The following is a 55,307-nucleotide window of genomic DNA, read 5'->3' as shown; positions in this document are numbered from 1 at the left end:
AGGTGGCGGGGGTGGTGCGCCGGACGGGTAGCAACAGCCGGGGGAGGCAGGCGGCCAGCAGCTGCTGGGCCATGCCGTAGAAGAAGATCGGCAGCAGCACCGCCGGGTGCCCGCTGAACTGGCTGCCTGCGAGCGCGGCGGCCGCGCTGGTGTTGTTCATGCCGGAGGCGAGGGTGAGGGTCGCCGTCCGGCTCTGCCCGGTGCGGGCCCGGCAGGCGGTCAGCCAGCCGGTCAGGAAGGGCAGGGCGCAGACGACGCTGCCCGCGAGCAGGGCCAGGCCGACCAGCCGGGGCTCGGGGCGCCGGCCGATCTCGCCGAAGACCCCGGCGGCGTTGAGGAAGGTCAGCCCGAGGGCGTTGGCCAGGCCGGTCAGCCGGAGCCAGGGCAGGGCGGCGGCGCGGGCTCGGCCGCCCGCCAGCCCCCGGGTGAGGCGGCGGGCGGCGAGCCCGGCCAGGCAGGGGGCGGTGACCCAGAGGGCCATGAACCCGCAGGTGCTGTCCGCCTGCGCGAGCGAGTCGAGCACCTGGCGCGGCCCGCCGCTCTCCGGCCCCTCGGCCAGCACCAGCCCGAGCGGCACCGTCAGCGGGCTGGCCAGCGTGGTGGCGAGCACCAGGCCGACGCCGAGCGGGCCGTCGGCCTGCGCCTTGGCCCCCCAGGTCTGGGCGGCTCCGGCGACGGGCATGGTCGCGGTGAGCGAGAGGCCGACCACCAGCCAGAGCGCCTCGCGCTGGTCCGGCCAGCAGCCCGCCGCCCGCTCGGCGCCGAGCAGCACCACCATGCGCAGTAGCAGCGCCACCCCGAGCCCGCTGAGCAGCAGCCCCGGCCGGAGCAGCACTCGGCCCAGCTCCGCAGCCCGGACCTCGAACCCGCCGATGAACATCGCCGTGAGCAGCATCAGCATCGGCGGGGTGACCCCGGCGGCCGGGTGGCAGTGCCGGACGGCGGCGCCGAGCCCGGGGAGTGCGCAGCCGAGGCCGCAGGCGAGCAGGGTGGCGGCGGCGAGGTGGGCGCGCAGGGCGCGGTCGGTGGTGGTCGCGGTGACGGCGGTCGGTAAGGGCATGGTGCTTTCTCGGCAGGTCGGACGGGTGGGCCGCCCGCAAGCATGCCACTGATCTGACTGTCTGTAATGCTGTGTCGCTGTCCGTAGTGGGAGGCGCCGGGGTCGTCCGGTCAGGCCGGGCACGGGACATCCCGGGCCCGGAGGGTCGTCCGCGACCTGTCCGGTTTCACTCGGACGGGGGAGGTTGGCGCCCGGCGCGCTGGCTCGCCATGGCCTCGCCGACGGCCACCCGGACGGCGTCGCGCATCCCGTGGGTGGGGTGGAAGCGCGACGGTCCGGCCGCCGGGTCGGTCCGCAGCTCCTTGACCAGGGAGACGCAGAGCAGCAGCATCACCACGACGAACGGCAGGGCGACCAGGATGGTGGCGTTCTGCAGGGCCGTCAGCCCGCCGGCCAGCAGCAGGGCGGCCGCCACCCCGCCCATCAGCACGCCCCAGACCACGACCAGCCCGGTCTTCGGGTGCAGGGAACCCCGGCTGGAGAGCGAACCGAGCACCAGGGAGGCGGAGTCGGCGCTGGTGATGAAGAAGGTCATCACCAGCAGGACGGCGACCACGCTGGTGACGCCGCCCAGCGGCAGGGCCTTGAGCATCTCGAAGAGCGAGGCCTCCGCGCCGCTCGGGATGGTGCCGACGAGGTCGGCGATGCCGGTGGAGTCCAGCCGGATCGCGGTGCCGCCCATGACGCAGAACCAGATGACGGTCGCGCCGCTCGGCACCAGCAGCACGCCGAGCAGGAACTGACGGATCGTACGGCCGCGCGAGATGCGGGCGATGAAGGTGCCGACGAAGGGCGCCCAGGAGAGCCACCAGGCCCAGTAGAAGATCGTCCAGGAGCCGAGCCACTTCTCGTCCGTGAAGGCGCCGGTCTGGGTGGCCATCGCGGTCAGGTCGCTGAGGTAGCCGCCGACGGTCGAGGGGATGGCGTCGAGCACGTAGATCGAGGGGCCGAAGACGAAGACGAACAGCATGATGATGCTCGCCAGCACCACGTTGGCGGTGGAGAGCCACTTCACGCCCTTGTGCACGCCGGAGAACGCGGAGAGCACGAAGGCGGCGGTGAGCGAGCCGATGATCACGAGCTGCACGTTCTGGGTGTTGCGGACGGAGGAGATGTAGCCCAGCCCGTCGGCGACCTGGAGCGCGCCGAGGCCCAGGCTGGTGGCCGAGCCGAAGACGGTCGCGAAGACGGCGAGCAGGTCGATCGCCCGGCCCGGCCAGCCGTCGGCGCCCCGGGTGCCGATCAGCGGTACGAAGGCGGCGCTGATCCGGTTGCCGCGGCCCTTGCGGAAGGTCGTGTAGGCGAGGGCGAGGCCGCCGACGGCGTAGATCGCCCACGGGTGCAGCGTCCAGTGGAAGAGCGAGAACTCCAGTGCGGACTGTGCGGCGGCGGCGGTCTGCGGGTCGATGCCGGAGCCGGGCTGCGGCGCCGCGTACAGCTGGAGGGGCTCGCCGACGCCGTAGAACATCAGGCCGATGCCCATGCCCGCGCTGAACATCATCGCGACCCAGGCCAGCGTGCTGAACTCGGGCTCCTCGTCGTCCCGGCCGAGCCGGATGCGGCCGAAGCGGCTGAGGGCGAGCAGCACGGTGAGCACGAGGAAGACGTCGGCCGCGACGACGAACAGCCAGCCGAAGTTGTGCAGCACCCACCCGAGCGCGGAGCTGGAGGTCCGCCCCAGGGACTCCTTGGCGAAGACGCCCCAGGCGACCACCCCGAGCACCAGGGCGGCACTGACACCGAAGACCACCCGGTCGGTGGGCAGGGTCGCGTGCGGCTCCTCGGTGCCGGGCGGTGGGCTGCCGGGCGGTGGGTCGGCGGGAGGCGGGTCGGCGGGCTGGCTGCTCATGGGACTCCTGCTGACGACACGTCGATAAAACAGTTACATGTCGTACTATGTCCATTTTGGCTGCCGGGTCAGGATCTGACGCGCCGGAGGAAGCTCTCCAGGGCGGCGAGCAGCTCGTTCCGGCGCTCGGTCAGGACGAGGTGACCCGAGCGGAGTTCCAGCAGCTCGGCGCGCGGGACGCCCCCGGCGAACAGGCGGTGCTGCTCGGGGGTGGCGAGGGCGTCGGCGGTGGCGGCTACCACCAGTGTCGGGACGGTGAGGCCGGGCAGGTCGGCCCGGACGTCCAGGCTGCGGACCAGCTCGAACTGCCGGCGGAAGCCGGGCGGGGTGGTCGCCGCGATCAGCTTGGCCAGCGCCGTCAGGTCGCCCTCCGGCTGGGCGTTCACCCACTCGGGGCTGAAGAACAGCGGGATCGTCAGCTTCGCCAGCAGCAGCGGGTCGTGCTCGTGGGCGGCCATCAGACCCTCCGTCAGCAGCCGTAGGTGCGGTGCGGCGTGGGCGACCCCGGCGACCAGGACCAGCGACCGGACCCGGCCCGGGTGGCGGGCGGCCGCCCGGACGGAGACCGCCGCGCCCATCGAGAAGCCGACCAGGTCGAAGGTCTCCAGCCCCTCCTGCACCGCCGCCGCGACCAGCCGGTCGGCCAGGTCGTCGAGCCGCAGTGGCCCGGCCTCCAGCGGCGTACGGCCGGAGCCGGGGAAGTCCGGTGCGACGACCGTGCGGTGCCGGGCGAGCGGGGTGATGAAGGTGCCCCAGTTCGCCTCCGCCCCACCGCCGCCGCCGTGCGCGAGCACGACGCCGGGGCCGGAGCCCCGGGTGATCCGGCCGAGCGGCGGGGAGCTGGTCAGGGCCTGCGGCATCGGAGTCTCCGGAGGGTGCTGGTGGGGGCGGTGGTCAGGTGATCATGACGGAGAGCTTGCGGAGTGTGTCAAGGCCGGGTGTTCTCCGGACATGACCATGCCCACGCCCCTACGATCGTGCACACAGCAACCAGCCCGGCCGGAGCCCGGCGGCCGGTCGTGTGCCCCGATCCGGAACGGAGCGTCCCGATGGACGAGTTGGAGTACGACCGCCGCCGACGCCGCCAGTGGCTGGCGGGCACCGCGCGGGCCGAAGGCGTCGAACGCCGCACGCTGCTGCGGATGATGGCCGCCGCCGGGGTGCCGGCCTTGGCCCAAGTGCTGGCACCGGCACGGGCGTTCGCGTCCGCTCCCGGCAGCCCTGTGCCGGGGATCGTCAAGCCGCTGCCCGCCGAGTGGTTCGTCCCGCGCGGCACCAACGCCGAGATGCGCTGGGACACCTTCCCGCCGCACACCTCCCAGGTGCCCGCCGAGCGCTTCTTCGTCCGCAACCACACCAGCACCCCGCTGATCGACGCCGACACCTGGCGGCTGCGGCTCTTCGGCAGCGGACTGCCCGGCTCCGCAGTCGAGTTCAGCCTCGACCAGCTGCGCCGGATGCCCGCGGCCGGTGTCACCGCCATCGTGGAGTGCGCGGGCAACGGCCGCAGCTTCTACACCAGCCAGCAGCAGCAGAGCGTGCCCGGCACCCCCTGGACCCTCGGCGGCGTCGGCTCCGCGCACTGGCGGGGCGTCCGGCTGTCCGAGCTGCTGCACCGGGCCGGGCTCCGCCCGGACGCCGTCGACGTGCTGCCGACCGGCCTCGACCCCGAGTACCTCACGGCCGACGGCACCAACCTCGGGCACGTCCGGCGCCCGCTCCCGATCGCCAAGGCCCTGCACGACACCCTCGTCGCGTACGAGATGAACGGCGAGCCGCTGCTGCCCGACCACGGCGCGCCCGCGCGGCTCGTGGTGCCCGGCTGGGTCGGCGTCGCCTCGATCAAGTGGCTCGGCAGCCTGGAGGTCGCGGCCGAACCGCTCTACTCGCCCTGGAACACCGACTTCTACCGCCTCTTCGGCGCCGCCTACCCGCCCGGCGGCAGCGCGCCGCTCGCCGAGCAGGTGGTGAAGAGCGCCTTCGAACTGGCCCGGGGCGCCGTGCTCCCGCAGGGCCGGGCGACCCGCCTGGAGGGCCGCTCCTGGTCCGGCTCGGGCGCCGTCCGCAAGGTCGAGATCAGCACCGACGGCGGCGCCAGCTGGCGCCCCGCCCACCTGCGGGACGAACCCCGGGCCGACACCTGGACCCGATGGAGCTACGACTGGCGGCCCGAGCACCCCGGCCCGTACGAGCTGCGCGCCCGCGCGACCGACCGGCGCGGCAACACCCAGCCGGACACCGCCGTGCTCAACCGCGAGGGGTACCTCTTCGGCGCCGTCGTCGCCCACCCGGTGACGGTCGCCTGACACCCCGCCGCCCTGACACCCCCGCCCTGTTCACGCGCCGTTCGCAGGCGGGTGGCGGCGCCGTATCATGGGGCGGGTGACCAAGGTTGACCTGTCACCGAGGCCGGTCGAGGCGATGTCGGCCCGTCAGCTCGAACGCCGCCGGGCCCTGATCGCCGCCGCGCTCGCGGTGGTGAACGAGACCGGAGTCGAGAGACTCCAGATGAAGCAGGTCTGCGAGCGCTCCGGGGTGGCGCTCGGCACGGCCTACCGGTACTTCTCCTCCCGGGACCACCTGCTCGCCGCCGCGATAGCCGACTGGCACCGGCTGCTGCTCACCGACCTGACGGCCGAACTCCGGGGCCCCCGAGCCGTCCTGACGCCCACCGACCGGGTGGTCCGGTTCGTCCGGCACGGCATGCGGGCCTACCAGCGCCAGCCGCAGTTTGCCCGCCTCCGGGTGGCGGTCGCCGCCTCGACGGACCCGTTCGCCAGCGAGGTGCTCCAGGGGATGGCCCACGCCGACAACGCCGCACTTCGTCTGGTGATGGCCCAACTGCCCCCGGTCGGCGGCGAGATCGTCCGGCACATCGTCGGCCATGCCTGGCAGGGCGAGCTGACGGCATGGGTCACCGGGCGCACCACGCTGGACGACGCCCGGCGGCGGCTGGAGGACGTCGTCCGGCTGGTGCTGACGCCGTACGAGACGTCGGCACCTTAGACCGGTCGGCCCTACGGTCACTGATCGCCGTGGGAGTCCGGGTTGAGGAGGGTGTTGGCGGTGAGCGCGGCGGCGACGGCCAGCGAGCGGAGCGGCTCCGGGAGCGGGTGGAGGAACTCGACGTAGTAGTGGTCGGTGCCGCCGAGCACGCTGAGGGTGAGACCGAGGCCGTCCCGGGCGATCCGGCCGACCTCGGTGCCGTTGTGGTCGGTGACGGTGAAGGTGAACGCGTACCAGCCGTCCGCCCGTAGGTGGCCGACGGGTTGACCGCCCGCGAGCAGGTCGAAGCTGATGTGCCCGACCACCTGCTGCTGCACGATCTCGCCGACCGGCGTGCCGTCCGGCCGGTTCACCGCGACCTTGGCCCGGACGACCTTGGTGCCCCGGCTGAGCACCAGGAACGGCACCCCGGCGGCGTCGCGGATCTCGAACTGCCGGGAGAGGTACTTGTCCATGTTGCTCATCAGGCGGAGCGCCTTGCGGGCGCCGTTCTGCCCGGTCTCGGCGACCGAGCCGACGGTCGCGCCGTGCCGGTCCAGGATGTTGTAACTGGTGCTGATGTCGACCCACTTGAAGTTCTGGTCGACGACCAGCGCCTGCGCACCGAGCAGCGCTTCCGGGCCGTGGGTGGACGGGCCGTGGGCCTGCGCAGGGATCGGAGCCGGAGCCGGAGCCGGCATCGGAGCCGGGGCGTGCGGCGGGGGAGGGGCGGTGGGCGGCTGACGGGTGTGCTCCGTCCACGCCGCGCCGTCCCACCAGCGCACGGCGGGGTGGCCGAAGGGGTCCTGGTACCAGCCAGGGGCTGCGGTCTGGGTCACGCCCCGAGCCTACCCGCCGCCGTCAGCCGCGCCGTTCGCGCAGCAGCGTCTCCTGGACGGCGGAGGCGACCAACTCGCCGTCCTGGTTGTAGAACTCACCGAGCGCCAGGCCGCGCCCGTCCGAGGCGGAGGGGCTGCGCTGGGCGAAGAGCAGCCAGTCGTCGGCGCGGAAAGGCCGGTGGAACCACATCGCGTGGTCGAGCGAGGCGAGGATGATCCGGGGCGCCTCGCGGCGCTGGATGCGGTGCGGCTGGAGGTGCAGCGCGGTGGTGGAGGCGAGCGTCAGGTCGGAGAGGTAGGTGAGCGCGCAGACCTGGAGCAGCGGGTCGTCCGCCGGGAGCGGGCTGCCCGTCCGCAGCCAGACGAACTGCTGCGGGACGCCCGGGAGTTCGGCGGGCATGCCGGGAGCGTCCGGCGGAATGAAGCGCATCTCCATGGTGCGGAAGACGGTCGCGCGGGCGTAGCCCTCCGGGTCGGCCTGTGCCCAGGCGGGCATCGGGTCCGGCAGCTCGTCCGGGCCGGGCACCGGCGGCATGGTGCGCTGGCGCTCCGGCGTCGCCTCGGCGGTCTTGAAGGAGGCGGAGAGCGTGAAGATCACCTCGTCGCGCTGCACGGCCGTCACCCGCCGGGTGGCGTACGAGAGCCCGTCGCGGACGCGGTCGACCTCGTACGTGATCGGCTGCTGCGGGTCGCCGGGCCGGACGAAGTAGCTGTGCAGCGAGTGCACCAGGCGCTGCGAGGTGAGAGTGCGTCCGGCGGCGGTCAGTGCCTGGGCCGCGACCTGCCCGCCGAAGGCGCGCATCGGCGCCCCGGCGTGACAGCGGCCCCGGAACAGGTTCTCATCGAGCTGCTCGATCCGGAGCAGCTCGGCGAACGGTCCGGCCTCGGCCTCGGGCTGTGCATCCTGTCTGATGGCGTCTTTCACGTGCACATACTGGCAGACGACGCGCGATCGGCGGTGTGACCTGGGTAACTGGAGCGTGGTAGAACGCGTTCCAGGTCGGTGTCGGCCGGGGAGCCCTCCGCTCCGGGGCCGCGCGCGCGTGACAGGGTGGGGCACTGCCCCCGACACCTGGAGAGACCGTGCTGCACCTGCGGCTGATCGTGCCCACCGAGCTGCGGGACGCCGTGCTCGCGGTGCTCGACGACTGCGTCGGCGTCACCCACGTCGTCCTGCTGCCCGACGCGGCCGTCCGGCCCGCCGGGGACCTGGTGCTCTGCGACGTCGCCCGGGAGGCGGCCGACGAGGTGCTGGCGGGCCTGCGAGCGACCGGGCTCGCGGAGACCGGGGCGATCGGGGTGGAGGAGGTCGGGCTGACGATCTCCCGGGCCGCCGACGAGGCCGAGCGGCTGGCCCCCGGCGACGGCGCGGACGCCCTGGTCTGGGAGGCCGTCTCCGAGATCACCCACGAGGAGTCCACCCTCACCGGCGTCTACCTGGCCTTCATAGTGGTGGCGACGATGCTCGCGGCCTGCGGTTCGGTACTCGACAGCGCCGTCCTGATCGTCGGCGCGATGGCCGTCGGCCCGGAGTTCGGCCCGCTCGCGGGCCTGTGCGTCGCCGTCGTCCAGCGCCGGGCCCGGCCCGCCGTACGGTCGCTGACCGCGCTGGTGGTGGGCTTCGCCGTGGCGATGGTGCTCACCACCGGCTTCTCGCTGCTTATGGATTCGCTCGGCCTCTTCACCGTCGAGCGGTTCGCCGGCCTGCGCCCGAACACCTCGTTCATCTGGCAGCCCGACGCGACGTCCTTCGTGGTCGCCCTGCTGGCGGGCGTCGCGGGCCTGCTATCGCTGACCTCGGCGAAGGCCGGCGCGCTGGTCGGGGTGGCGATCTCGGTGACGACCGTACCGGCGGCCGCCAACGCGGCCGTGGCACTCGGCTACAACTCCTACCAGCAGGCCTGGGGCTCGGTGGTGCAGCTCGGCCTCAACCTGCTCGGCATCGTGATCGGCGGCGTCCTGACGCTGCTGGTGCAGCAGTGGGCCTGGCGGCTGGTGCGGCGCCGCCGGGCCGCCTGACCGCCTGGCTGGTGGATTGTCAGACCGTCACGCCGTCGTCCTCGACCCGGCGGGTGTCCGACGGCTGGGTGGCGAGCTCCGGCACCAGCAGCTCGGCGCCCTTGGGCATCGCGGCGACGGCCCGCCACCAGAGCTTGAGCGGCGGCGGCACGGCGGGCTCGAAGGGCCGGCCGGGGAGCGGCACGGCGAGGGTGGCGCCGAGCGCCTGGGCGGCGGCGAGGGAGCGTTCGGCGGGCTCCTCCCACGGGTGCGGCGCGAGGTTGAAGGTGCACCAGTGGACGGGGAGCAGGGTGCGGCCGCCGAGGTCCAGGTGGGCCCGGACGCCCTCTTCCGGGGTCATGTGCACCTCGGGCCAGAAGTCGCTGTACGCGCCGATCTGCATCATCGTCGCGTCGAACGGCCCGAGTCGGCGGCCGATCTCGGCGAAGCCCGGGAAGTACCCGGTGTCGCCGCTGTGGAAGATCCGGTGCTCGGGCCCGGCCACCACCCAGGAGGCCCAGAGGAAGTGGGTGCTCGTCCGTGGGCCCCGGCTGCAGTAGTGCCGGGCCGGGGTCGCCGTCAGCGTCAGCCCGCCGACCTCCGCCGACTCCCACCAGTCCAGCTCGACGATCCGCCCGGTCGGCACCCCCCAGTGCTCCAGGTGCGCGCCGACGCCCAGCGGCACCGCGAACACCGCGCCCGTGCCGCGCAGCAGCGCCTGGACGGTGTGCATGTCGAGATGGTCGTAGTGGTCGTGCGAGATCACCACGACGTCGACCTGTCCCAGCTCGCCCAGTGGCACCGGCACCGGGTGCAGCCGCTTGGGGCCCGTCCAGCCGAACGGCGAGCAGCGCTCGCTCCAGACCGGGTCGAAGAGCACCCGGCGCCCGTCCAGCTCGGCCAGCACCGTGGCGTGGCCGAGCCAGGTGAGCCGCAGGCCCGAGTCGGGCGCGGCGGCGAAGTCGATCGGCCGCGGGCGGTGCAGCGGCACCGCGGCGGCGGGGACGCGGCGGGCCCGGTCGGCGGTGAGCTGCGCCCGGCTGATCTCCAGCGGCGTGCGCTCGTAGACCAGCCGCCGGGTCGGTACGGGATTCTGGAAGGCGCCGTCGGCGAAGTTCGGCGAGTGCAGGATGCGGGCCAGCCGCTCGCCGCGCGGCTCGGCGCCGAAGGCGTCCGTGCGCAGGCGGTGCCAGGCGGCGCGTGCGGCGCTGGTGTGCCGGGTGTTGCCGCCGGGGCCGGTGGTCGTGCCTGCTCCGAGGGCGCCGGGCGGAGCGGTCGGCGCGGTCGGAGCGGTGACCCGGGGGATCCAGGGGAGACGACTGGGCACGGAACCTCCAGGAGCGACCTCGGCCTACGCACGGCTCGTACGGCAGTGCGCGAATACCCGCACTGCCGTACGACAACCATCTCTTCGGGACACTACCGGCCCACCCCTGTGCGGACGCGGTGAACGCGAGCACGTCACGCCGTTCGGCGTACCGCTGCGGTCGGGCGGTGGTCAGGTCGTGCTCCGGCCGTGCTCTGGCGGTGGCCAGGCGGTGCTCAGGCCGCGTAGAAGCGGGTGATGGTCTCCGCGACGCAGTGCGGCTTCGCGCTGGCCTCGCTGGTGATCGTGTAGCGCACCAGCGCCTGCACGCCGCCGGGCACCTCATCGGCCGAGACCAGCTCGGCGCGGGCGCGGACGGCAGTGCCGACCGGGACGGGGGCGGGGAAGCGGACCTTCTCGGAGCCGTAGTTGAGCGCCATCCGGATGCCCTCCACGCCGTAGCACTCCTTGGCGAGCACCGGGATCAGTGAGAGCGTCAGGTAGCCGTGCGCGATGGTGGTGCCGAACTGGCTGGCCTTGGCACGCTCCGGGTCGACGTGGATCCACTGGTGGTCACCCGTCGCCTCCGCGAACAGGTCCACCCGCTGCTGGTCGATGAGGTGCCACTCGCTGGTGCCCAGTTCGCTGCCGACGGCGGCGGTGAGATCGGCGAGGGAGGCGAAGATCGTCACGACATGCTCCTGGTGGGTGCTCCTGACTGGACCTCGGAGAGTATGCCTACCCGGGAGTCACTTGTGCAGGGGGCCAGAGCTTGCCGTCCGGCTACCGGTCGGCCGGCTTCCCGGCCGGGAGCAGCCGACGGCCGCTGACCAGCTCGGGGGTGAGCACCACGAAGACCTGCTCCCGGCCGTCCACCCAGGGGCGCGGGCCCTCGTGCAGCAGGTGCTCGTACAGCACCGGGTCACGGACCACCTCGGCCCGGCCGTGCACCAGGACGCTCCACCCGGTCTGCGTCGCCGGGTCCAGCTGGTCCGCCTGGAAGGCCGCGACCGTGCCGTCCAACGCCCGCGTCACGGTGCTGCCCGCGCGCAGCGCGAGCACCAGAGTCCCGTCCGCCGCGACCTCGAACGCCACCGGGAGCACGGCGGGCAGCGCGTGCTCGGTGTACACCACGCGCCCCACGGGCACGGTGCTGAGCAGGCTCAGGCACTCGTCCTCGCCCAGGGTGTCCACACGGGTGTCCACGCCGGTGTCCACGCCGGTGTTCGTACCGGTGTCCATGCCGGTGTCCGTACGGTTGTCGCGTTCCATGACTTGATGGTCCCGCGCCGAGCTGGAAGCCAGTAGGGCCCATGGTCCCGGAAAGCTGCCCGTGGCCGTGCACGGCGGGCGATACGTTGTGCGCCGTACGGGGCGGACCGACCCCGGCACCCGGTGGGGCGGAGGGACAGGTGCGGATGAGCGGCGGCATCGAGCTCGTGGTGATCGGCGCGGACGGCGGCCCCGAGCGGGGCCACGCCGGATCGGCCCGGGTGGCGGACGGCGCGCGGCTGCTCGCCGACACCCTGCCCGGCAGAACCTTCGACGCGGGCTGCCGCGTCACCCTGGTGCCCCCGGACGCGGACGCCAACACCATGCTCACCGCGCTGCGCGCCGCCTCGCAGCGCCCCGCCCGCTGGCTGGTGGTCTGCCTGCTCGGCCAGCTCACCGCCGACCCGCGAGGCCGACGGCTGGCCCTCGTCACCGGCGGCAGCACCCCCGACAACGCCTACCGGCGCGGGCTCGCCTGGGACTGGGTGGTCAGCACGATGGTGCACGGCGACCAGGAGGAGACCCTGCTGCTGGTCGACGCCGTCGCCGACCGCGACACCTGGACGGCACTGGAACGCGGCGGCGAGGACGGCGCCGGTGAGCTGCTCGCGCACTCCCGGGTGCCGCTCTGGGGCCGCCTCGGCCGCTACTCGGCCGGCCGCCGCGGCCGCGACGCCGTCCTGCCGGGCGGCGACGGCTCGTTCAGCTGGGCCCTCGCCCGGGTGCTCGACCACGGCGTGCCCGGCGCCCCCGCCGCCGTCGGCCCCGGCGAACTCGGCCCCGCCGTCGAGGCGGAGCTCGGCCGCCCCGAGTACGCCGGAGGCGGCGACGGCGCACGGTTGCTGACACCTGGCGAGAACGGGCGCCTCCTGATGCGCAATCGGGCCTCGGTACGGGGTGCATTGGCCGGATTGTCGCTTTCGGAAGAACTGTTGGCAGTTCTGTGGCGAGAAAGTGCCCCAACCGATCCGCCTTCCGCGTAGTGTCAGGTGGCCCAAGGTGTTGCCGGGGCGGGGCAGGTTGGCGAAGAATCGACCCTTCGACGGCGCACGGCGGGCTGAACTGTACGGCGGGACGGCGGATTTCTTCTGGCGGCACGACCAACACCCCTGCGGTCGAAGGGGCGTTGGCGGCCGCGACAAGGTGGGGCGATGCGGCAGCGTGGAATTGTGTTGCGCCCTGGGGTTGTCGGGGCTTGCGGTGGCCTACTGCTGGTGTTCCTGACGGCCTGCGGTGCCGGCGACACGGCTGGTTCCACCGACCGCCTAGCAACTCCCGGGGTGGGAGTGACGAGCGTGACCCCGGTAACTCCTTCGGGTGGTTCGGGCACCGGCACACCGCCCCCCACCGACGGCTCCGAAGGCGCAGTCGGCCGACTGGTACTGAGCGCCTATCAGGACTGGTGGAGGGCACAGACCGAGGCTTTCAGCCGATCGGATTCGGACGGTTCCCAGCTGCAGGTGTACTCCACCGGAAAGGCCCTCAGCGGGGCACTGGCAAGCCTGCACCAACTTCACGAAGCCAAGCTGGTGATGATCGGAGCGCCCCGGAACTCTCCGGTGGTCCGGGCGCTGAATCCCACTTCTGCGCCGAACACTTCGACGATCGAGGACTGTCTCGACGTGACGGGGTGGCACCAGGCCGACGCCGTGAGCAAGGCGATAAGGGACCCGCAGCAACGCCTGACCCGTTACCTCGCCACTGTTTCGCTCCGCAGGACCGAGGGCCGCTGGATCATCGTCGACTTCGAGCGCGAGGTGGACCGGACATGCTGAACTCTCTTTGGCGATCGGTGATTCGCTTGGCCGTACCGATCGCAATGATCGGCGCGACAATCCTCCCGGCTGCTGCCGATACCGATCCGACCGGGGGCGTGAATCCCTGCGCTGTCCGCGATATCTGCATCGTCATCACCGGGCCCGGCGGTACTCCCAGCCCCGGGTCGACCTCTCCCGGTGGGGCAGGGGGCGGGGCCGAGGTGCCGACGTGCCACTGGAACGGGCGAGAATGGCCCTGCTGGGACGACGATCTGGGGTGGTTCATGACCTCGGACGGGTGCTACTACAAGAGATCGAATCCGCAGCCGGAGCCCGGCGACAAGGCGTGGGCCGGGCACGATCCGGCCAGCGGAGCGGTCTATGAAGTCAACTGCCGGGACGTCGGTAACGTGCTGACGGCGAAGGACCCGGAGTTCTTCACGCAGCCCCCGGGCGGGCCGCCGCCGGACCGGCCGGTTGATCTCGCCTGGCAGGCGATCGGGTTGATGCGGTTCCACGTGCCGAAGCTGCACGCGGCTCCGGCCGGTACCGCCGTGGTCGGGGCTCCGGTCTGGCTCTGGTACGAGCGGGGCGACGGCACCTCGGACCCCCAGACCGCGACCGTCAGCGGGCACACGCTCACCGTCACCGCCAAGGCCGTGGTCGACAACGTGCACTGGGACACCGGCGACCACGGCGCGGTCGACTGTGCCACCCCCGGTACCGAGTACGCCCCGGGAGCGACGGCCTCCGACTGCACCTACACCTACCGGACTGGCTCCGCACTCCAGCCGCAGACCTCCTACTACCTGACGGCCGTGATCACCTGGCACGTCACCGCGACCATCGTCGGCCGGAACAAGCAGGTGATCGACTTCATGTACCCCATCGCCAGCGACGTCCCGCTGCAACTGCGCGTCGGCGAGATGCAGGTCCTGAACAACTGACCGTCGGCAACCCCCGTACGAAAGGCCGAAGCCCGGTGGAGAACCGAACCTTCCCGTCGCCGAGCCCCGGCACCGGCACGCTCGCTCCCGAGCCCGTGCGGGCGGCGCCGCACGCGCCCGCCCGCACGCTGCGGGCCCGCCGCCGTCGGCCGGCCGTGCTCGCCATGGCGGTCGCGCTGATCGCGGCGGGCGGGCTCGGCGGGGCCGTGCTCTACAACAGCACCGGGCAGCGGATCGCCGTGCTGGCGCTGGCCCGTGACGTGCCGATGGGGCAGGCGCTGACGGCCGACGACCTGGTGGTGGCGCGGATCGCCGGTGACCCGGCGCTGCATCCGCTGGATGCGCGGGACAAGAACCGCACCGTCGGCCTGCGGGCCACCACCGACCTGCGGCGCGGTGGGCTGCTGCTGAACGCCGATGTGTCGGCCGCGCCGGTGATCACGCCGGGGCAGGTCACCGTCGGGCTGGCCGCCAAGCACAGCCAACTGCCCGCCACCAGGCTGCAGCCGGGCCTGCGGGTGCTCGTGGTCTCCACCCCCGACAGCTCGGGGCAGGGCGGCACGACCCGGACGCCCGAGGTGCTGGCCGCCACCATCGTCACCCTCGGGCGGACCGACGCGGACGGCGGTCAGGTCATCGATGTCGCGGTCGGGCCCGGCGACGGCGCCCGGCTCGCCGGGTGGGTGGCCGGCGGCAAGTTCCAGGTCATCCTGGCGCCGCGTGACGCGAACAGCCAGGCCGCGCCGTCCACCGCACCGTCCGGCTCCCCGTCCGCGTCCCCGTCGGCCTCGGCGGGGGGCGGTGCCTGATGGCGGTCGTCGCGGTGGTCGGCGGCCCGGGAGCGCCCGGGGCCACCACCTCAGCCCTGGCCCTGCTGCTCGCCTGGCCGCTCCAGCCCGGCCGCCGCCTGCTGCTGGTCGAGTGCGACCCGGACGGCGGCGCCGTGCTGGCCGGAGCCCTGGAGGGCCGGGTCGAGGCGGTGTACGGGCTGCGCAACCTCGCCGTCGCGGACCGGCGCGGCCTGCTCGCCCAGACCATCTGGGAGCAGCTGATCGACCTCTCCCCGGAGGGCAACGGCGAGCGGCTGCTGCTGCCCGGCCTCACCGACCCGGCGCAGGCGCCCGGCCTCGCGTACACCTGGGAGCCGCTGGTGGAGGCGCTGCACGGGCTGGAGGCGCAGGGCTACGACGTCATCCTCGACCTCGGGCGTTCCGGCGCGGTCGGGCCCGGTGCGGTGCTCGCCCGGCGGGCCGACGTGGTCGCCGTCGCGGTGCGCAGCACGCTGCGCGGGCTCAGCGCCGTCCGGCCGCGGCTGGCCGCGCTGCGGGACGACCTGGAGCAGGCGGGGACGGGCGCGGACTCGCTCGGGCTGCTGCTGATCGCGGAGGGCCCGTACCCCGTCGCGGAGGTCTCCCGGCAGTTCGGGGTGCCGGCGCTGGGGCTGCTGCCGTTCGCGCCGCGTACCGCCCGGCTGCTCTCCGACGGCGGGGACATCACCGACCGGCGGTTCGTCCGCTCGGAGTTGATGCGGACCGCGCGGTCGGCGGCCGACCAGATCCAGCTGCTGATCCGGCGCCGCCGCCAGCGGCTCACCCCGGCCCCGCAGCCCGCCCAGCCTCAGCCTGCCCACCCGCAGCCCGTCCAGCCTCAGCACCCGACGTACCCAGCCGTCGAGTCGCACCCGCTCGCGTACCCGCCGCAGGGCCCGGCCCAGCACCCCGGCCCGTACGCGCCCCAGCCGCCGGTGCCCGAGCCGTACGCACCGCAGCCCTACGCACCGCAGCCCTACGCACCACAGCCCTACGCGCCCCAGCCGGGTGCGCCCGCCAACTACCCTGCGCCGCATGTGCCGCAGCCCGCTGCTCCCGAGCCGTTCCCCCCGGCGTCGGGGCAGATCACCTACGGGGAGGTGCTCCGTGCGCGGTAGCCCGCTGCATCAGCGCCCGCCGCAGGCCGACCCGGCGGCGCTGCCCTGGGCCGTCGCGGCTCAACCGGTGCCGCCTGCGGCCGAGTTCAGCCCTGGGCCGGTGAAGGCGGTGCCCGCGCTGCAGCCGGTCGGCATCAAGCCTGCTGTCGACCAGCAGGTCGCCCGCGAGCTCAAGCGGCAGGTCGCGGCCGAACTCCACCAGCAGCTCTCCCGGTTGGCCGACGGCTCCGGCCTGGAGGCCGACCGTGCGACCCGCCGCCAACGTGGGCGGGCGCTGATCGAGGAGGCCGTCGCCCGCTGGTCAGACGCGTACGCGCAGACCCACGGCATCCCGCCGACCCGCGAGCAGGACCGCGCGCTCGCCGAGGCCGTCTACGACCTGCTGTTCCGGGCCGGGCGGCTCCAGCCCTATCTCGACGACCCGGAGATCGAGAACATCCTGATCAACGGCTGCGACGACGTGTGGATCTCCCGCGTGCACCAACCCCTGCGCCAGGTGCCGCCGGTGGCCGACAGTGATGAGGAACTCGTCGAGCTGCTCCAGGACTTGGCCCGTCAGCACGGCGGTGGCGAGCGCAGCCTCTCCACCGCCAGCCCGACGCTCGCGCTGCGGCTGGAGGGCGGCATGCGCCTCCAGGCGCTGACGGAGGTCACCCCCCGCCCGTACGTGGCGATCCGCCGCCACCGGGTCGCCTCGGCGACGCTGGCCGACCTGGTCGCACTCGGCACCGTCGACACGACCCTGGCGGCCTTCCTGGCGGCGGCCATCCGGGCCCGGAAGAACGTGATGATCACCGGTACCCAGGGCGTCGGCAAGACCAGCCTGCTGCGGGCGATGGCCGCCGAGATCCCGCCCGACGAGCGGATCGGCACCCTGGAGTCGGAGTTCGAGCTCTGGCTGCACACCCTCGGCCACCTGCGCCAGGTCGTGCCGATGGAGGCCCGCGAGGGCAACGGCGAGCGGGTCGACGGCCGGGCGGCAGGGGAGTTGACGATCGGCGAGCTCATCCCGGCCGCGCTGCGGATGACGCTCTCCCGGATCATCGTCGGCGAGGTCCGCTCCGGTGAGGTCGTCCCGATGCTGCGGGTGATGACCAACGGCGAGGGCGGCTCGATGTGCACCCTGCACGCTCGCGCCCCGCACATGGTCGTCGACCGGATCGCCGAACTCTGCCTGGAGTACGGCTCCCACATGACCGACAGCCTCGCCTACCGACTCACCGCCAACGCCGTCGACCTGATCGTGCACGTCGCGATGGTCGACGAGACGGCCGTCGGCGGCCGTCGGCACCGCTTCGTCTCGCACGTCCTGGAGGTCACCGGCCTCGGGGAGAACGGCCGCCCGGCGATGAACACCGTCTTCGGCCCCCGCCCCGATCTCGGCGAGCCCCGGGCAGTGCCGCACACCCCGCCGCAGTGCCTGGACGACCTGCGCCGGACGGGCTTCGATGCGGGCAGGCTCCAGTCCCCGTACGGGAGTTGGACGGCTCCGCTGGCGCTGCGGATCGGTGGGGCGCACTGATGCTGCTCTTCGTGGTCTGCGGCCTGCTGCTGGCCGGCGGTGTCACCGCCCTGGTCGTCGGCCTGATCGGCGCCGAGCCGGCCGACATCGACGAGAACCCGCTCGCCGGGCGGCTGCACGTGTTCTGGTACGGCGCGCCGGGCGCCGCCGCGCCCGGCGTCGTCCGGATGCGGCGCGTCCAGAGCGCGGCGGCGCTGGTGGGCGGCCCGCTCGCCTGGCTGTTCACCGGCATCCCGCTCACCGCGCTGCTGGTGCCGCTCGCGGTCTTCGGCGTGCCCTGGCTCTTCGACACCACCCGCTCGGACACCCGCCGGATCGAGCGCTTGGAGGCCCTCGCGGAGTGGACCCAGCGGCTCGCCGACGTCCTCCTGCTCGGCGTCGGCCTCAACCAGGCGATCCTCACCAGCCGCCGGACGGCGCCGCCCGCGCTGGACGCCGAAATCGCCGAGCTGGCCGCCCGGTTGCAGTCCCGCTGGCGTCCGGAGGACGCGCTCCGGGGCTTCGCCGACAGCCTGGCCGACGCCACCTCCGACAAGGTGCTGGCCGCGCTCGTGCTGCGAGCGGGGGACAGCGGGCCGGGCCTGGCCCGCGCGCTGGCCGACATGGCCGACTCCGTCCGGGACGAGGTCCGCCAGCGGCGCACCATCGAGGCGGACCGGGCCAAGCACCGGGCGACGGTGCGCTGGCTGGTCGGCATCATCCTGCTGGTGATAACGGTCGGCGCCTTCAACCCCCGTTACACCGCGCCCTACACGACGTTCACCGGCCAGATCGTGCTGGGAGTCGTCTCGGTCTCGTTCGTCCTGGTGATCGCCTGGATGCGAGCCCTGGCCCGGCACACCCCGCTGCCGCGCCTGCTGGAGCCCGACCGGCGGAGCAAGGCCGGGCGGCTGCCGAACACGGCGCCGGTGCCGGGTGACGAGCCCGCCGCCCTGGCCAAGGAGGCCCGATGATCTCGCCCTGGGCCGTCCTCGCCGGCGGCGCCGCAGCGGCCGGTGTCGCCGTGCTCGTCGCCGAACTCCGCCCGGCGCCGCCGGATCTGGGGCAGGCCCTGGACCGGCTGCACCGCGCCCCGGCGGACCACCGGAGCGACGGCGACCAACGCCTGCCCTGGTACGACCGGTTGGGCGAGAGCGGCCTGCGGCTGCCCGGCGCCCGCATCCCGCACCAGCAGCTCGCGCTGATCAACCGCACCCCGGCCCGGTTCATGGCGCACAAGCTGCTCTTCGCCCTGATCGGGCTGCTGCTGCCCGGGTACGTGGTGGCGGTGGCCACCCTGGTCGGCTCCGAACTCCCGGTGGCCGTACCGCTGCTGGCCGGCCCGCTGCTGGCGCTGCTCGGCTGGCTGGTGCCCGACGCGATCGTGGCCGGCGAGGCGAAGGAGGCCAAGACCGAGTACCTGCACGGCATCGCCGCCTACCTCGAACTCGTCGCCCTGGAGCGCGCCGCCGACTGCGGCCCGGCCGAGGCCCTGCGCCGCGCCGCAGCCGTCGGCCGGGGCACCGTCTTCCGCCGCATCCGGGACGCCCTGGAGCGCGCCGCCACCGACCGGCTGCCGCCGTGGGACGGCCTGGAGACCCTCGCCGAGGAGCTCGGGCTGACCCCGCTCCAGGACGTCGCCGACATCATGCGGCTCTCCGGCACGGACGGCGCCGCCGTCTACGACACCTTGCGGGCCCGCGCCAAGGGCCTGCGGGGCGAGTTGCTCGCCGAGGACCTCGCACGGGCCAACACCGACAGCGAACGCATGGTGGCGCCGGGCACCCTGCTCACCCTGCTGATGACCTCACTGATCGTCTTCCCCGCGCTCTACCAGATGCTCAACGTCACCTGATCGCCCGCTCGTCCCCGCCCCCGTCCCGCTCCGCCCCTGTCCCGGAGGATCACATGGCCCGCGCCCGTCACCTGCTCTCCTTCCTTCTGCTGCCCGTACAGCTGGCCGTCCTGCTGCTGCAGTACCAGATCGGCCGTGTCCGGGTCGCCCGCGCGGCCGGCGACAGGGGCGCAATCAGCATCGAACTCGCCCTGGCGATCGTGGCGTTGGTGGGCATCGCGATTGCCGTCGTGGCCGTCCTGAACAGTCTGGCCGGCCGAGTCGAGACCAAGGTCAACAACACGGTGGCAACTCCGTGATCCGAAGTCCGCGCCCGGCAGGCCGGTCCGACCGGGGGGCGATGGCGATCAGTCTGGCCATCGTCTTCCCGGCCGTCCTGGCCATCGTCCTGCTGGTCGTGCAGGTCGCACTCTGGTGGTACGCCGGCCAGGTGGCGATGAGCGCGGCCCGCGAGGGCGCGGACGCCGGACGGGTCTACGACTTCTCCGGCAACCCGGCCGCCGCGCGGGATGCGGCGGCGAAGCGCGGGGCGGGCTTCGTCCAGCGGTTCGGCGGCCTCGCCGAGTGGCGCGGCGCGGACGCCGCGGTGGTCGGCACCACGCTCCACATGAGCGTCACCGTCCGGCCGTTGAGCCTGCTGCCGATCCTCTCCGCACCGGACATCACCCGGCACGTCGACGTCCCGGTCGAGCGGTACGTGCCGCAGGGCGGGGGGTAGGCGTGCACCGACGGAGGACTCTGCGGCGGGCCACCGCTCCCGCCCGCGCCGGTCGAAACGGCGACACCGGCAGCGTGGCCGTCGAGGCGGCGATCCTCGCCCCCGCGGTGGTGATGCTGGTGCTGATCGTCGCGCTGGTCGGGCGTATTCAGAGCACCGGCGGGGTAGTTGATGCGGCAGCCCGTGCGGGTGCTCGGGCCGCTTCGCTGGAGCGCACCAGGGAGGGTGCGCAACAGAAGGCCGAGGCAGCCATGCGGGACGTGCTCGACAGACAGCACGTGGCGTGTGCGGAGCTGTCCGTCCCGCCGGTCGTCTTCACACCGGGGGCAGGCGGGCTGGTCACCGTCCACGCCGAGGTGCGGTGCACGGTCCGGTTCGACCGGTTGACACTCAACGGAGTACCTGGCCGGACGGAGTTGACCGGGCAGTTCGCCTCGGTGGTTGACCGCTACCGGGGCACCGGCTGATCATCAGGCGGACGAAGCCGCCAGGCTGAGGAGGGGACTTGAGGACACTAGGGCGGGACAGGGCGGTACAGGGTGCGGACAGGGGAGCGCTCTCGGTCTTCGTGGCGATCACCGTCGCGGGCCTGGTGCTGGTCTCCCTCGCCGTGCTGGACTCCAGTGGCCGGCTGCGCGACTTCGAATTCGTCGACTCCGTCGCCCAGGAGGCGGCGCGCGCCGCAGGGCAGCAACTCGACCAGGCGGCGCTGCTCCAGGACGGGGAGTACCGGATCGACCAGGGCGGGCACGTCGCCGAGAAGATGGCCAACGCGTACCTCGACCAGAACTACCATGATCAGCAGATGTCGGCCGAGGTCCACTTCAAGGACGGCCGGACGCTCGAAGTGAGCGTCAGCAAGACCTACCGCACCTTCATGCTCGGTCTGTCCTTCCCCGTCATCGGGCACGGGACGGCCACGCTGGTGCACGGAGTCACGGGACCGGAGAACGGCTGATGGCCGCGCCACGAGCGAACAACACCAAGAACCCCGCGCCCGACGCACGTCCGGGCCCGCCCACCCCGCCCAGTCGCCGCCCGGTGCCGCTCAGGCCGCGCCGCCGCCGCACCCTGGGCTCCGTCGTCACCGCCCTCGCGGCGCTCGTGACGCTGGCCGGGCTGCTCCTCGGGCTCCCCGCGCTGCTGCTGTACGGCACCAACGCCGTGACCGCGATGGGCGGTTCGACCAGCGGCGGCGTCGTCGACCTGCTGACCAGCCCGGACGACGGGCGGCTCTTCCTCTGGGCCCTGGTGGCCGTCGGCTGGGTGGCCTGGCTCTGCTTCGCGGCGGCCGTCCTGCTGGAGATCCCGGCCCAGCTGCGCGGCCGGATCGCCCGGCGCATCCCCGCCTTCGGCTGGAGCCAGCGGCTGGCCGCCGGGCTGGTCGGCTCGGTGCTCGCGCTGCTCCCGGTGGCCGGTTCGGCGTTCGCCGCCGTACCCGAGCGTGCCCCAGCGGTCTCGGCGCCCGCCCAACTCACCGCCGCACCCCAGTACGCCGCCCTGCCCGCCGGGGCGGCCGCGTCGGCCCTGGCGCCCGCCGCCGGCCAGCAGCTCGGCTACACCGTCCGCGACACCCGCCCGGCAGACAGTCTCTGGTCGATCGCCGAACGCCAACTCGGCTCGGGTGGGCGGTGGACGGAGATCGCCAAGCTCAACGACGGCCGCCTGATGGACGATTCGGGCACCCGCTTCGACGCGGACCGGCCGATCCAGCCCGGCTGGAAGCTCCTCATGCCCGCCGACGCCAAGCCTGACCAGGACGCGAGCCCGGCGGCGCCCAGCAGCCCGGCGGCTGCTGCCACCCCTGCGACCTCCGGGACGACCGGGACGACCGGGAGCCATCGGGCCACCGTGCACTCCGGCGACACCCTCTCGGCCATCGCCGAGCGGGAGATGGGCGACGCGGAGGCGTGGCCGCAGCTCTTCGAGGCCAACAAGGGCGCCAAGGCTCCCGACGGCGAGACCTTGACCGACCCGGACGTGGTGATCCCGGGGATGGTCCTGACCGTCCCGGGCAGCACCGCCCAGGCTCCGGCGCCTGCCCCCGTGCCCGCTCCCGCCCCCGTGCCCGCTCCCGCCCCCGTGCCCGCGCCGGTACCCGCTCCGGCGACGCCGACCCAGGGCAGCACGTCGCCCTCGGCCGCACCGGCGGCCCCGGCGAGCCAGGGCCCGGTGGTGCCCTCCGCCCCGGCCTCGCACACGGCATCCGCGCCCGCCACCGCGCACCCCTCGGCCCCCTCCAAGGCCCCGACCAAGGCTCCCAGCAGCGCCCCGGCCAAGGCCCCCGCCACGACGGCGGCCAAGGCGGCACCCAGCGGTGACTACACCGGGGCGCTCGCCGCCTCCACCATCGGCGTCCTGCTCGCGGCCGTGATGATCGGCACCGTCCACCGCCGTCGGGGCGACCAGCAGCGCGCGCGTCGGCCCCGACACCGCATCACGCTGCCCCCGGCGCCCGCCGCCGCGTTCGAGGCGGAACTGAAGGTCCGTCAGAGTGCAACGGGTATCGACCTGTTGGACCGGGCGCTGCGGACTATGGCCCGCAACACCGTCCGCCAGGGCAAGCGCCTGCCCGCCCTGGTCGCCGTCCGGGTCACCCCGGGTCGTACGGTAGAGCTGCACCTCGCCGCGCCCGCCGCACCGATCGCGCCCTTTCGGGCGGCGCACGCCCCCAACGTCTGGTGGTGCCCGGAGGATTCGTCCGAGCTGCTCTCGGTCGGCCAGGCCGCGAAGAGTGCGGCGCCCTACCCGGCGCTGGTCACCCTCGGCAGCGCACCGGACGGCTCGGTGGTGCTCGCCGACCTGGAGACGGTCCGGCTGATGCACCTCTCCGGCCACCCGGAGGACGCCCGCGACGTACTGCGGACGCTGGCCGTCGAGCTCGCCCACAGCCCGTTGGCCGACCGCCTGCACCTGCACCTGGTCGGCATCCCCGACGACCCTGCGATCAGCGGGCCCGCCGCCGAGCGCGTCCACCGGTACGACACCCTCCAGGAGGCGCTGACCGCCCTCGGCCCCCGGACGGCGAAGGCCAGGGCGACGCTGCTCGCGGCCGAGGCGACCAGCCCCAGGGACGCCCGCAGCCGTGGCCATGCGGACGAGTCCTGGGTGCCCGAGATCGTCCTCTCCGTACAGCCCCCGAGCGGCAGCCTGCCCGCCGAGCTCGGCCGGCTGCTCGACGGCACACCACGCACCTGCCTGGCCGTCATCGCCCGCGCCCCGGAGCGCGGCAGCGGGCCGGTCGCGCGGTGGACGCTGCCCAGCACCGGGCTGGCCACGATCCCCGGCCTGCACCTGGGGGTCGAACTCCAGCGCCTCACCCCCGAGCAGTACGACCAGTGGGGCGAGTTGCTGCGCAGCTCCGGCGACCACACCCAACACCCGGCCCCCAACTGGACGTTGGGCGGGCCGGACGAGGACGAGCCGCTGCTCCCGGCGGCGGCCCCGTCGCCCGTCCTGGTGTCGGTCGGCAGCGGCGTCGCGGCCGGAGCCTGCGCACCCGAGCCGCCCGCCCGCCAGGTGGTGACCCGGGTGATCGGCTCCGGCGCCAGCCCCTTCGCGGGCATCAGCCCGATCTCCACCCCCACCCAGCGGACGGCCCGCCACAGCGCGAACGGCGTCGGGCTGAGCTTCGTGAAGCCCGCCCCGGCGGCCCCTTCAGTCGAGGTGCCGGCCGCACAACCATCCGCACAACCATCCGAGCAGCCATCCGAGCAGACCGCCGAACTCCCGCCCTACCGACCGCCGTTGCCCCCGGCCGACCCGCCGGTCGCGCCGGCTCGCCCTGCCGATCCGCCCACTCCGACCACCCCGCCCGCCGCGCAGCCGCCCGAGCCGCACCCGACCCACGACGCGGCCCCGGCGCCCGACAGCCACCCGGCCGAGTCCCGGCCGGAGCCGCCCGAGATCCCGGCGCAGCCGGCAGCCCCGCGCACCGACAGTGACGACCTGCTCGCCATCCTCCGCTCCCCGGAGGCCCACAGTGCCCGGACAGCCCCGCGCATCCGGCTGCTCGGCCCGGTCGACGTGCTCGGCGCCGCCGGGCCGGCCGATCCGGCCGGCGTCCCGCGCCTCACCGAGATCGCGGCACTCCTCGCCCTGCGGCCCGGTGTCGACCACGACACCCTCGACCGCGCCCTCCACCCGGGCGCCGCCCACCTCGACCCACGCCAGGGCGAGGACCGGCCGGAGACGCCACTGCCGGGCCGACTCGCCGAACTGGCCGGCTGGCTCGGCGAGTCGGCGGACGGCCGGGCCTTCCTGCTCCCCGACTCCCCGGACGGCTACGCCTTCGCCCCGACCGTGACCTGCGACTGGGACGAGTTCCGCAGCCTGTACCGACGCGGCATGCGCAGCACCAGCAGCACCGCCGACGCCGCCCTCGCCCACGCCCTCGCCCTCGTCCGGGGCGCCCCGTTCGCCGAGGCCCCGGCCGACGCGTACGGCTGGGCCGAGCCCGAGCGCCAGGACATGCTCGCGGCCATCGTCGACACCGCCCACGAACTCGCCGGCCGCAGGCTCCAGTACGGCGACCACCGCAGCGCCGAGGCCGCCATCTTCCGCGGCCTCGCCGTCGCCCCGGACGTCGAACTCCTGCACCGCGACCTCTTCTACGCCTATGCCTCCGCCGGAGCCCGCGACCAACTCGTCCGCGCCGTCAACCGCCTCGACGCCCTCAGCCGCCGCACCGGCCGCGACCTCGACCCCGACACCGTCGCCCTCCTCCGAGACCTCCTCTCCGGAGGCTGACCGCCGACACTCGTGAACTGGCGATCGATCAGGTCATCACCGTGAACCCGGCCGAGGCCACCGTCACCGTGCGCTGCATGCTCGGGCCGGTTCGTCGCGGCGCCCGCTTCGACCGCATCCGCGACTCGGCGGAAGCCATCGACCTGGAACTGACGCAGATCCTCGCCTACCGCCGTTCCGTCGAGGAACTCGACCCCGTCCACACCGCGCTCGTGACCCTCCGCGGCACAGGGGTAGTGTGCTCCTGATCCGCGCGGCCTCCGGTGGGCCGCGGAGGACTCAGCTTCGCGGTGCGGTCGTGATCACCTCGTACGCGTATCCGTCCTGGCGGAGTGCCTCCACGATGGCTTCGGCCTCCACGGCGGTGCCGAGGGATCCACCGGTTCTGGATTCCTTGAACTTCGCCAGCGCCTCGGCCGGGGTGTAGCCGAACATCGCGCGGAGGTGTTTGACGGCAGGGACGGTGCCGTCCCGACCCTCCACGAGTCGCACTCCGTATCCTCCGAACTCCTCCAGCAGGCCTCGCCTGAGATCCTCCGACCCGGGGCCGTCCCCGAAGTCGTCACTCACCAGGCCGCAATTCGGGCACTCCCATTCGACGAACCAGCCGAGCCCCGCCGGTGTGATCCCGGCTTGATTCTTCGCCGCAAACCCCGGCGTTTACGCCGGGGACAAGGCGATCCTTGGCCCGGAGTCGCGCAGCGGCGTAGGCCTCCGCGTTGTCGGTGGCCCGTACTAGGGTGACCAGCATCAGCTCGAAGGGGGGTGTTCCATGCTGCAAGGCCGCAGGTACCGGCTTGAACTGACTGATGATCAGAGCGTGTTGTGTCAGACGTTCGGTGACATATGCCGGTCGGTGTGGAATACCGGTCTTGAGCAGCGCCGGGAGTACCGGCGACGTAGTGCGTGGATGAACTACGTGCCGCAGGCCGCTGAGCTCGCCGACGCCAAGCGTGAGTTTCCGTGGCTCGCCGATGCCCCCTCGCACGTGTTGCAGCAGACCCTGAGGGACTTGGACCGGGCGTGTAGGGATCATGGGACGTTCGGGGTGCGGTGGCGGTCGAAGGCGCGTTGGTCACCGTCGTTCCGGTTCCCTGCCGGGAATCTGATCACGGTCGAGCGGATCGGCCGCAAGTGGGGCAGGGCGAAGCTCCCGAAGCTGGGTTGGGTCCGGTTCCGTTGGTCGCGTCCGCTTGGTGGCGTGGTCCGGTCCGTGACGGTCACCAGGCAGGGGGCGCACTGGTTCGTGTCGTTCCTGGTCGAGACCGGCGCCGCGACGCCGGAACGGCACGCGATGCCGGACACCGCCGTCGGTGTCGACCGGGGCGTGAAGACCTTCGCGATCACCTCCAACGGCGAGTTCCTTGACCGGCCGTACGTCACGACGGGTGAGGCAGCGCGGCTTCGCCGGTTGCAGCAGAAGCAGGCCCGGCAGAACCGAGGGAGCGCCCGGCGTGCGGTTACCGTGCAGGCGATCAACGCTGTCACCGGCCGTGTCCGCAACCGCCGGGCGGACTTCTGCGCGCAGACCGCCGCCACCCTGACCGCGATGAATGCCGTCGTGGTGCTGGAAGACCTGCGGACCCGCAACATGACCGCGTCCGCGAGGGGCACGGTGGAGCAGCCCGGCGTGAACGTGGCGCAGAAGCGGGGTCTGAACCGGGCCGTCCTGGACAAGGGGTGGCACATGCTCGAACTCGCGCTCCGCAACGCGGCGCGCACCACCGGAACACAGGTCGTGCTGGTTCCGGCGGCGTACACCTCCCAGACGTGCCACGAGTGCAAGCACGTGGACCCGAACTCGCGCAAGAGCCAAGCCGACTTCGAGTGCACCGCTTGCGGCCACACCGCGCACGCCGACGTGAACGCCGCGAAGAACATCAAGGCCGCCGGGCAGGCGGTCTCAGGGCGTGGAGACCTCGGGGTTACCCGGTCTGTGAAGCGCCAACCACCGGCGACGCGCAAACGCACGGGGCGAAACCCCCGCGCGGAACGCGCGGCCGGAGTCCCCGTCCTTTAGGGCAGGGAGGAAGTCAACTGCTGGCCCCGCCACCCTGCCGCACGGTGCCCGCAGGCGCTGCAGGTCGGTTGAAGTTCGAGTGCACACTCGGTCAATGCTTGCTCCAACCACGCATGTTCATGTACCTCGTGACAAGCAGCTCGAACTTCACCGTCTGCGGGTGGGTCTGATCCCTGGGTCGCCGGCACCGGCAAGGGCAAGGACGGGGCCGCTGACCTGGCCGAGCGGGATCGTATCTTGCGCGATGGGTTGGCTGTCCTTGGTCCATGCGTTGCCTCCGCCGGGAGAACCGGGGCTGACCTGCGCGGAGGGTGAGTAGACGACCGCTCCGTGAATCAGGGCCGGGTAGTCCTCGCCGAGGAGTAGAGCAGCCTTGCTGCCGCGCGAGTAGCCCATGGCGACCACGCGCGCGGGGTCCGTGCCTGGCTGGGCTGCCAGCAGGCGGGCTGCGGAGGCGAAGTGCTCCAGGGGGATGTCGTGCAGGGTTGCCGGCAGTCCCGGGAGCGCGAAGTTGCCCAGTGCGAGGGCAGGGTAGCCGTGTGAGGCTAGGAGCGCCGCTGTGTACTTCTTCCTTCGGACAACAGCCCGCCTGTCAAGCCGCCAATTCCCATCCATCCACAAGTCTTGACGATTTCTCCGGACGGGGATGCGGATGCCGATGTCCGCGCCGATGTAGCCCTTGTCCGCCAGGGTCGGGAGGCCGTCAGCCGCCGCCTTGTACAACGCGGGCAGGGCGTGGATCCGGACGCCGGTGAGGCGGTCTGACTCGATCATGGTGCCGCCCATGATCACGTGCGTCATGCCCTCGCGCCGGCAGCGGGCGAGGACTTCGTGCAGTTCTGGGGCCTGGTCGGCGATGACGTCGATGCCTGCGTACAGGTAGCGGTATCCGGTGGCGTGCGAGACGCCGGCGTCGCGGGCCAGACAGTGCACGCAGCCGCGCTCCCGGAACCAGCGCAACACCAGTGCCGCCTGGCGGAACGGTTTCAGCGCGCGGGAGCCCTTCGGGGTGCCGAGCCGCTGCCGGTGGGCGGCCAGGTGGCGGGCGAGGAACTCTACGACGTGGCGCGGCACGTCGAGTGTGGCAACACAGGTGACCAATGTGAGGCCTCTGGTGGCTACGGACATGAAACCTCAGTGGGCAGACCGTCCCTCACGTTTCACAATGCCAGCAGCGGAGCGGGAAGGCTGAGTGAAATCTCGAACCGGGCTCGCGCGACATCGGCCGCCGTCGCACTCATGCCCGCCTCATCCGGGCTCGCACCCGCAGGTACCAGACGAGAGCCGCAATCCCAGCGAGCAGCATGACCGCCGAAGCCGCCAGAGCGAACACGTCCAGTGCGCTGCGGCCGAGGGTGCTCCAGAAGCCGACGCTCGACGCAAGGGCCACCAGCCCGGTGTTCCGCGGGTCGTACACGACGATGACGGTCTGGCCTTTCTCAATGTCGCTCGTCACATAGGCCAGCCGCGCTTCGACGGTTCGCCCATCGGATGCCTCGAAGCGCACCCGGCAGTGAGAGTTGGCCGACGTGGAACCGTCATCGTTCCTGCCCACCGACACGCACTCCGTGACGCCTGCCCGGACACGTAGACCGCGATCATTGAGGACCGATGCCACGTACGCGTCATGAGGAATGAAGTACGCCACCGCCAGGACGAACAGCAGCAGCCCGCACCCGAACATGGCCAGGGCCGCACGCCCTAGAGTCCGGTGGTGACCGCGCACGAAACCCGGTACCGCGTCCATGCGTCTCCTCCTCTCGGAGCTGTCTCGACTCAGCGCCGGTGCCAGGCATCAGAGGTGAGGGCGCACCCCTGCCGAGTGATCATTTCAAGGTCACCGAGTAGGCCGCAGCGGCGCATCCGGGGAACCGCGCATGAGGGCTTGATGCTACTGGGGGGCGAGCGGGCGGCCAAGTACCGGTCCTCATCGTTGCCAGTGAGGTTTTAACGGCTCCGGCAGGGTGAGGCGACTGGTGGGCTCAACTGCCGGATCCGCTGTGGCTCAGGCTCTCCTCGTACCGCTGGAACCCGTCCTCGACCCCCAGTGTCACGTCGCCCAGCACCAGGTATCCCTGGCTGATCAGCACGGAGTCGCGCAGCTCCTCGACGAGGAAGTAGTACGCCCCCAAGTCCTCGGTCTCCAGCAGGACGAAGTCGGAGAAACGGGTGTTGAACGCCTCGGCGTCGAAGAAGCGGGCCGAGACGCGGTCCGCATACCGCGCGAAGATCGGCTGAATGTGGGCGGCCCGCATGGCGTTGCGCTCCTCGCGACTGAGCGCCAGCCACTTCGGGGTGAGGGTGTAGCCCAGAACGATCGTGTACTTCATGTGAGTCCCCCTGTGTGTGCCGACTGCCAAGCGGAAGAGTTAACGATGTTCACTCTTGGGGGCAAGCTAAAGTGATAGGTGTTAACTCTGTCAAGCCGCGGCCACCGTCACCTGTTGCCGCCGACCCCGCTCGGCCAGGAAGGGCACAGTGACCAGTACGGGCAGCACCGCACCCAAGCGCCGACAGCGATCGCGCGAGGACGCGCTGGTCGAGATCCTGTGCACCGCCCGCCGGCTTCTGGTCGACCAGGGCCTGGCAGCCGTCTCCCTTCGTGCCATTGCCCGCGAGATGGGCATGACCGCCCCCGGCCTGTACCGGTACTACTCGGACCATCAGGACCTGATCCAGGCCCTCGCCTCCCACCTCTACGACGAACTGGCCGACGAACTGGCCGCCGCCCGCGACCACTGCCCCGATCTCGACCCGGGCCCCCGCCTGGAGGTGGTCTGCCGGGAGCTGCGCCACTGGGCGCTGACCCATCGGCGAGAGTTCGGCCTGCTGTTCGCCAGACCCATCAGCGACGCCGACCCTGCTCCCGGCAACCCCGCCCACGACCCGAGTTGGCGGTTCGGCGGCGTCCTCCTCGACCTGATGGTGCAGCTGTGGCAGCAGGGTGGCGTCCGGCTGCCCGCCGAAGGCGAACTCGACCCTGCCTGGCTCCGGCAGCTGGAGGAGGTGCGCGAACACCTCGACGGCGAGCCCGTCCCGCTGGAGGTTCTGTACGTCTTCGTCCATGCCTGGGCGCGGATCTACGGCATGGTCGCCATCGAGGTCTTCGGTCACCTCAACTTCGCGCTCACCGAACCCGAACCACTCTTCGAGCGCACACTGCGGGACGTCATGACCGACCTCGACGGCGGCGGGCGGCGGGCGTCTGTCACGGGTGCTGGAAGGTGACCTCGGGGTTGGCCTGGGACGGGCCGTCGAGCAGGGGTTGGGGGAGGCCCTTCAGGTGGAGGTCGAAGAAGGCCGCGACGTAGGCGCGGGTGATTGCTGCTGAGCGCTCGGCGGAGATGGTCGCATCCGGGATCGGGACATTCAGCTGGGAGGCGAGGAGGGGCAGGTCGGTGAAGCTGACGTGATCGGTCCCTTCGACGGTCAGCCAGCGCTTCCAGCCGTCGAGGTTCGCCCAGGCCTGGTCCCAGGAGGCGTCGTTGCCGGGGGCGTGGACGGACTGGGTGCCGAGCAGCAGGAAGGGGCGGTGGTCCAGGCCGGTGGCGGGGACGGGGATGTCGAACGTGCCGTCCATGTCGACTCCGGCGCGCACCCGCTTGTCGGCAGTCATGGCCGATGCGGCGGCGCTGCCGCCGACGGAGTGGCCTGCCATGCCGATACGGCCCGGGTCGATCATGTGGTGGTGCTGCCAAGGTGATTGACGATTCGTCAGTTGGTCGATGACGAACGAGACGTCCTTGGCCCGGCTCTGGTTCACCACCGGCCACCCGCCCGGGATGCTGTCGCAGACGACACAGGCGAGCGTCCGGCCGTCGGGGAAGGTGGTTCCCGAGTCCTCGTACGTGTGGTTGACCAGGGCGACCACGTAGCCGCGGCTGGCCAGGTCTTCGGCAAGGCTGGTGAGAGTGGAGCGCGGCATGGTGAAGCCGGGCGAGAGCAGAACCAGGGGGAAGCGGCCGGGAGTCGGCCGCGCGTCGGTCCGTGCCCAGGAGCGGGTGCCGCTGACCGCTTCGGGCTGGATTCCGGCACCCGGCGCTTTCCGCTCGAGCAGCAGCGCTGCCTCCTCCGTGGTCATGTAGGGGGCGGGTTCGCCGGTCCCGCGCCGGGCGGGGTAGAACACCGACACCATCAACTGACGCGGGCCGGCGGCGGGCACCCAGGGGTCCGGGCGGCCGGTGTCCACCAGGTGCAGTGTGCTGAGGCCGACCGCGAACGGGCCGGTGGGGCGGGGAAGCTCCAGTTGCGTTCCCACGTCGGCCTGGGCAACCGACCGGGTGGCAGTGGGAGTTGGGGACGCGGCCTCTGCCGTGGCGATCGGCAGAATCATCGGCAGGGCGAGCCCGAGCGCGAGAAGGAGAGGTACTGCGGTGCGATGAGTTCGGGTCATGGCGTCAACCTAGGCTCCGCAGGCTGACGTGGCGTCAGTACGGGGAGTGAGGTTGCCCCGCTTTGACGGACAGGTTCGGTGCGGTGGTCAGGCTACTTGAAGGGCTTCGTATTCGGCGGGGCTGCGGTAGTCGAGGCTGCTGTGGAGCCGGCGGAGGTTGAACCAGGACTCGATGAACTCGAAGATCGCGGCGTGGGCGGCAGCCCGGGTGGGCCAGGTCCGGCGGTCGATGAGCTCGCCCTTGAGGGTGGCGAAGAACGATTCCGCGAGGGCATTGTCCCAGCACTGACCGGTGCGACCGACCGACAGTCGAATACCGAACTCGCTTGCCAGGTCGGCGAATTGGCGACTGGTGTACTGGCAGCCGCGATCCGAGTGGAACACCACCCCGCGTGCCGGGCGCCGCCGGTGGCAGGCCTGACGCAGAGCGTCGGCGACCAGGTCGGTGCGCAGGTGGTCGGCGGTGGCCCAGCCGACGACGCGGCGGGAGGCGATGTCGATGACGGTGGCCAGGTAGAGCCAGCCCTCATCGGTGGGGATGTAGGTGATGTCGCCGCACCAACGGCGGTCGGTGGCAGCAGGGTTGGGCGTGAAGTCGCGCCGGATGAGGTCCGGCCGCGAGGGCGCGGCCGGGTCGGGGACCGTCGTGATGTGCCGACGTTTGGGGCACCGTCCCGCAAGTCCGGCGGCGCGCATGAGCCGGGCTATGCGCTTGCGTCCGCAGGCGGTGCCTCCGCGCTGAAGGGCGGCGTGCACGCGCGGGGCGCCGTAGGTACCGCGCGAGTCCTGGTGCACCTGGGCGATCTTGCCGGTGAGCTCCAGGTCGCGGGCCCGTCGGGCTCCAACGGCGCCAGTGCGGCGGGTGTAGAAGGCGGCTCTGGAGACCTGCAGCAGCTCGCACGCGCGTTTGACGCTGTGTCCGCCTTCTTTCTCCGCCTCGATGAACGGGTGCACGTTCACCGGGTCTCCTTCGCGAAGAAAATTGTCGCGCGCTTGAGGATCTCGACGTCCTCGCGCAGGCGCCGGTTCTCGCGGCGCAACGCCGCCAGTTCCTCGCGCTCGACGCTGGTCAGGCCGTCGCGCTCGCCCGCGTCGACCTCGGCCTGCCTGACCCAGTCCCGCACCGCCGTCACCGTCAGGTCGAAGTCCTTGGCCACCCGGCCGACCGAGCGGTCGCCCTGGCGGCACAGCGCGACGATCTCGGCCTTGAACTCCGGCGTGAACGACCGGCGAGGCCGAGGCTTCTTCTTCCCCATGCTCTCCATGATGGACATCCTCCCGGGGGACACAAATCCCCTGAGCTCAGGTGTCCGTCAAAGCGGGGCAGGGCCAGGAGGGACCGGAACGGCAATGGCCCGTAGGGGTTTGCCAGGAAGGCGCCCTGATGATCGCGGCAGCACCGGGTGTGTCTGCACAGGTGCGTCTCGGCAGGATCCAGTGCTCACCAAATCGTGGACGCGCACTGTCCTTGCAGGACTAGGGTGAGCGCCATCTGACACGGCCCTTCGGGGTATGGGGGAGAGGTTCTCAATCATGACCGGACATCTGAGACAGTGGCGGGGCATCCGCTCCGCCGCTGCCGCCGCCACGACGGCCGCACTCGGCCTCGCCGGCGTACTGGTACCCGCGGGGGACGCTGCGGCCACCATGGGCGTGGAGTCGGTGCCGTTGGCCTCGCTGGCCTACACGGATGCACAGACCCCCACCACCGGGTATCCGCAGTCGGCGGGCGGTGACATGCCGCTCGGCAGCTGGCTCGACGCCCAGGGGGTCACCCACGACTCGCGGGTCTACGCGACCTTCGACCTGACCGGGTTCGCCGCCAAGGACGTGGCCAAGCGCGTGGTCACCGCCTCGCTCCTGCTCGGGGAGTCGCAGGCCACCACGTACTCCCGGCGCAGCATAGAGGTCTGGCAGACCGCGACGCCGACCGCGCCGGTCAGTTGGCGCCGGGCGCCCGCCGAGAAGCAGCTGCTGGGCACCGTGGTCACCACCGCGTCCGGCCCCGCCGGGTACATGCAGCTCGACCTGACCGCTGCGGCGGCCGCGGCGGCCCTCGCCGGGCACCACACGCTCTCGCTCGAACTGCGGCTGCCCGAGGCCGAGGAGAAGGACCCCGCGCTGGGCCGCCGCGTGGTCGGCTCCTCCCGGCTGGCCATGTACGCCAAGTCCAACTCCCGGCCCGGGGTGCCCACCAAGACCTTCACCGCCCCCTATGCCTGCAGCACCAAGGGGCCGTACCCGTACGTCTCCTCGCTGTCGCCCTCGCTGATGGCCATGCTGCACGACCTCGACGGCGGCACTGATCTGAAGGGGAACTTCGCCGTCTGGCCGGTGGACAACCGGGACCAGCGCAAGGAGTTCACCGCCGACATGCCCGAGGGCCGCGCGGCCGCCGCGACCGTCCCGCCGGGCATTCTCGCCGACGGGGGCACCTACGGCTGGCAGGTCCAGGGTGACGACGGAACTGACCAGTCCGCCTGGTCCCAGCCCTGCTACTTCCACGTCGACGCCACCCGGCCCACGGCGGCCACGGTCGTGACCTCGTCGAACTACCCGGCCGACCAGACCGCGCCCGCCGGTGTCCCGGCGGAGTTCACCTTCGGCGCGGGCGGCGTGGCGGACGTGGCGGGGTACCAGTACTCCTGGACCCAGGACATGCCTGTCGACGGCTGGAGCGCCGGCCCGGACGGCACCCCGCAGTGGACCGACCCGTACAACCTGCCCGGCCACGTCCGGGCCTCCCGCCTCGGCGGCACCGCGAAGGTCACTCTGACGCCGCCCGACGCGGGCCCGCAGCGGCTCTTCGTCCGCAGCCTCGACCGGGCGGGCAACCCGTCCGACGTCACCATGTACCAGTTCTACGTGCCCAGCACGATGCCCGCCGTGGCCGGCGCCCCGGACAACGTCCGCCTGGGTGTGCCGTTCACCCTGCAGCTGGCCCCGAACGCCGCCGTCGCGCCGGTGGACAGCTACACCGTGCAGGTCAACCACGACGCGGTGCGGACCGTGCCCGCCAACGCGGACGGCAGGGCCTCCCTGCCGGTCACGCTGACCAACACCGGGGGCAACACGATCACGGTGCGCAGCCACAGCACGAACGGCTGGGTGAGCTCCACCAACGAGGTGCACGTCAACGTGGACACCACGCCGACCATCAGCTCCGACGTCTACCAGGAGGAGACCGAGACCCCGGTCAACTCCGGCGGGGTCGGTGTCAGCGGTGTCTTCACCTTCGCGCCGAAGGTGGCGAACGTGGCCTCCTACACCTACTCCTTCGACTACAGCCGCGAGACGACCGTGCGGGCCGGCGCGGACGGCACGGCGCAGATCTCCTGGGCCCCGTCCGAGAGCGGCCAGCACACGCTGTACGCGTACGCGACCGACGCGGCCGGGAGGGTGTTCGACACGTACTACTACTACTTCGACGTGAACTGACGGCCGGTGGGCTGCGGCGCTTCGGGCGCCGCAGCCCAGGGGCACCTCCTCCGCCGGTACGTGCCGGGTTCCGGCGCCCCGGCTGTCGGCGGGTGTTTGACCGTCAAGTGATTAGCTGCCATATTAGTTTCATGACGAGGGACGGGATCGACGGCGAGACGCCCACGCTGGACCAGGCCAGGCAGCAGATCTCGCACTACGGCCTGGAGGCCGACCCGCAGGCGGTGCTGGTCGCGGTGCGACTGATCTCCGCAGGTGCGAGGGTCGGCCGGGCAGCCGAGGCCCACTTCGCCAGGTTCGGACTGTCGACCGGGCGTTACCGCCTGCTCGCCGATCTCGAGGCCCATGGCGGGGAGAAGTCACCCTCGCAGCTTGCGGCCGACCTCGACGTCTCCAGGGCCACGGTCACCGGGCTGCTTGACGGTCTTGAACGCGAGGGCCTGATCACCAGGCGGCCGTCCGCCGAGGACGGGCGCGGCACGGTCGCCACCCTGACGGCGCGCGGTGCGCAGTGCCTGCGCGACATGGCGCCCGAGCACTTCGGGCGGCTGGAGGCGATGGTGGGAGGGCTCAGCACCCAGGAGCGCACGGTCTTCCTGGATCTGCTGGCCCGCGTCGTGCGCGGCAGTACGGCCCTGACCGCCGACTGATCCGGCCGACCGCTCCGGGCCTTGCCAGGTCCGGAGGAGGGCCTTTTTGCAATGTAGTAGTTAGTCGCCTAATTATACGCCAGGGCATCCGGAACGCGAACGAGAAGACGAGGCCAGCATGCCCGCAACGAAGCACAGATCCGGCCCGAGCCCCGCAGGCCCCCGACCCTTCAGGCTGTGGCTCGAGGTCCTGACCGCCTACGCAGCCCCGGCACTGACCGCCGGGACGGCAGGAGTCCTCACACACCAACCAGACCTGACGCTCGCGGCCTGCACCTCCATCGCGGGGACCTCCGCCGCCGTCGCACTCCTCGTCGGCACCTGGCTGCGCCACGGGGGTCGGCCGCGACCGTGGACCACCGCCCTGCCACGCGTCGCCCTGACGGTCTTGCTCGCCATCGTCACGGTCGGCACTGCGGCAGGGCTCGGATGGTTCGCCGCCCAGTGGCTGCCGGCCCACACCCCGGTCCCCGCCGCCTCCTGGCTGGAACGCCTGCGGATCGACCTGCCCGTCTCCGCCGCCCTCGCCACCACCATCGTCACCCTGCGCTGGCGCAGCACCGTCAAGGCCCCCCGCACCCGACCCACCCCCGCCGCGGCGCCCGCCGCCGCCGGGAAGACACCAGAGAACGAGGGAACACGATGATCGTCGTCATGGGAGCGACCGGCACCACCGGCACCGCCCTGCTCCACAGCCTCCGCGCACTCGGCACGCCCGTCCGTGCACTGACCCGCACCCCGCAGCGGCCGCTGCCCGGCACCGCCGACGCACACCACCTGCCGATCCAGACCCAGTACGCCGACGCCACCGACCCCAGCTCGCTGCGCAGCGCCTTCGAGGGCGCCACCCAACTCTTCCTCGCCATGGCCAACAGCCCCGCACAGGTCGAACTCGAAACCCGCGTGATCGACATCGCCGCCCGCACAGGCATCGAACACATCGTCAAAATCTCCGCACCCGCCGCCGAACCGGACTCACCCGTCGCCATATCCCGTGGGCACCACGCCATCGAGGAACACCTCCGGGCCGGCGGGCTCACCCACACCGTCCTGCGCCCGTACGCGTTCATGCAGAATCTCCTGCGCCTCGCGCCCACCGTCACCCACGGAGTCCTCGTCGGCGCGATGGGCGATGCCCCCTGCAACTACATCGACGCCCGCGACATCGGCGAGGTCGCAGCCGCCGCACTCACCCGGCCCGCCATCGCGGGCGGCACCTACACCCTGACCGGGCCGGAGGCCGTCTCCTACCCCGATCTCGCCGCCCGGCTGGTCACCCTGACGGGTAGTCGGATCCGCTATGTCGATCTCACTCCGGACGAACTGCGCGACCACCTCGTCCAGCGCGCTCACATGCCCCCGTGGCTCGCCGCCCACGTGGCGGAGATCCAGCAGCTCGCCGTCGCCCGGCCCGAGGCCCCCACCGGCACCGTCGCCGACATCCTCGGCCGACCGCCCCGCACCCTCGATGCCTTCCTGGACGAACACCGCGACCACTTCCGCCGGTAGGCCGACCCGGTCGGTCTCAGGGTCTCAGGGATCAGAGGCTCAGGGCTCCGGCTCGGGCAGTCCGCTCGTCCGCAGGCGTTCGAGCAGGGTGTCGAGGTCGAGGTGCCGGTCCTCCTCGCCGAACGGGACGAGCTGCCCGGTGCGGGCGAGGAAGCCGGCGACGGGGGCGCGCGGTGCGTGGAGGTGGACGGTCGAGCCTTCCCCGGTCAGCGAGATGACGACGGCTCGGGTGGCCTCGTCCACGGCCGGGCGGACGCAGACCCGGCCTGCCCCGGACCATCCGCCGAGGCCCTCCGCCAGGAGGTCCCGGGCGAACATCCACGTGATCGGCGCCCCCTGGCCGACGTGGCAGTCCAGGAAGACCGCGTACGGGTCCGCAGGGGTGTAGCGCAGGCGGGCGTCCATCGCCGCGCTCACCCCGGGCGCGACCGTGACCCAGAGGCGAAGGTGCACCACGCAGCCCCCGGCGCTCGTACGCTGCGCCGGCACCCGCGCCCCGGCGGCGTCGTTCACCGGCGTACTCCCGCTCCCGGCAGCAGCGTGCCCCGGCCCGGTGGCTCGGCCCGGCCTGGCGGCTCGGCCCGGAGCGGTGCCGGTTCCGGTGGCCGGCACTCCGGGGACGGGCGGAACACGGGTGGCTGCGTGAGCCGCTGCCACTCGGCGTCGGCCTGCCCGGGGACCATCCGGCCCGCGCTGCGCCACAGCATCGCGAGCCGGGCGAACACCGGCGAATCCTGGCGCAGGATCGTTTCTTCATCACGGCCCGCGAGGCCGAAGTCGGTTGTCACAGCACCATCAACGAGCAGGGCGGCCCGTGGTGACACCCTTGCCGTGTGCTCAACCCGAAGTGGGGGCGCTCACCCCGGACGCTGGGGTGCTCATTCGGGCTGCGGGGTCCAGCGGTGCAGGCCCTTGCGGTCGTAGTAGCGCGTCATCGCGAAGCCGAAGGCCAGGGCGACGGCCGTGCCGATCGCGATCATGATCCAGGCGCGGGTCAGGCCCGCGTCGGCCTGGGCGTCGAAGAAGAGGATCGCCCGGATGCCGTCACTGAGCTGCCGCATCGGCTCGAACTGGCCGAGGAAGCGGTAGAAGCCGGGCACCGCTTGCAGGGGGATGGTCGCCCCCGAGGAGGGCAGGGCCAGCGCGATGAAGACGAACATGGACACCAGCTGCCCGATCCCGCCGAGCGCCGCGTTGAGTGCCTGGACGCCGAGGCCCACGGCCAGGCTGGCGCAGTAGGAGAAGAGCCAGAGCAGCGGCCGGTGCGGCGCGTCCATGCCGAGGATCGCGATCGTGCTGACCATCACCAGCGTCGTGGTCAGCAGCGTGATGCCGGCCGTCATGACCATCTTCAGCAGCAGGGTCTGCGTCCGGTTGACGGGTACGGTCGGCCGCCGGGTGTGCCAGGGGCCGATCTCGCTGTCGGCGTAGCCGAGAGCGGTGTCGACACCGCTGCTGATGATGTTGGCGCCGATGAAGCCGGACAGCACGACCAGCAGGGTGTAGTAGAACGCGCTCAGACCGAGCCCGCTGTGGCTGCCGATCGGGTGGCCCGGCCGGGTGGTGACGGTGATCGGGTCGGCGAGCAGGGCCTGTGTCGTGGGGCTGGGTGCCAGCCCGGCAGGGCCCGAGGCCACGGCGGCCAGCTGCTTCCCGATCGTCAGGGACGCCTGATGGGCGGCGGCCTGGTTGATCTGCGAGGCCAGCGAGGAGCCGAGGCTGCCGAGACCGGGGTTGGTCAGCACGGTCAGGGTCGGCCGCTGGGTCGCCTGCGTGGTCGTCAGCGCCGCGACCGAGGAGGTGAACCCCTGCGGGATGAGCAGGGCGCCGTAGACCTTGCCCGAGGCGAGCTGGTCCTGTGCCTCGGCGGCTGTGACCTGCCGCCAGTCGACGGTGCTCCCGGGCGAGGAGGCGACGATCGTACGGCTGACCTGTGTCCCGATGTTCTCCGGCTGGCCCGGCAGCGGCGGGCTCCGGTCCTCGTTCACGATCGCGATCGGGAGCCGGTGCAGGTGCCCGTTCGGGTTGAGGATGCTCCCCATGTAGAGCAGCGAGAGGAAGAGCGCCACCAGCCCGGTGAGGACGGTCGGGAAGAGCCACAACTTCCAGAGGCGCGCGAGGGCGAGGGCCCGCGCCTGCGGCGGCCCGTCGGAGGAGCTCGTGGAGGCCATGCCGCTCCCTCGGGTTCGGGCACAGCCTGCTGCTGCCACCGATGGACTTGGAGAGAGGTTCCGTGACGGCCCGAGCCCCAAACCACCGCCACCCGATCAGCCGACGTCGACCACGACAGCCGGTTTGGGGCGGTGTGCACAGCTGACGTCCGGGCACTTCCCAGGAAAATCTCATTCGGAGGCAACCGACCGGGCCCGACCTGGTGTCTCCACCCGTGAGAACGCACAGCCCGGCCGGGCAGAAGTGACCCGTCGGCTGTCCTGACGATCCGGGGGGATCCATGCGCTCGCGCTTTCTGTTGACGGCTTCCGTACCCCTGCTGCTGGCCGGGCTCGGCCTGACGGCCTGCAGCTCCAGCTCCACGACCAACCCGCCGAAGGCCGGTTCGGCCGCTCCGGTGTCCGCCCCGCCGGTCGGGACGCAGCCCGCGAACCAGCCCGGGACGCAGCCTGCGACCCAGCCGGTGGTCCAGACCTCCGCCACGCCCGTGGCCGCCGCCGGGATCACGACGCCGAAGGGCTCCGACGGCTCGCCGGCCGCCAAGTGCTCCACGGCGAACCTGAAGTGGACGCTGACCCGGATCACCGAGCCGGACGCCGGCACGAAGGACCCGGCGAACGCCGAACTCGTCGCCGTCAACTCCGGCCCCCACAGCTGCACCCTGGCCGGCTACCCGAAGCTCGAGTTCCACCTGGGCAAGGGACCGCAGGCCGACGGGGTCGGGAAGGGCACCCCTGCTCCGGTGATGCTGGGCGCGGGCAAGAAGGCCGTGATCGCCCTGCGCTACTCCGAGATGAACGGCAAGGGGCCGGACAGCGGCAACTGCGTGCTCGTCACCACCAGTTCCGCCATCGTGACCGCGCCGGGTGAGAGCACCGAAGTCCGGGTCCCGGTGGTGGATCAGCACGGCAGGTCGACGGAGGTCACCATCTGCGGCGACGAGGTCCGAATGAGCCCGCCCGTCGCCCGGTAGGCGGTCGTGGGGGAGGGTGCCGGGGGCGTAGGGGAGCTGTGCGATCCTGTCCGCCATGACGACAGGTATCACCGGCGCCGCCGGGCAGACCGGCACGACCCATCCGCCTCGGACCGCCGCCCGGCAGACCGTGAGCAGCCTCAGCAAGGTGCCGGAGGTGACGGCCTGGTTCTGGCTGGTCAAGGTCCTGACCACCGGTATGGGTGAGACCACCTCGGACTACCTGGCGAACAAGCTGCTGACCCCGGTGGTCGCGGTCGGCCTGGCCGGGGTGGCGCTGGTGGTCGTGCTGGGGGTCCAGCTGAGCACCAAGAAGTACGTCGCCTGGATCTACTGGCTGGCGGTCGTCATGGTCAGCGTCTTCGGCACGATGGCCGCCGACGTGCTGCACGTGGGCCTCGGCGTCCCGTACGCCGTCTCGACGGCCGCGTTCGTGGTCGCACTGGCCGGTGTGCTCGGCCTCTGGTACCTGAGCGAGCGGACGCTCTCGATCCACAGCGTCCGTACGCGGCGCCGCGAACTCTTCTACTGGGCCACGGTGATGGGCACCTTCGCCCTCGGCACCGCCGCCGGTGACCTGACCGCCGTGACGATGCACCTCGGCTACTTCTCCTCCGGCCTGCTCTTCGCCGCGCTGATCGCCGTCCCGGCGCTGGCGCACTGGAAGCTCCGGATGAACGCGATCCTCGCCTTCTGGTTCGCGTACATCGTGACCCGGCCGCTCGGCGCCTCCTTCGCCGACTGGGCGGGGGTGCCGACGGTCCGTGGCGGTCTCGGTCTCGGCACCGGCCCGGTCAGCCTCGCCCTGGCCGTCGTCATCCTCGCCCTGGTCGGCTACCTGACCGTGAGCCGCAAGGACGTCGCCGCCGGGAGCTGACCCGCCACTCGAAGGGGTGGGCCGGCTTGGGAAAATCGTTGCAGGTCAAAGGCCGTGGCCGACTACGATCCGGTCATGACAGAAGCTGCCCGCACGGTGCCCCCCAAGCCTGCTCCCGGTGACCGCGTCGCGATCCTCTCGCCGGCCGCCGGGCTCTCCGAGGTGCTCCCGTTGCCCCACGAACTCGGTCTGCGCAGGCTGGTGGAGGAGTACGGCCTTCAGCCCGTCGAGTACCCGACCACGCGCAAGCTCGGCTCCAGTGCCGAGGCACGGGCGGCCGATCTGCACGCGGCCTTCGCCGACCCGGAGATCAAGGCGATCATCGCGAGCATCGGCGGCGACGACCAGATCACCGTACTGCCGCATCTGGACGCCGAGTTGATCCGCGCCAACCCGAAGCCCTTCTTCGGGTTCAGCGACAACACCAACCTGCTGATGTACCTGAGCAACCTCGGCATCGTCGGCTACCACGGCGCCAGCGTGATGACCCAGTTCGGCCGGGCCGGGGCGATGCACCCGCTCACCGACGCCTCCGCCCGCGCCGCGCTCTTCACCACCGGCGAGTACGAGTTGACGCCCTCCAAGGACACCAACGACGTCGAACGCCGCTGGGAGGACCCGGCCACCTTCGAGAGCGCGCCCGTGATGGAGGCCGCCGAGGGCTGGTACTGGCACCGGCCGGACCGGGTCGTCGAGGGCGCGGCCTGGGGTGGCTGCGTCGAGGTGCTGGCCCAGCTCCTGATGGCGGACCGGGAGATTCGGCCGGTGGAGGACTACCGGGGCGGGGTGCTCTTCCTGGAGACCTCCGAGGTCATGCCGACAGCCGGTGAGGTCTACCGCATCCTGCGCAGCATGGGCGAGCGCGGCCTGCTGCGACAGTTCCCGGCCCTGCTGATGGGCCGGGCCCGCTCCTGGTCGTTCGACCAGCCGTACGACGCCGAGGGCCGTGCCCAGTACCGCGCGGAGCAGCGCGCGGTCGTGCTGCGGGCGCTGGCCGAGTACGCCCCCGAGACGATGGCGGTCTTCGACGTCGACCTCGGCCACACCGACCCGCAGCTGGTGATCCCGTACGGCGGACTCGTCCGCGTCGACGGCCCGGCCCGCCGGGTGACCGTCACGTACTGACGGCGGGGGCGGCCGCCTGGGGATCACGCCCTGGCTGGCTGCCCGGCCTGGCTCCTCAGTAAGGTGGCCAGCGGCAGATCAGGCGTACGTCGCACAGGCGGCGGGGTGGGGTGGTGACCGACGGTGGCTGACACGACATCCTCCTCCGGAGCGGCCGGGTGGCCCTCGGCGACGGAGGAGACGACTGTGCTGCCCCCGTTCGACGACTCGGTGCCGCCGGCGGAGCGCACGGCCGAGCTGCCCTGGATCACCGACGCCGCCGCCACGGTGCCCGCGCACCCGCCCGCCCCACCGCTGGCGCCCCCGCTCGCGCCGCCCGTCTCCACCGGGTGGACGGCTCGGCTGCCCGCCGCTCCGCCACCCGCTGCCGCCGGACCGCAGCCGATGCAGGCACCCGTACCGGCGCCGGCATCTGCGCCCGCGCCTGCTCCTGCTCAGGGGTCCGCGCCGACCGGCCTGGGCGGCGGGCTCCGGGGTCGCATCCTGGTGGTCGAGGGCGGCTACGGAAGCGCCGGGCGGCGGCCCTGGGGGCGGACCGGCTCCGCAGGACAGGCGCCGGTGCTGTCCGCCATGCTCGCCTCCGTCTCCCCGCAGATCCTGCTGGCGGCCGACGCGGTCGACGCCGTCCACCTGCCCGGCGCGTCCGACCCGCAGAGCGTGCTCGCGCACCTGCGGGCCGCCTCCCGGCACGTCGGCCCGCTGCTCGTGCACATCGGCGGCCACCTGGTCGCCGACCGGCGCGGTGGACACCTCTACCTGACGTTGCGTGACTCCAAGGGCGCGGGTACGGTCCGGCAGGACGGGCTCGCCTGGCAGGCCATCGCCGACGAACTGCGGCACCGCTCGCCCGAGTGGGACACCCTGGTCATCGCCGACCTGAGCGCCGAGCAGGCCGCCTGGCCGCAGGTGCAGAGCTCGATCTCGCCGCTGATGGACGGCGTGCCGCTCTGGGCGGTCGTCAGCCCGGACCCGGAGCAGATCGGCACCTTCACCCGCGCCCTGATAGAGGCACTGCACATCGGTCGCCCCGGCGCGGAGGCCGTCCTCGCCCCGGAGCACCTGCGCCAGCAGGTCCACTCGGTGCTGCGCCCGGACACCATCATCCTCTCCTCCTACCCGGCGGACCGGCCGGTCTTCCGCAACACCGCGCGCCGCCTCGGCGACAGCGCCCCCGACCCCGAGGCGTCCGTCGGCCCGCGTCCGTCCGCCGTGATGCCCAAGCCCCCTGCCAGGTCCGCCCGTTCGCGTCCGGCAGCCGGTCGGGTGGTGCTCTCGAAGCCGGAGCCCGACGTCACGCCGGTGTCCTCGCGCGGCCCGGTGACGCTGCTCAAGGCCGGTGTCCCGCCGACCCCGCCGCGCCCGGCCCGCCCGGTCTCGCTGCTCAAGCGGACTCCTGAGACCGCAGGCGCGGTGGCGGCCCTGATCAGCCTTTCGAAGCCGGACGCGGCAGCCCCGAAGGTCGCGCTCACCAAGCCGGAGCCGAGCGCGGTGCCGGAGGCGGCGCCTGTGCAGGTGCCCGATCCTTTCGGCACCGAGCGGGCCGAGGTGGTCAGCCTCTCCAAGCCCGGGGCTGCCACTCCGGCTGCCGATCCGTCCGCTGCAGAGCCCGACTACCGCGAGATGATCGGCCGGATCGTTCAGAGCGCGGACGCCGGCGAGCACGAGACGGCAGCCCGACTCGCCCGGGAGCTGGAGGAGTTGACGACCACCGCGCACGGTCCGGTGGCCGCGCCGGTGCTCCAGGCCCGCCAGGTGCGGGCCCACGTCTCCCGGCTGGCCGGGCAGCCGGTGGTCGCCGCCGAGATCTACCGCGAGGTCGCGCTGACGCTGCTCCGCGCGCAGGGGCCGGACCACCCGGAGACCCAGCGAGCGGCCACCAACGCCGAAGCCTGCTGGCGGGCCGTCACCGACCGGGCCGAAGCGATCCGGATCGCTCCGGAGATCATCGAGCTCCGCGCCTACCTGCCGGGCCCGGAGGGACGCAAACTCCGTTCCTCCGAGCGGTACTTGAAGCAGCTCGTCGAGGCTCAGGCAGAATTGGCGGAGCAGGCTGAGAAGCCTGGCTGAGCACGCGAGGCCCCGCCCGGCAGCACGCCGAGCGGGGCCCGCGCCGCGTCAGGCCGTCACAGCCGGCCCGGCGGTGATCCGTTACCGTCCGGCGATGGCGTGCACGAAGCGCGCCGCGTCGATCGTGCCGAGGCCCGCCGCGAGGTCGTAGCCCTTCGTGGCGGGGTAGCCGGCGACCTTGTCCCAGCCGTTGTCACCGGTGGTCACGTCCACGATGCCGCTCCACTTGGTGGGCAGGTTCGCGAGCGCGTAGAGCCGCCAGTTGATCTCGCCGAGGCGGTGCCCGGCGAGCTGGTCGGCGAGCGCGACGACGCCGGAGAAGATCGGCGTGGCCTCGCTGGTGCCGCCGGTGAGGTGCCAGCCGGCGCGGGTGGGGTCGTACGACTCGTACGTCCAGGCGGCGCCGTCCACGGCGGAGCTCATGCTGATGTCGGGCGTGCCGCGGTGGTTGCCGGTGACACCCGCCGCGCCCCACTGGTACCACGGGCGGTCGAAGACGGCGGAGACGCCGCCACCGCCCGCGCCGTAGGCGTCGTGCCAGACCGCGTCGGGCGCGGTGCGGTTGCCGTCGTTGTCCAGGGTCAGCTGGGTGCCGCCGATGGAGGTGACCAGCGGGTCGCTGGAGGGCCAGGAGTTGACCTTGTACGGGTAGAGGTCGTTGCCGCTGAGCTGGGCGCCGGTCACACCGTCGTCGCCGGAGGCGGCGAGCACGGTGACGTTGTGCGCGGCGGCGTCCTTGAAGGCGTACCGCAGGTCGGTGAGCGACTTGAAGTTGCCCTTGTCGAAGCCGGGGAAGGTGTTCTCGGTGGCGGAGAAGCTCTGCGAGATGACGTCGCCCCGACCGGACTTGATCATCGCCTTCTCGGCGTCCATCATCTCGGGGAAGCCGGTGACGCCCTCGGTCTCGGCGACGGCGGTCTCGACCAGCACGATGTGCGCGTCGGGTGCCACGGCGTGGGCGTACTCGACGTCCAGCGTGGTCTCACCGGCCCAGCCGGTCTGGGTGGAGTCGGTCGGGTCGAAGACCGGCACGTTGCCCCACTTGACCACCTCGACGTTGGTGTCGGGCAGCCCCCACTGCTTGTCGAACACCTCCAGGTCGTGCTGGACGGTCGGCGAGCCGTAGGAGTCGACGATGACGATGGTGCGGCCCTTGCCGGTGACGCCCTGCTGGTAGAGGGAGTCGAGGTTGTAGGCCTTGCGGTACTGGAGCGGCGAGTAGCAGTGGATACCGATCTGGGCGACACAGTCGGAGGTCGATATCGGCGCCACCCGCGAGGTCGCACTGATGTGCCCGGCGGAGGCGGGGCGCACGTGGACGGTCGGCAGGCCGGCCCGGTGGCCTGCCAGGGTCGTCGTCTGCGCGGTGACACTCGCCGCGGTCAGGGCGGTGGCCCCGACGGCGAGCAGCGCCAGCACGCGGGTGGACAGGGAGCGTCGGGAGCCCGCGGTGGCGGGGGAGTGACCCATGGAACTCCTTCGGAGGGCTGAACCGATCGTGCGATCGGCCCCGTCATCCCATCGGCCGGAGCGCCAACCTTCCATAGTCAGAACGGGGTCGGTCGGCATGGCCCGTACCGGCTACTGAAACAGGTAATGGCCGTACCGGCATCAGGTAATACCCGTGCTGGTACGGCCATCTGACGCGGCATCAGGTCAGGCGTCAGGTCGTGCCCGAAACGTATCCCACTCCGTGCCCGAACTCACGCCGACGCGCCATGGCAGGCGCTTGTCAGCGGGCTCCGCCGTTCACGTACAGAGTCTGTCCGCTCACGTACGAGGCCTCCTCGCTGGCGAGGAAGACCACCACCGAGGCGACCTCCTCCGGCTGCCCGACCCGGCGCAGCGGGGTGCGGTCGGCGACCTGGCTCTGGTGCTCCTCCGGCGTGGCGCCGACCCGCTCGGCGGTGGCGGCGGTCATCGAGGTGGCGATGTAGCCGGGGGCGACGGCGTTGACGTTGATGTTGTACGGGCCCAGCTCGATCGCGAGGGTCGCGGTGAGGCCCTGGATGCCGGCCTTGGCGGCGGCGTAGTTGGCCTGGCCCCGGTTGCCGAGCGCGGAGCGCGAGCTGAGCGAGACGATCTTGCCGTACTTCTGCTTGACCATGTAGCCCTGCGCGACATGGCTGCAGTTGTAGGCGCTGGTCAGGTTGACCGTCAGGACGGCGTCCCAGTCCGCCTTCGGCATCTTGAAGAAGAGGTTGTCGCGGGTGATCCCGGCGTTGTTGACCAGGATGTGCAGCGCCCCCAACTCCTCGACCACGGTGGCGAAAACGGCCGCCACGGCGTCGTAGTCGGCGACGTCGCAGCCGTACGCCCTGGCCGTGCCGCCCTTGGCGGTGATCGCGTCGGCGGTGGCCTGCGCCCGCTCGGCGGTGAGGTCGACGACGGCGACCGTCGCACCCTCCTCCGCGAGCCGGAGCGCGGTGGCCGCGCCGATGCCCTGCGCGGCGCCGGTGACGACGGCGACCTTGCCTTCGAAGCCCGTGAAGCGGGTCATGTGATCGTTCTCCCTCAGCTGTTCTCGACGAGTACGGCGGTGCCCTGGCCGACGCCCACGCACATGGTGGCCAGGCCGCGCTGCGCCCCGGTACGGCGCATCCGGTGCAGCAGGGTGGTGAGGATGCGGGCGCCGGAGCCGCCCAGCGGGTGGCCGAGCGCGATCGCGCCCCCGCTCGGGTTGACGAGCTCCGGGTCGAAGCCCAACTCGCCGACGCAGGCGAGTGCCTGGGCGGCGAAGGCCTCGTTGAACTCGGCCTCCTGGACGTCGCCGACCTGCCAGCCGACCCGCTGGAGCACCTTGCGGGTGGCCGGCACCGGGCCGATGCCCATCACGTCCGGGTGCACCCCGGCGGAGGCCCCGGCGACGTACCGGCCGAGCGGCTCCAACTCCAGCTCCCGCAGAGCCTCTTCGCTCACCAGGAGCAGCCCGGCGGCGCCGTCGTTCATCGGCGAGGCGTTCCCGGCCGTCACCGTGCCGCCGGCACGGAAGACCGGCTTCAGCTGGGCCAGCCGCTCCAGGGTGGTGTCCTCGCGGATGCCCTCGTCCTGGGTGACCGTCACGCCGTCGGCCCGCAGCACCGGCAGCAGTTCGGCGTCGAAGTGGCCGTCCTTGCGGGCGGCGGCGGCCCGCTGGTGGCTGCGCAGCGCGAACTCGTCCTGCTGCTCGCGGCCGATGCCGTAGCGGCTGGCCACCTCCTCGGCCGTCTCGCCCATGCTGAGCACGCCGTGCAGGTCCTTCATGCGCGGGTTGGTGAGCCGCCAGCCGAGCCGGGTGTCGTGCGTCTCGATCCGGTGCGGCAGCGCCTCGTCCGGCCGGGGGAGGACGAACGGCGCACGGCTCATCGACTCGCAGCCGCCCGCGACCACGATCTCGGCCTCGCCGGCCGCGATCGTCCGGGCCGCCATGGTGACGGCCTCCATGCCGGAGGCGCAGAGCCGGTTGACGGTCGCGCCGGGCACGCTCTCGGGCAGCCCGGCCAGCAGCACGGCCATCCGGGCGGCGTTGCGGTTGTCCTCGCCGGCCTGGTTGGCGGCGCCCCAGTAGACGTCGTCGATCCGGGCCGGGTCCAGCTGTGGCACCTCGGCGAGCAGGCCGCGCAGCACGGCTGCCGACAGGTCGTCGGGCCGTACGCCGGAGAGTGCACCGCGCAGCCGCCCGATGGGGGTGCGGCGGGCGGCGGCGAAGTAGACAGGACGCACTTCTTCGGGCTCCTCATCATGATGGCCAGCTGATAGGTGTCGACAAATCGTCAGAACGCGTTGACGCCGGTGAGCGACCGGCCGATGAGCAGCTTGTGGATCTGGCTGGTGCCCTCGTACAGGGTCATCACCCGGGCGTCGCGCAGATACTTGCCGACGGGGTACTCGTCGATGAAGCCGTACCCGCCGAAGACCTGGAGCGCGTTGTTGGCGGCCCGCACGGCGGCCTCGCTGGCGAACAGCTTCGCGACGGAGGACTCGGTGGCGAACGGCAGGCCGCGCTCGATGTGGTCGGCGACCTTCCAGGTCAGCAGCCGGGCGGCCTCGACGTCCACCGCGATGTCCGAGAGCAGCTCCTGCACCAGCTGGTAGGAGGCGATCGGCTTTCCGAACTGCTCGCGCTCCCCGGCGTAGCCGACGGCGGCCTCCAGGCAGGCCCGCGCGATGCCGACGCACCCGGCCGCGACCGACATCCGGCCCTTGGCGAGGGCCGACATCGCGACGGAGAAGCCCTTGCCCTCGTCGCCGAGGCGGGCACTGTCCGGCACCCGGACGGCGTCGAGCACCAGCTCGGCCGTCGTCTGGCCGCGCAGCCCGAGCTTGCCGTGGATCTCCCGCCGCTGGAAGCCGGGGGAGTCGGTCGGCACCAGGAAGGCCGTCACGCCCTTGTGGCCGGGCTGCCCGGTGCGGGCGAAGACCAGGGCGACATCGGCCCAGGTGCCGTTGGTGATGAACATCTTCGAGCCGGTGATCAGCCAGTCGCCGTCGCCGTCGCCGTCCCCGTCCCGCACGGCGCGGGTGGTCAGGTTCGCGGCGTCCGATCCGGTGCCGGGCTCGGTGAGGGCGAAGCAGCCGAGCGCCTCGCCGGAGGTGAGGCGGGGCAGCCAGTGCTGCTTCTGCTCCTCGGTGCCGTACGCGTTGACCGACTTCGCCACCAGGCCGAGCGAGACGGAGACGATGCCGCGCACCGAGGAGTCGCCCCGGCCGAGCTCCTCCAGCACCAGGCAGTACGCGAGGTGGTCGCCGCCGCTGCCGCCGTACTGCTCGGGGATGGTCAGGCCGAGGAAGCCGATCTTGCCCAGCTTGCCGATGATCGCGCGGTCGACCGACTCGGCCCGGTCCCACTCGGCTGCGTACGGCGCGATCTCGCGGTCGGTGAAGTCGGCCGCCAGTCGCCGTACGGCGGCCTGCTCCTCGGTGAGCTCAAGGTCCATGGCGGTGGGCACCTCGTCCTGTCGGGTCGGCCGGCCGATAAACTAGCACTGCCAGTTTTACGGCGACTGTAGCCCGCACCGACCGGAGTGGGAAGGGGGCCCTGCAAGAATGCTGACCGGCGGCTGTCAGCTGATCGGCCGATATCAACGGAGGAGGCGAGAGTGGCCCGACCGCGCACCCCGCTGCTGAGCCGCGACCGCATCGTGGGCGCCGCCCTCGCGCTGGTCGACGCCGAGGGCCTGCCCGCGCTCTCCACCCGCCGGCTGGCCGCCGGGCTCTCGGTCAGCGGCCCCTCGCTCTACAACCACTTCGCCACCAAGGACGAACTCCTCGACGCCGTGGTCGACAGCGTGATGGGCGAGGTCGACCTGTCGATGTTCGCCCCCGGCGCCGACTGGCGCACCGCCCTGCGCGACTGGGCTCGCTCCTACCGCGCCGCCCTGGCCGCCCACCCCAACATCGTCCCGGTCCTGGCCCAGGGCCCCGGCCGCCGGCCCAACGCCCTCCGGCTCGCCGACGCCGTCTACGGCTGCCTCACCGAGGCCGGTTGGCCGCGCGGCCAGGCCACCCGGATCGGCGCGCTGATGCGGTACTTCATCACCGGCTCGGCGCTCGGCTCCTTCGCCGCCGGCTTCCCCGAGGACGCCCAGCTCTACGCCGCCGACTACCCCCACCTGGGCGAGGCCCACCTCCTCGCCGAGCACCGCCGCAGCATCGACGAGGGTGCTTTCGAGACCGGCCTGGCCGCTCTGCTGGACGGCCTCGACCTCCGCCACCCGCAGCAGAACCAGCCCTGAGCGGTCGGCTCAGGGCAGGGTGAGGATGCGCGGGCCGTCCTCGGTGACGGCGACGGTGTGCTCGATGTGGGCGGCCCGGCTGCCGTCGGTGGTGCGCAGGGTCCAGCCGTCGGCGTCGGTGTCGTAGTCGTTGCGCCCGCCCGCCATCAGCATCGGCTCGATGGCCAGGGCCAGGCCGTGGCGCAGCGGGTAGCCACGGCCGGGCCGTCCGTGGTTGGGGACGTGCGGGTCCTCGTGCATCTGGCGGCCGATGCCGTGGCCGCCGAAGCCGGTCGGCATGCCGCAGCCGTGCTCCCGGGCGACGGTGCTGATGGCGTGGGAGATGTCGCCTATGCGGTGGCCGACGACGGCGGCGGCGATGCCCGCCTCCAGGGCCTGCTGGGTGGCGGCGATGAGCTCCAGGTCGCCGGGGCGCGGGGTGCCGACGGTGAAGCTGATCGCGGCGTCGCCGGTCCAGCCGTCGAGCTGGGCCCCGCAGTCGATGCTGACGAGGTCGCCGTCCCGCAGGCGGTAGTCGTCCGGGATGCCGTGCACGACGGCGTCGTTGACGGAGGCACAGATCACGGCGGGGAAGGCGACGGGGGCGAAGGAGGGCCGGTAGCCCAGGAAGGGTGAGCTCGCCCCGGCCCCGGTCAGGACTGCGCGGGCGGCTTCGTCGAGCTCCCGCAGGCTGACCCCCACGGCCGATGCCTCGCGGACTGCCGCGAGTGCGTTGGCCACGACGCGTCCGGCCTCCCGCATCGCGTCGAGCGCCGTGTCGGTCTTGATCTCCACCATGTGCCTTGACTCCCCTGTGTCGCGACGCCGCCGTCGTGACATCACTGCGGCGGCGTCGCCCAATACTTATACCGGTATTAGTATCACGGGTATGGTGAGAGTTCCTTTGAGCCCGCAGGAGCGGCAACGCGGCGAGCGCTTCGGCGCCCTGCTCCGCCAGGCCCGTGGCGAGCGCAGCATGGTGGACGTGGCGGCGGCGGCCGGAGTGTCCGCCGAGACCCTCCGCAAGATCGAGACCGGCCGGGCCCCGACCCCGGCCTTCTTCACCGTGGCGGCCCTGGCCCACGCGCTCGGCCTGTCCCTGGACGAGCTGGCCACCGCCTGCGCCGACGACCTCGACGACCTCGGTGACGGGCGGGCCGCCATGTCGGCATGAACGCCGGGGCCGCCCGCCCGCTCAGGGGGTGCGGGGGACGAAGGCGGGCCGGGCCTGCGGGTCCACCGGGTCGTAGTAGCGGTGGTAGACGGGGGTCAGGCCGCCCGAGACCGGCGGGACGATCCAGCTCCAGTCGGCGGGGGTCGGGCGGCCGAGCCGGGTCTCCTGGGCGATGTGCCGGAGGAAGCGCTCGGACTCGGTGTGGTGGTCGGCCATCGTGACGCCCGCCTCCTGGAAGGAGTGCAGTACGGCGATGTTCAGCTCGACGAGGGCGCGGTCGCGCCAGAGCGTCCGCTCGCTGGAGGTGTCCAGGCCCAGGCGACGGGCCACCTCGCCGAGCTGGTCGTAGCGCTCGGCGTCCGCGAGGTTCCGGGCGCCGATCTCGGTGCCCATGTACCACCCGTTGAAGGGGGCGGCGGGGTAGCGAACCCCGCCGATCTCCAGCGTCATGTCACTGATCGCGGGCACCGCGTACCAGCGCAGCCCGAGCTCCGCGAACCAGCTGAACTCGGGGTGGGTGAGCGGCACTTCGAGGCTCGCGTCCTCCGGCACCTCGAACCACTGCGACGGCCCGCCCGGCCGCTCCTGGACGAGCAACGGCAGCACCTCGAACGGCTCCTGGCCGCCCTTCCAGCCCAGACCCCGTGCCGTCGAGGTCAGTTCGCCCGTCGCCGGGTCGCCCACCCAGCCACCGCCGTCCTCCCGCCGGTGCCCGGCGTACCGGACGAGCTGGGAGTTGACGATCCGTGGGGCCGGGATGCCGGGGCGGTCCGGGGCGAAGACGGTGATCACCGGCCTGATCCGGCCGCCGTTGGTGGCGATCCGCAGGTGCTCGAAGCACTCCTCCGCGATCGCCTCGGCCCCGCCCACGTGCCGCAGGTCGCGGACCACCAGGCTGCGCCAGTACAGCCGGCCGATGCAGCGCGCGGCGTTCCGCCAGGCGACCCTGGCGCCGAACGCCAGCTCGGCGGCGGTGTGTTCGTACGTCCCCGTCCGCTCGATCTCCGCCAGCACCTGCCGCACGCGTGGCGCGGCGTCGCCCCCGCCCGGCTGCTCCTGGTGGAACTGCCGGACGAAGGCCACGGCCTGCCCGACCGCCGAGTGCTCGTCCACCGCCCGCACCGGTACCACCGGTGCGGGTGCCGGTATGTGCTGGTGCGCGTGCGGGCACGCCTGAACCGCCGTGCGCCCGCTCCGAATCCGACCGAAGATCAAAGGATCACCCCTCCCGCACCCATGAGTACCGGAGGTGGTCACCCGGCCGCACGGAGTGACCGAATCCGCCCCACCGGACCCCGAACGGGGCTACAGTGCGGGCGGAACGGCCACCCCGCAGTGGCAGACCACGCGGTGGGCCGTCAGGCGGGCACGGCCAGCGAGAGCCCGAAGCGCCCGGCCCGGTCGGTCCACCACTCGGTCAGCCGCAGCCCGGCCGCCGCCAGCTCCTCGGTGACCCGGGCCCGGCTGAACTTCGCCGAGATCTCCGTCCGCAGCTCCTCGCCCGCGTCGAAGTGCACGGCCAGGTCCAGGGCCTGCACCTTGACGGTCTGCGCCCGCCGGGAGCGCAGCCGCATCTCGATCCACTCCTCGGCCGCGTCCCAGAGCGCGACGTGCTCGAACTGGGCGAGGTCGAAGTCGGCGTCCAGCTCCCGGTTGAGCACCGCCAGCACGTTCTGGTTGAACTCGGCCGTCACGCCCGCCGAGTCGTCGTACGCCGCCACCAGCACCTCGGGGGCCTTCACCAGGTCGGTGCCCAGCAGCAGCGCGTCCCCTGGCGCCATCCCCGCCCGCAGCGAGCGCAGGAAGGCGGCCCGCTCCGGCGGCAGCAGGTTGCCCAGCGTGCCGCCGAGGAAAGCCACCAGCCGGGGGCTGCCGGACGCGGCCGAGAAGCCCAGGCCGTGCGTGAAGTCCGAGACCACCGCGTGCACGGTCAGCCCCGGGTACTCGGTGACCAGGGCCTTGCCCGCGCCGTCGAGGGCGCTCTCGCTCACGTCCACCGGCACGTACTCGTTCAGGGTGCCGAGTGCGCTGAGCGCGTCCAGCAGCAGCCGGGTCTTCTCCGAGGAGCCCGAACCCAGCTCGACCAGCGTCCGGGCCCCACTGGCGGCGGCGATCTCGCCGGCCCGGTCGGTGAGGATCTCCCGCTCGGCACGGGTGGGGTAGTACTCGGGCAGCCGGGTGATCTCCTCGAACAGCTCGCTGCCCCGGGCGTCGTAGAACCACTTGGGCGGCAGCCACTTGGGATTCGCGGTCAGACCGTGCTGCACGTCGTGCCGCAGGGCGTGGCTGAAGTGGTCGGCGGGCAGCAGCCTGGTCAGGTCGTAGTCGGTCACGGTGGATCGTCCTCTCACGGGTTCAGCGGCCGGACGGTCCGGCTCTCGGCGGTGGCGAGCAGCAGGCTCCGGTCGGGCAGGTGGTGCCAGCCGGGGGAGTCGTCGAAGGGTTCGGAGGCGACGACCACGCCCCGGCCGGGGTCGACGCGGTAGCAGAGGTTGTCGCCCCAGCTGGTGGCGGCGATCGAAGTGCCGTCGGTCAGCAGCAGGTTGAGCCGGGCGTCGGTGTGCCGCGCGACGGCCCGGCAGGTGTCGGCCAGCGCCTCGCCGAGCGTGGCCCCGGCCCGCAGCCGGTGCAGCACGAGCGCCCAGACCAGCGCCGAGTCGCTGCGCGCCGCCAGCTCCAGCAGCGCCTGGGCAGGCAACTCGGCTGCCAGCTTGCCGAGTTCGCCGGGCCAGCCCGGCAGGGTGCCGTTGTGGCTGAACAGCCACCGCCCGGCGGCGAACGGCGCGGCCGCCGCCTCCCCGGCGGCGCACCCAGCCGTCGCGGAGCGGACGGCTGCCAGCAGCGCCCGGGTGCGCACCACCCGGGCCAGGTCGGCGAAGCCGTCGTCCGCCCAGATCGGCCCGGCCCGTCGGTAGCGCGCGGGGGTCTCGTCGCCCTCGGCGTACCAGCCGACGCCGAAGCCGTCGGCGTTCAGGCTGCCGTATTGCTGGAGCCGGGGCGCCCAGGACTGCCGCCAGAGCCCCGACGGCGGCTCGACGACCAGCTCCCGGATGGCCACCGGCTCACCCAGGTAGGCGAGATGGCGGCACATCAGGCGGTGTCCGCCGATCGGGCGGTGCGGAACCCGGCGAAGATCTGCCGCCGTACGGGGTAGTCCCAGTTCCGGAAGGTGCCCCGGCAGGCGACGGGCGCGACGGCGAAGCAGCCGCCGCGCAGCACCTTGTACTCGGGCCCGAAGAAGACCTCCGAGTACTCCCGGTACGGCCAGGCCCGGAAGTCGGGGTAGGGGCGGAAGTCGCTCGCCGTCCACTCCCACACGTCACCCATCAACTGCCTTGCGCCGTACGGGGACTGACCGGCCGGGTAGCTGCCGACCGGGGCGGGCTGGAGGTGCCGCTGGCCCAGGTTCGCCAGCTCGGGGCCGGGGGCCTCGTCACCCCACGGGTAGCGGCGGGAGCGGCCGGAGGCCGGGTCGTGCCGGGCGGCCTTCTCCCACTCCGCCTCGGTCGGCAGCCGCCGCCCGGCCCAGCGGGCGTACGCGTCGGCCTCGTACCAACTCACGTGCAGCACCGGCTCGTCGGCGGGCACGGGCTCGACCGTGCCGAAGCGGCGGCGCAGCCACTGCCCGCCGTCCTCGACCCAGAACAGCGGGGCCCGCAGCCCTGCCGCGCAGCGGTGCGCCCAGCCCTCGGTCGTCCACCAGCGCGGCTCCCGGTAGCCGCCGTCGGCGATGAACGCCTGGTACGCGCCGTTGCTGACCGGGGTGGTGTCGAGCCAGTACCCGGGGAGGTCGACCAGGTGGGCGGGGCGTTCGTTGTCCAGCGCCCACGGCTCGGTGTCGGTGCCCATGGTGAACGGGCCTGCAGGGACGAGCACTTCGGCGGGGAGCAGCTCCTGGTGCGGGGGCGGCGGCGGGGCGACGAGCGCGGCCGGGCCCTGCCGGAGCTGGTGGGTGATGAGCATCGTCTCGTCGTGCTGCTGCTCGTGCTGGGCGATCAGGCCGAAGGCGAAGCCGCCCTGGAGGAGTGGTTCGGGGCCCTCCAGCGGGGTGCCGGCGAGCAGGTCGAGCACCCGGCCGCGTACCTCGTGCGCGTAGGCGCGGGCCTCGACGGGCGGCAGCAGCGGCAGGCTGGGGCGCTCGGAGCGGGGGTGCTCGAAGGCGTCGTAGAGCGGGTCGATCTCGGGGTGCATCGGGTCGCGTCCGCCGACGTTCCGCAGCAGCCAGAGCTCCTCCTGGTTGCCGATGTGCGCGAGGTCCCAGACCAGCGGCGACATCAGCGGGGAGTGCTGGGCGGCCAGGTCGTGGTCGTCGACGCAGTCGGTGAGCGCGGCGGTGCGGGCGCGGGCGGCGAGCAGTTCGGTGGCGATCCGCTCGCGCAGCGCCTCGGGCGTGGCCGAGGCCGGTTCGAGGATGTCCGTCATCGTGAGGGCTCCTGGGAGACGGGGTCGGCGC

56 protein-coding genes (2 of these 56 cut by a window edge) are annotated in these 55,307 nt (G+C 72.6%); 29 read left to right on the top strand and 27 right to left on the bottom strand.

Annotated elements, in window-relative coordinates; genetic code table 11:
• The 3 genes from ACR68M_RS04295 to ACR68M_RS04285 form a co-directional block, all read right to left on the bottom strand.
• Positions 1 to 1,060: the 5' portion of a hypothetical protein gene (locus ACR68M_RS04295; protein ID WP_441249047.1), read on the bottom strand. 50 nt of this gene lie to the left of the window's left edge; the window shows 1,060 of its 1,110 coding nt (coding positions 1-1,060); the start codon lies at positions 1,058 to 1,060; the stop codon falls past the left edge of the window.
• Between the two features lie 166 nt (positions 1,061 to 1,226).
• Positions 1,227 to 2,909 (bottom strand): BCCT family transporter, encoded by a 1,683-nt coding sequence (locus tag ACR68M_RS04290; protein ID WP_441249046.1) that lies wholly within the window; start codon positions 2,907 to 2,909, stop codon positions 1,227 to 1,229.
• A 68-nt stretch (positions 2,910 to 2,977) separates the two neighbouring features.
• Positions 2,978 to 3,769 (bottom strand): alpha/beta fold hydrolase, encoded by a 792-nt coding sequence (locus ACR68M_RS04285; protein WP_441249045.1) that lies wholly within the window; start codon positions 3,767 to 3,769, stop codon positions 2,978 to 2,980.
• Positions 3,770 to 3,958: 189 nt separating this feature from the next.
• Here ACR68M_RS04285 and ACR68M_RS04280 point away from each other — a divergent pair, with 189 nt between their 5' ends.
• A complete protein-coding gene (locus ACR68M_RS04280) occupies positions 3,959 to 5,215 on the top strand; it encodes a sulfite oxidase (RefSeq protein WP_441249044.1) in 1,257 nt (418 codons plus the stop codon).
• 76 nt (positions 5,216 to 5,291) lie between these two features.
• Entirely contained in the window at positions 5,292 to 5,915 is a 624-nt protein-coding gene (locus tag ACR68M_RS04275; RefSeq protein ID WP_441249043.1) for a TetR/AcrR family transcriptional regulator, read from the top strand.
• 17 nt (positions 5,916 to 5,932) lie between these two features.
• On the opposite strand, the gene ACR68M_RS04270 is transcribed toward ACR68M_RS04275, so the two are convergent.
• Both ACR68M_RS04270 and ACR68M_RS04265 read right to left on the bottom strand, forming a co-directional pair.
• On the bottom strand, positions 5,933 to 6,733 hold the full coding sequence (locus ACR68M_RS04270) for a phospholipid scramblase-related protein (RefSeq protein WP_441249042.1): 801 nt from the start codon (positions 6,731 to 6,733) through the stop codon (positions 5,933 to 5,935).
• A 22-nt stretch (positions 6,734 to 6,755) separates the two neighbouring features.
• Complete coding sequence (locus ACR68M_RS04265) at positions 6,756 to 7,658, bottom strand: acyl-CoA thioesterase (RefSeq protein ID WP_441249041.1); 903 nt, start codon at positions 7,656 to 7,658, stop codon at positions 6,756 to 6,758.
• A 158-nt stretch (positions 7,659 to 7,816) separates the two neighbouring features.
• On the opposite strand from ACR68M_RS04265, the gene ACR68M_RS04260 reads away from it, so the two are divergent.
• The gene (locus tag ACR68M_RS04260) at positions 7,817 to 8,752 is read left to right on the top strand and encodes a DUF389 domain-containing protein (protein WP_441249040.1); all 936 of its coding nucleotides are present in this window, start codon (positions 7,817 to 7,819) and stop codon (positions 8,750 to 8,752) included.
• A gap of 19 nt (positions 8,753 to 8,771) precedes the next feature.
• On the opposite strand, the gene ACR68M_RS04255 is transcribed toward ACR68M_RS04260, so the two are convergent.
• The 3 genes from ACR68M_RS04255 to ACR68M_RS04245 all read right to left on the bottom strand — a co-directional run bounded on the left by ACR68M_RS04255 (position 8,772) and on the right by ACR68M_RS04245 (position 11,309).
• Entirely contained in the window at positions 8,772 to 9,914 is a 1,143-nt protein-coding gene (locus ACR68M_RS04255; RefSeq protein ID WP_441251506.1) for an MBL fold metallo-hydrolase, read from the bottom strand.
• Between the two features lie 359 nt (positions 9,915 to 10,273).
• Positions 10,274 to 10,729, bottom strand: a complete 456-nt coding sequence (locus ACR68M_RS04250; protein ID WP_441249039.1) for a MaoC family dehydratase — start codon at positions 10,727 to 10,729, stop codon at positions 10,274 to 10,276.
• A gap of 91 nt (positions 10,730 to 10,820) precedes the next feature.
• On the bottom strand, positions 10,821 to 11,309 hold the full coding sequence (locus ACR68M_RS04245) for a pyridoxamine 5'-phosphate oxidase family protein (protein WP_441249038.1): 489 nt from the start codon (positions 11,307 to 11,309) through the stop codon (positions 10,821 to 10,823).
• 146 nt (positions 11,310 to 11,455) lie between these two features.
• Between ACR68M_RS04245 and ACR68M_RS04240 the strand changes: the two genes are divergently transcribed.
• The 14 genes from ACR68M_RS04240 to ACR68M_RS04175 all read left to right on the top strand — a co-directional run bounded on the left by ACR68M_RS04240 (position 11,456) and on the right by ACR68M_RS04175 (position 25,011).
• On the top strand, positions 11,456 to 12,292 hold the full coding sequence (locus ACR68M_RS04240) for a hypothetical protein (RefSeq protein ID WP_441249037.1): 837 nt from the start codon (positions 11,456 to 11,458) through the stop codon (positions 12,290 to 12,292).
• A gap of 312 nt (positions 12,293 to 12,604) precedes the next feature.
• A complete protein-coding gene (locus ACR68M_RS04235) occupies positions 12,605 to 13,084 on the top strand; it encodes a hypothetical protein (RefSeq protein ID WP_441249036.1) in 480 nt (159 codons plus the stop codon).
• Positions 13,085 to 13,350: 266 nt separating this feature from the next.
• On the top strand, positions 13,351 to 14,013 hold the full coding sequence (locus ACR68M_RS04230; protein WP_441249035.1) for a hypothetical protein: 663 nt from the start codon (positions 13,351 to 13,353) through the stop codon (positions 14,011 to 14,013).
• Positions 14,014 to 14,048: 35 nt separating this feature from the next.
• Entirely contained in the window at positions 14,049 to 14,822 is a 774-nt protein-coding gene (locus ACR68M_RS04225) for an SAF domain-containing protein (RefSeq protein ID WP_441249034.1), read from the top strand.
• Positions 14,822 to 15,940, top strand: a complete 1,119-nt coding sequence (locus tag ACR68M_RS04220; RefSeq protein ID WP_441249033.1) for a hypothetical protein — start codon at positions 14,822 to 14,824, stop codon at positions 15,938 to 15,940. Before ACR68M_RS04225 ends, ACR68M_RS04220 begins: the two co-directional genes overlap by 1 nt.
• Positions 15,930 to 17,462, top strand: a complete 1,533-nt coding sequence (locus ACR68M_RS04215) for a CpaF family protein (protein ID WP_441249032.1) — start codon at positions 15,930 to 15,932, stop codon at positions 17,460 to 17,462. The genes ACR68M_RS04220 and ACR68M_RS04215 overlap by 11 nt, the downstream gene beginning before the upstream one ends.
• Positions 17,462 to 18,415, top strand: a complete 954-nt coding sequence (locus tag ACR68M_RS04210) for a type II secretion system F family protein (RefSeq protein WP_441249031.1) — start codon at positions 17,462 to 17,464, stop codon at positions 18,413 to 18,415. The genes ACR68M_RS04215 and ACR68M_RS04210 overlap by 1 nt, the downstream gene beginning before the upstream one ends.
• Positions 18,412 to 19,296, top strand: a complete 885-nt coding sequence (locus tag ACR68M_RS04205) for a hypothetical protein (RefSeq protein WP_441249030.1) — start codon at positions 18,412 to 18,414, stop codon at positions 19,294 to 19,296. The genes ACR68M_RS04210 and ACR68M_RS04205 overlap by 4 nt, the downstream gene beginning before the upstream one ends.
• A gap of 53 nt (positions 19,297 to 19,349) precedes the next feature.
• On the top strand, positions 19,350 to 19,595 hold the full coding sequence (locus tag ACR68M_RS04200) for a hypothetical protein (RefSeq protein WP_441249029.1): 246 nt from the start codon (positions 19,350 to 19,352) through the stop codon (positions 19,593 to 19,595).
• A 41-nt stretch (positions 19,596 to 19,636) separates the two neighbouring features.
• A complete protein-coding gene (locus ACR68M_RS04195) occupies positions 19,637 to 20,014 on the top strand; it encodes a TadE/TadG family type IV pilus assembly protein (RefSeq protein WP_441249028.1) in 378 nt (125 codons plus the stop codon).
• A 2-nt stretch (positions 20,015 to 20,016) separates the two neighbouring features.
• The gene (locus ACR68M_RS04190) at positions 20,017 to 20,481 is read left to right on the top strand and encodes a TadE/TadG family type IV pilus assembly protein (protein WP_441249027.1); all 465 of its coding nucleotides are present in this window, start codon (positions 20,017 to 20,019) and stop codon (positions 20,479 to 20,481) included.
• A gap of 101 nt (positions 20,482 to 20,582) precedes the next feature.
• Entirely contained in the window at positions 20,583 to 20,972 is a 390-nt protein-coding gene (locus tag ACR68M_RS04185) for a hypothetical protein (protein ID WP_441249026.1), read from the top strand.
• A complete protein-coding gene (locus ACR68M_RS04180) occupies positions 20,972 to 24,763 on the top strand; it encodes a LysM peptidoglycan-binding domain-containing protein (protein ID WP_441249025.1) in 3,792 nt (1,263 codons plus the stop codon). The genes ACR68M_RS04185 and ACR68M_RS04180 overlap by 1 nt, the downstream gene beginning before the upstream one ends.
• Before the next feature lie 41 nt (positions 24,764 to 24,804).
• Positions 24,805 to 25,011 carry a hypothetical protein gene (locus ACR68M_RS04175; RefSeq protein ID WP_441249024.1) on the top strand — a complete coding sequence of 69 codons (207 nt, stop codon included), beginning with the start codon at positions 24,805 to 24,807 and terminating at the stop codon, positions 25,009 to 25,011.
• 31 nt (positions 25,012 to 25,042) lie between these two features.
• Here ACR68M_RS04175 and ACR68M_RS04170 read toward each other — a convergent pair whose 3' ends face one another.
• Positions 25,043 to 25,255, bottom strand: a complete 213-nt coding sequence (locus ACR68M_RS04170) for a hypothetical protein (protein WP_441249023.1) — start codon at positions 25,253 to 25,255, stop codon at positions 25,043 to 25,045.
• A gap of 280 nt (positions 25,256 to 25,535) precedes the next feature.
• Between ACR68M_RS04170 and ACR68M_RS04165 the strand changes: the two genes are divergently transcribed.
• Positions 25,536 to 26,783 (top strand): RNA-guided endonuclease InsQ/TnpB family protein, encoded by a 1,248-nt coding sequence (locus ACR68M_RS04165; RefSeq protein WP_441249022.1) that lies wholly within the window; start codon positions 25,536 to 25,538, stop codon positions 26,781 to 26,783.
• Between the two features lie 147 nt (positions 26,784 to 26,930).
• Here the strand turns inward: ACR68M_RS04165 and ACR68M_RS04160 are convergent, their stop codons facing one another.
• The 3 genes from ACR68M_RS04160 to ACR68M_RS04150 all read right to left on the bottom strand — a co-directional run bounded on the left by ACR68M_RS04160 (position 26,931) and on the right by ACR68M_RS04150 (position 29,113).
• Positions 26,931 to 27,911: a hypothetical protein gene (locus ACR68M_RS04160; protein WP_441249021.1), complete on the bottom strand. Its 981-nt coding sequence runs from the start codon at positions 27,909 to 27,911 to the stop codon at positions 26,931 to 26,933.
• 109 nt (positions 27,912 to 28,020) lie between these two features.
• Positions 28,021 to 28,530: a DUF3592 domain-containing protein gene (locus tag ACR68M_RS04155; protein WP_441249020.1), complete on the bottom strand. Its 510-nt coding sequence runs from the start codon at positions 28,528 to 28,530 to the stop codon at positions 28,021 to 28,023.
• 235 nt (positions 28,531 to 28,765) lie between these two features.
• A complete protein-coding gene (locus ACR68M_RS04150; protein ID WP_441249019.1) occupies positions 28,766 to 29,113 on the bottom strand; it encodes a darcynin family protein in 348 nt (115 codons plus the stop codon).
• A gap of 148 nt (positions 29,114 to 29,261) precedes the next feature.
• Here ACR68M_RS04150 and ACR68M_RS04145 point away from each other — a divergent pair, with 148 nt between their 5' ends.
• Positions 29,262 to 30,011 carry a TetR/AcrR family transcriptional regulator gene (locus ACR68M_RS04145; protein WP_441249018.1) on the top strand — a complete coding sequence of 250 codons (750 nt, stop codon included), beginning with the start codon at positions 29,262 to 29,264 and terminating at the stop codon, positions 30,009 to 30,011.
• Here the strand turns inward: ACR68M_RS04145 and ACR68M_RS04140 are convergent.
• The 3 genes from ACR68M_RS04140 to ACR68M_RS04130 all read right to left on the bottom strand — a co-directional run bounded on the left by ACR68M_RS04140 (position 29,992) and on the right by ACR68M_RS04130 (position 32,441).
• Entirely contained in the window at positions 29,992 to 31,176 is a 1,185-nt protein-coding gene (locus tag ACR68M_RS04140) for an alpha/beta hydrolase family protein (RefSeq protein ID WP_441249017.1), read from the bottom strand. The two genes, ACR68M_RS04145 and ACR68M_RS04140, sit on opposite strands and share 20 nt — an antisense overlap.
• A gap of 87 nt (positions 31,177 to 31,263) precedes the next feature.
• Complete coding sequence (locus ACR68M_RS04135; RefSeq protein WP_441246968.1) at positions 31,264 to 32,136, bottom strand: IS3 family transposase; 873 nt, start codon at positions 32,134 to 32,136, stop codon at positions 31,264 to 31,266.
• Entirely contained in the window at positions 32,133 to 32,441 is a 309-nt protein-coding gene (locus tag ACR68M_RS04130; protein ID WP_441246969.1) for a transposase, read from the bottom strand. The genes ACR68M_RS04135 and ACR68M_RS04130 overlap by 4 nt, the downstream gene beginning before the upstream one ends.
• A gap of 268 nt (positions 32,442 to 32,709) precedes the next feature.
• On the opposite strand from ACR68M_RS04130, the gene ACR68M_RS04125 reads away from it, so the two are divergent.
• The 4 genes from ACR68M_RS04125 (at position 32,710) to ACR68M_RS04110 (ending at position 36,773) form a co-directional block, all read left to right on the top strand.
• A complete protein-coding gene (locus ACR68M_RS04125; RefSeq protein ID WP_441249016.1) occupies positions 32,710 to 34,614 on the top strand; it encodes a hypothetical protein in 1,905 nt (634 codons plus the stop codon).
• A 131-nt stretch (positions 34,615 to 34,745) separates the two neighbouring features.
• A complete protein-coding gene (locus tag ACR68M_RS04120) occupies positions 34,746 to 35,264 on the top strand; it encodes a MarR family winged helix-turn-helix transcriptional regulator (protein WP_441249015.1) in 519 nt (172 codons plus the stop codon).
• 118 nt (positions 35,265 to 35,382) lie between these two features.
• A complete protein-coding gene (locus ACR68M_RS04115; RefSeq protein ID WP_441249014.1) occupies positions 35,383 to 35,910 on the top strand; it encodes a hypothetical protein in 528 nt (175 codons plus the stop codon).
• 8 nt (positions 35,911 to 35,918) lie between these two features.
• Positions 35,919 to 36,773, top strand: a complete 855-nt coding sequence (locus tag ACR68M_RS04110; RefSeq protein ID WP_441249013.1) for an NmrA family NAD(P)-binding protein — start codon at positions 35,919 to 35,921, stop codon at positions 36,771 to 36,773.
• Positions 36,774 to 36,812: 39 nt separating this feature from the next.
• On the opposite strand, the gene ACR68M_RS04105 is transcribed toward ACR68M_RS04110, so the two are convergent.
• Positions 36,813 to 37,286 (bottom strand): SsgA family sporulation/cell division regulator, encoded by a 474-nt coding sequence (locus tag ACR68M_RS04105; protein WP_441249012.1) that lies wholly within the window; start codon positions 37,284 to 37,286, stop codon positions 36,813 to 36,815.
• A 365-nt stretch (positions 37,287 to 37,651) separates the two neighbouring features.
• Entirely contained in the window at positions 37,652 to 38,944 is a 1,293-nt protein-coding gene (locus ACR68M_RS04100) for a YhgE/Pip domain-containing protein (RefSeq protein ID WP_441249011.1), read from the bottom strand.
• A gap of 281 nt (positions 38,945 to 39,225) precedes the next feature.
• Here ACR68M_RS04100 and ACR68M_RS04095 point away from each other — a divergent pair, with 281 nt between their 5' ends.
• From ACR68M_RS04095 to ACR68M_RS04080, 4 genes are all read left to right on the top strand, one after another.
• Positions 39,226 to 39,918: a DUF4232 domain-containing protein gene (locus ACR68M_RS04095; RefSeq protein ID WP_441249010.1), complete on the top strand. Its 693-nt coding sequence runs from the start codon at positions 39,226 to 39,228 to the stop codon at positions 39,916 to 39,918.
• Positions 39,919 to 39,973: 55 nt separating this feature from the next.
• Entirely contained in the window at positions 39,974 to 40,795 is an 822-nt protein-coding gene (locus ACR68M_RS04090) for a COG4705 family protein (protein ID WP_441249009.1), read from the top strand.
• A 75-nt stretch (positions 40,796 to 40,870) separates the two neighbouring features.
• Positions 40,871 to 41,920 (top strand): S66 family peptidase, encoded by a 1,050-nt coding sequence (locus tag ACR68M_RS04085; protein WP_441249008.1) that lies wholly within the window; start codon positions 40,871 to 40,873, stop codon positions 41,918 to 41,920.
• A 123-nt stretch (positions 41,921 to 42,043) separates the two neighbouring features.
• On the top strand, positions 42,044 to 43,987 hold the full coding sequence (locus tag ACR68M_RS04080; protein ID WP_441249007.1) for a hypothetical protein: 1,944 nt from the start codon (positions 42,044 to 42,046) through the stop codon (positions 43,985 to 43,987).
• Positions 43,988 to 44,068: 81 nt separating this feature from the next.
• On the opposite strand, the gene ACR68M_RS04075 is transcribed toward ACR68M_RS04080, so the two are convergent.
• From ACR68M_RS04075 to ACR68M_RS04060, 4 genes are all read right to left on the bottom strand, one after another.
• A complete protein-coding gene (locus ACR68M_RS04075) occupies positions 44,069 to 45,457 on the bottom strand; it encodes a S53 family peptidase (RefSeq protein WP_441249006.1) in 1,389 nt (462 codons plus the stop codon).
• 262 nt (positions 45,458 to 45,719) lie between these two features.
• A complete protein-coding gene (gene fabG, locus ACR68M_RS04070) occupies positions 45,720 to 46,487 on the bottom strand; it encodes a 3-oxoacyl-ACP reductase FabG (RefSeq protein WP_441249005.1) in 768 nt (255 codons plus the stop codon).
• A gap of 14 nt (positions 46,488 to 46,501) precedes the next feature.
• Entirely contained in the window at positions 46,502 to 47,689 is a 1,188-nt protein-coding gene (locus ACR68M_RS04065; protein WP_441249004.1) for a thiolase family protein, read from the bottom strand.
• A 50-nt stretch (positions 47,690 to 47,739) separates the two neighbouring features.
• Positions 47,740 to 48,903, bottom strand: a complete 1,164-nt coding sequence (locus ACR68M_RS04060; protein WP_441249003.1) for an acyl-CoA dehydrogenase family protein — start codon at positions 48,901 to 48,903, stop codon at positions 47,740 to 47,742.
• Positions 48,904 to 49,065: 162 nt separating this feature from the next.
• On the opposite strand from ACR68M_RS04060, the gene ACR68M_RS04055 reads away from it, so the two are divergent.
• Positions 49,066 to 49,701, top strand: a complete 636-nt coding sequence (locus ACR68M_RS04055) for a TetR/AcrR family transcriptional regulator (RefSeq protein WP_441249002.1) — start codon at positions 49,066 to 49,068, stop codon at positions 49,699 to 49,701.
• Between the two features lie 9 nt (positions 49,702 to 49,710).
• Here ACR68M_RS04055 and map read toward each other — a convergent pair whose 3' ends face one another.
• Entirely contained in the window at positions 49,711 to 50,478 is a 768-nt protein-coding gene (gene map / locus ACR68M_RS04050; RefSeq protein ID WP_441249001.1) for a type I methionyl aminopeptidase, read from the bottom strand.
• A 91-nt stretch (positions 50,479 to 50,569) separates the two neighbouring features.
• Between map and ACR68M_RS04045 the strand changes: the two genes are divergently transcribed.
• The gene (locus tag ACR68M_RS04045; RefSeq protein ID WP_441249000.1) at positions 50,570 to 50,854 is read left to right on the top strand and encodes a helix-turn-helix domain-containing protein; all 285 of its coding nucleotides are present in this window, start codon (positions 50,570 to 50,572) and stop codon (positions 50,852 to 50,854) included.
• Between the two features lie 21 nt (positions 50,855 to 50,875).
• Here ACR68M_RS04045 and ACR68M_RS04040 read toward each other — a convergent pair whose 3' ends face one another.
• From ACR68M_RS04040 to egtA, 5 genes are all read right to left on the bottom strand, one after another.
• A complete protein-coding gene (locus tag ACR68M_RS04040; RefSeq protein ID WP_441248999.1) occupies positions 50,876 to 51,967 on the bottom strand; it encodes a nitric oxide synthase oxygenase in 1,092 nt (363 codons plus the stop codon).
• Between the two features lie 245 nt (positions 51,968 to 52,212).
• A complete protein-coding gene (gene egtD, locus ACR68M_RS04035) occupies positions 52,213 to 53,187 on the bottom strand; it encodes an L-histidine N(alpha)-methyltransferase (protein ID WP_441248998.1) in 975 nt (324 codons plus the stop codon).
• A gap of 14 nt (positions 53,188 to 53,201) precedes the next feature.
• The gene (gene egtC, locus ACR68M_RS04030; protein WP_441248997.1) at positions 53,202 to 53,945 is read right to left on the bottom strand and encodes an ergothioneine biosynthesis protein EgtC; all 744 of its coding nucleotides are present in this window, start codon (positions 53,943 to 53,945) and stop codon (positions 53,202 to 53,204) included.
• The gene (egtB, locus tag ACR68M_RS04025) at positions 53,945 to 55,276 is read right to left on the bottom strand and encodes an ergothioneine biosynthesis protein EgtB (protein ID WP_441248996.1); all 1,332 of its coding nucleotides are present in this window, start codon (positions 55,274 to 55,276) and stop codon (positions 53,945 to 53,947) included. The genes egtC and egtB overlap by 1 nt, the downstream gene beginning before the upstream one ends.
• On the bottom strand, positions 55,273 to 55,307 hold the 3' end of the coding sequence (gene egtA, locus ACR68M_RS04020; RefSeq protein ID WP_441248995.1) for an ergothioneine biosynthesis glutamate--cysteine ligase EgtA. Its footprint extends 1,309 nt past the window's final position; only the last 35 of its 1,344 coding nucleotides appear in the window; its start codon lies off the right edge, out of view; it ends in the stop codon at positions 55,273 to 55,275. Before egtA ends, egtB begins: the two co-directional genes overlap by 4 nt.

It is taken from the genome of Kitasatospora sp. McL0602 (genome assembly GCF_052076145.1).
Classification (GTDB): Bacteria; Actinomycetota; Actinomycetes; order Streptomycetales; family Streptomycetaceae; genus Kitasatospora.
Note: the sequence above shows the minus strand (reverse complement) of the source record. Positions and strands in the feature narration are given on the sequence as shown.

Bases quoted from the DNA above. Each gene is read 5' to 3' on its own strand.
- ACR68M_RS04290 (WP_441249046.1), bottom strand. From the start codon at position 2,909: ATGAGCAGCCAGCCCGCCGACCCGCCTCCCGCCGACCCACCGCCCGGC.
- ACR68M_RS04285 (WP_441249045.1), bottom strand. From the start codon at position 3,769: ATGCCGCAGGCCCTGACCAGCTCCCCGCCGCTCGGCCGGATCACCCGG.
- ACR68M_RS04280 (WP_441249044.1), top strand. From the start codon at position 3,959: ATGGACGAGTTGGAGTACGACCGCCGCCGACGCCGCCAGTGGCTGGCG.
- ACR68M_RS04245 (WP_441249038.1), bottom strand. From the start codon at position 11,309: ATGGAACGCGACAACCGTACGGACACCGGCATGGACACCGGTACGAAC.
- ACR68M_RS04240 (WP_441249037.1), top strand. From the start codon at position 11,456: ATGAGCGGCGGCATCGAGCTCGTGGTGATCGGCGCGGACGGCGGCCCC.
- ACR68M_RS04230 (WP_441249035.1), top strand. From the start codon at position 13,351: ATGACCTCGGACGGGTGCTACTACAAGAGATCGAATCCGCAGCCGGAG.
- ACR68M_RS04220 (WP_441249033.1), top strand. From the start codon at position 14,822: ATGGCGGTCGTCGCGGTGGTCGGCGGCCCGGGAGCGCCCGGGGCCACC.
- ACR68M_RS04210 (WP_441249031.1), top strand. From the start codon at position 17,462: ATGCTGCTCTTCGTGGTCTGCGGCCTGCTGCTGGCCGGCGGTGTCACC.
- ACR68M_RS04205 (WP_441249030.1), top strand. From the start codon at position 18,412: ATGATCTCGCCCTGGGCCGTCCTCGCCGGCGGCGCCGCAGCGGCCGGT.
- ACR68M_RS04200 (WP_441249029.1), top strand. From the start codon at position 19,350: ATGGCCCGCGCCCGTCACCTGCTCTCCTTCCTTCTGCTGCCCGTACAG.
- ACR68M_RS04195 (WP_441249028.1), top strand. From the start codon at position 19,637: ATGGCGATCAGTCTGGCCATCGTCTTCCCGGCCGTCCTGGCCATCGTC.
- ACR68M_RS04180 (WP_441249025.1), top strand. From the start codon at position 20,972: ATGGCCGCGCCACGAGCGAACAACACCAAGAACCCCGCGCCCGACGCA.
- ACR68M_RS04165 (WP_441249022.1), top strand. From the start codon at position 25,536: ATGCTGCAAGGCCGCAGGTACCGGCTTGAACTGACTGATGATCAGAGC.
- ACR68M_RS04160 (WP_441249021.1), bottom strand. From the start codon at position 27,911: ATGTCCGTAGCCACCAGAGGCCTCACATTGGTCACCTGTGTTGCCACA.
- ACR68M_RS04155 (WP_441249020.1), bottom strand. From the start codon at position 28,530: ATGGACGCGGTACCGGGTTTCGTGCGCGGTCACCACCGGACTCTAGGG.
- ACR68M_RS04150 (WP_441249019.1), bottom strand. From the start codon at position 29,113: ATGAAGTACACGATCGTTCTGGGCTACACCCTCACCCCGAAGTGGCTG.
- ACR68M_RS04140 (WP_441249017.1), bottom strand. From the start codon at position 31,176: ATGACCCGAACTCATCGCACCGCAGTACCTCTCCTTCTCGCGCTCGGG.
- ACR68M_RS04130 (WP_441246969.1), bottom strand. From the start codon at position 32,441: ATGGAGAGCATGGGGAAGAAGAAGCCTCGGCCTCGCCGGTCGTTCACG.
- ACR68M_RS04125 (WP_441249016.1), top strand. From the start codon at position 32,710: ATGACCGGACATCTGAGACAGTGGCGGGGCATCCGCTCCGCCGCTGCC.
- ACR68M_RS04120 (WP_441249015.1), top strand. From the start codon at position 34,746: ATGACGAGGGACGGGATCGACGGCGAGACGCCCACGCTGGACCAGGCC.
- ACR68M_RS04115 (WP_441249014.1), top strand. From the start codon at position 35,383: ATGCCCGCAACGAAGCACAGATCCGGCCCGAGCCCCGCAGGCCCCCGA.
- ACR68M_RS04110 (WP_441249013.1), top strand. From the start codon at position 35,919: ATGGGAGCGACCGGCACCACCGGCACCGCCCTGCTCCACAGCCTCCGC.
- ACR68M_RS04100 (WP_441249011.1), bottom strand. From the start codon at position 38,944: ATGGCCTCCACGAGCTCCTCCGACGGGCCGCCGCAGGCGCGGGCCCTC.
- ACR68M_RS04095 (WP_441249010.1), top strand. From the start codon at position 39,226: ATGCGCTCGCGCTTTCTGTTGACGGCTTCCGTACCCCTGCTGCTGGCC.
- ACR68M_RS04090 (WP_441249009.1), top strand. From the start codon at position 39,974: ATGACGACAGGTATCACCGGCGCCGCCGGGCAGACCGGCACGACCCAT.
- ACR68M_RS04085 (WP_441249008.1), top strand. From the start codon at position 40,871: ATGACAGAAGCTGCCCGCACGGTGCCCCCCAAGCCTGCTCCCGGTGAC.
- ACR68M_RS04075 (WP_441249006.1), bottom strand. From the start codon at position 45,457: ATGGGTCACTCCCCCGCCACCGCGGGCTCCCGACGCTCCCTGTCCACC.
- fabG (WP_441249005.1), bottom strand. From the start codon at position 46,487: ATGACCCGCTTCACGGGCTTCGAAGGCAAGGTCGCCGTCGTCACCGGC.
- ACR68M_RS04060 (WP_441249003.1), bottom strand. From the start codon at position 48,903: ATGGACCTTGAGCTCACCGAGGAGCAGGCCGCCGTACGGCGACTGGCG.
- map (WP_441249001.1), bottom strand. From the start codon at position 50,478: ATGGTGGAGATCAAGACCGACACGGCGCTCGACGCGATGCGGGAGGCC.
- ACR68M_RS04045 (WP_441249000.1), top strand. From the start codon at position 50,570: ATGGTGAGAGTTCCTTTGAGCCCGCAGGAGCGGCAACGCGGCGAGCGC.
- egtC (WP_441248997.1), bottom strand. From the start codon at position 53,945: ATGTGCCGCCATCTCGCCTACCTGGGTGAGCCGGTGGCCATCCGGGAG.
- egtB (WP_441248996.1), bottom strand. From the start codon at position 55,276: ATGACGGACATCCTCGAACCGGCCTCGGCCACGCCCGAGGCGCTGCGC.